Source organism: Cupriavidus sp. Met-2 (genome assembly GCF_049843575.1).
GTDB lineage: Bacteria > Pseudomonadota > Gammaproteobacteria > Burkholderiales > Burkholderiaceae > Cupriavidus > Cupriavidus metallidurans.
In genome coordinates, this window is sequence record NZ_JBBHZL010000009.1 from 227,668 (window position 1) to 283,973 (window position 56,306).

The following is a 56,306-nucleotide window of genomic DNA, read 5'->3' on the forward strand; positions in this document are numbered from 1 at the left end:
ACGGCGCGGCCAAGATGCGCGCCATCGCCGAGGAAGCCGCCGCGATGGTGCGCGAGTACAAGGGCGCGTACTCGGGCGAGCACGGCGACGGCATCTGCCGCGGCGAATGGGTGGCCTGGCAGTTCGGCCCATCGCTGGCGCGCGCGTTCGAGGAGGTCAAGGCACTGTTCGACCCCGAGAACCGCTGCAATCCTGGCAAGATCGTGCGCACGCCAAAGATGGATGACACATCGCTGTTCCGTTTCCCACCGAGCTACTCGGTCAAGCCGATGCGGCCAGCGCTCGACTGGTCGGCATGGAACGTCACGCGGGACCCGGTCACCGAGGCCGAGAGCGCGCCGGGCACCGGCACCGATCCGGCAAACGGGCTGGCTGCAGCGGTGGAGATGTGCAACAACAACGGCCATTGCCGCAAGTTCGACGCCGGCACCATGTGCCCGAGTTACCGCGTCACACGTGACGAGCAGCACCTGACGCGTGGCCGCGCCAACACGTTGCGGCTCGCCCTGTCCGGTCAGCTTGGCACCGAGGGACTGCTCGACGTCGCGGTCAGGGACACGATGGACCTGTGTGTCTCCTGCAAGGGATGCAAGCGCGACTGCCCGACCGGCATCGACATGGCGAAGATGAAGATCGAGGTGCGCGCCGCCAACGCCAGCGCGGGCCGGCTGCGCGCGCGTGACAGGCTCGTGGCCTTCCTGCCGCGCTACGCGGGCACCGCCAGCCGGCTGCGCTGGTTGTTCAACCTGCGCGACCGCGTGCCCGGCCTGCCGCAACTGACTGAACGCCTGCTCGGCCTGTCGGCCAGACGCTCGCTGCCCCGCTGGCAATCGGCGTTCCTGCGCGATGACTACGTGTCCCGGCCCGTCGGCGGCAAGGAAGTCGTGCTGTTCGTCGATACGTTCAACAATCACATGGAACCGGAGAACGCGCGCGCGGCGCAACGCGTGCTCGAAGCGGCCGGATACACCGTGCATCTGTCCGGGGTTCCGGGCGAGCGGCCTTTGTGCTGCGGCCGCACGTTCCTGGCGGCCGGGCTGGTCGATGAAGCCAGGGCCGAAGCCCGGCGCGCGCTCGATACGCTATTGCCGTTCGTCTCGCGCGGCGTGGCCGTGGTGGGCCTGGAACCGTCCTGCCTGCTCTCCATGCGCGATGAATTCCTGCAGTACGGCTATGGCGACGCGGCGCGGCTGCTGGCGAACAATGCGTTCCTGTTCGAGGAGTTCCTGGTGCGCGAACATGCGGCCGGTCGATTTGCTCCCACGCTGAAGCCTATCGGCAGCACCGAGGCCCTGCTACATGGACACTGCCACCAGAAGGCGTTCGATGCCGTGCGGCCGGTGGAGCAGGTACTCGGCTGGATTCCGGAACTCAAGACCTCGCTGATCGAATCGTCATGCTGCGGCATGGCGGGCAACTTCGGATACGAGGCCGAGCACCACGAGGTGTCGATGAAGATGGGGGAGCTTGCATTGCTGCCGGCGGTGCGCGGCGCCGATGCGCGGACGCTGGTGGTCGCCGATGGCACAAGCTGCCGCCATCAGATCCATGACGGCGCCGACAGGCAGGCGCTGCACGTGGCACGGGTGCTGGAGATGGCACTTGGGGCGTGAACCCCGGTTGCGTGGCCCGATCGATAAGGCGGACATGACGCAGTAGAATCGCGTCTCTCCCGTCCACATCGATCGTTCCACGCAACATGGCAGTCACGCGAAGCAGCAAACAGGCAACCCTGATCGGGCTTGTCGCGGTCCTTTTCTGGAGCGCGATCGTCGGCCTGATCCGCGGCGTCAGTCAGAGCTTCGGCGCGACCGGTGGGGCGGCCCTGATCTACACGGTCGCATCGGCGCTGCTCTGGTTGACGGTCGGCCCGCCCCGGACGCGGGCGCTGCCTCGAATCTATCTGCTCTGGGGAAGCGTGCTGTTCGTTTCCTACGAGCTGTGCCTGTCGCTGTCCATTGGCTATGCCAATACCGGCAGGCAGGCCATCGAAGTCGGCATGGTCAACTATCTCTGGCCGTCCTTCACGATGCTGGCCGCCATCCTGTTCAATCGTCAGCGCGCCAACTGGCTGATCCTGCCAGGCTTTCTGGTGGCCCTGCTGGGTATTGCATCGGTGCTCGGTGGCGATCAGGGCCTGGACCTGCCGAGCATGGCCGCCAATATTCAGGACAACCCCCTCAGCTACGGCCTGGCCTTTGCCGGCGCAATGATCTGGGCGGGCTACTGCACGGTGACGAGCCGGTACGCACAGGGCAAGAACGCGGTCACGCTGTTCTTCATGCTGACGGCGCTCGCACTGTGGGGGAAGTATCTGTTCACGGACGGTGAAACGATGGTCCTCAGCATGACGGGCGCGATCTACCTGCTGCTGGCCGCCTGCGCCATGGGCTTCGGCTATGCCGCGTGGAACGTCGGCATCCTCCACGGCAATATGACAGTGCTGGCTGGCGCGTCGTACTTCATCCCGGTGTTGTCGGCCGCATTGGCCGCCACGCTGCTGCACGCACCGCTGTCGTTCGCATTCTGGAAAGGCGCCGCGATGGTATGCGCGGGATCCATCCTTTGCTGGATCGCAACACGTGGCAAGGGCGAGCGCGCAGCAATTTCGTCGGGTTCGGACAACCCGACTTAGAGGCGCGTATCCGGCAAGGCAGACGCATCACATGCGGGACTCCCGACAATCGGCAGGAGGTAGCGCCGCGTGCACGCGCACATGCGCCATGCACGACCGATGGATCACCCTGCGGGATATTTCACCCGGGTCGCGAGTGCGGCTTTTCCGGATGCCTGGCAATCCTGACTAGACTGGAACTGGAGCGGATAACACTCCACTACCTGCAACCTGAACACATCCGCAAGGATGTTCAAGAAGGGGGCACCATGCTACAAGCCAGTGAAATCCAGACACGTTTTTCGCATCTGCAGCGCACGGTCAGCGAGACATCGAAGACCATCCACGCCGATTCGGCGATTCCCAAGGACTTGATGAGCTGCATGGACGAGCTCGACAAGGAATGCAAGTCCGCGAAGAAGATCATGTCGTCCCGCAACGAGGGCCGCATCCGTCAGTGCGTCGATGATCTCGAACGGATGGGCGATCGCGCTGAACGCGTTTGCCACGATACCGACGGCCTCCACCATCGGGTCATGGATGCAGTCAGCGCCATGCACCTCGAGCTTGCCGACCTGAAGCGCGACATGCACGAAATGCACTGAGCCGCGAACGGCCGGGGCCTGGCCTGATCAGGTAAGGCTCCGCAAAGAGAAAAGGGCCGAGCCCTGCAATGCAGGACTCGGCCCCAGTCAGGCCACCCGGCAGGCCGTGCCACGATCCATCACTGCGGCACCAGTTCCAGCCTCTCCTTGCTTTCCTTCTCCACCGCCTTGCGCGAGTACAGCAGCGGGAAATACTCGCCCTTCGCCCACAGCGGCGCCAGATCGCGATAGTGCGGATTGGCCGGGTTGCCCGACTGGCCCGGTGTGTTCACCACGCGCGACGCATCCCAGTTGCCGACATCGACCACCATGCGGAACGACGCGCCTGCAGTGAGCTGGAAGTCGTTATTGCGATAGCTCGTATTCATCGGCGTGAACGATGACCCGCCGATCGGCCCCGCATTCACGTCGAACTGCTGGCGCTGCTGCGCGTCGAGGATCGCATGCAGCGGATGCTCGAACACCGCCGTGTGAAGCTTGCCCCATTGCCAGGTCTTCGGGTCAGGGCCCAGCCTCTTCTCGACTTCGACCATGGCCGACTTCAGCGAGGCCAGCATGACGTCGTTGCGCTTCTCGACGCTCATCCAGCTGTCAGGCCGCTCCAGCACGGCGATCACGCGGCTCGGATCGCCCGCGCCAATCAGCCGCGCAGCCTCCGGCGCGAGCGCGGCCCGCACCACCGCAGTACGCAGATGCTTGCTGAACCAGACCTCGAACAGCGCGGCGGGCGCGCTGTCGGCACGCTCGTTGCCATCCCAGCCGCGCAGCAGATCCAGCCCGCGCTGAATCTGCGCATCGCTGCTGGCGAGCGGCTTGAGCAACGTCACCATCCGCTGCGCGGGCAATGACACCGTGTCGTTCTGCCATGCCATCGAGTCCTCCACCGAACTGCGCGGATTGGCCGACACCAGCGCCCTGAGCCGACGTGCGCGCGAGCTTTCGGCCCATTCGTAGCCGACGCCGAGCTTGGCTGCCGGGTGATTGGGCGGGATCGTGTTCTCGTTGGCAGTGACCACGAATCCCGGCGCCGGATTAAACGCCCACGGCAGTTCGTCCATGTTGCGATAGCCGGCCCATTCGTAGCGTCCGTCCCCGGGCACCGGCATCAGGCCATCCCAGTTCGGCCGATTGACGGTCAATCCGCCCGGGAGCCAGCCGATGTTGCCGAAGCGGTCCGCATAGACCTGATTCTCGCCAGGAGCGCCCCAGCGGTTCATCGCCGCGCGGAACTGATCCCAGTTCTGGGCGCGCATGTAGTCCATCGACCCGAAGTACGGTGCCATGCCGAGGTCGAGCCACGCCGCGCGCAGCGCCCAGGCGCGGTTGTTCTTCGAGTCGGCATAGAGCACCGGGCCGTGGCGCGTGAAGTCGATCGTGACCTTGCGTGGCGTCGCCTCGCCACGCACTGCGATCTGCTCGGTCACCGTCTCCATCGGCTCCCAGCGGCCCTTGTACTTGTATTCGTGCGGCTGGGCGGGATCGGTCTCATAGGCATAGAGGTCTTCCTGGTCCATGTAGAACCGCGTCAGGCCGAAAGCAATCGTGCCGTTGTGACCGATGGAAATACCGGGCAGGAACGGCTCGCCTGCGCCGATTACCGACAAGCCCGGCGCATTCAGGTGGGAGATATAGCGCAGGCTCGGCGCACCGTGCGCGCGATGCGGATCGTTGGCCAGGATCGGTCGCCCCGTGGCGGTGCGGCTGCCCGCGATCACCCAGTTGTTCGACCCCAGGCTGCGTGCGGTATCGCTCGACGCATCGACCGTCGCATAAAGCTGGTCCACCGGGATGTTCTCGGCACGCGTGCCCGATTGCCACACGTCCTTCGGGAAGCGCGGCGCGGCCGTGGCAAGTTCGTACGCCTTGCGCAACTCGGCAGCGGGGACCGTGCACGGGTCGAGCCCGTCTGGCACCTTCGGCTCGATCTGCGGATCGAGTTCTCGGCGAACCCAGTCCGCCCGTACCGCGTTCGGCTTCGCGTAGCAGAAGATCTGCGCCCGGTCGATCTCGCCAGTGAGGTTCAACGTCAGCCCGTGATGACGGATACGCACGATATCCTCGGCACGCCAGCGCGACGGCTTGTAGTTGATCAGCTTGAACTCGGGAGGCAGCAGTTCCGGATGGACCTCGGTCTGCGCGATGTACGCATTGACGCCCGCCACGAAGGCCTCGGCCACACGCTTGGCATCCGATCCGTAGGCCAGCCATTCGCGGTACATATCGCCACGGAACAACACGGCGCGCGCCATGCGATCGCCTTCCACATAGGCCGGACCGAAGTCTTTCGCCATTTCGCCCAGCCCACGCTTGCGCCACAGATCGATCTGGAACAGCCGGTCCCGAGCGGCCACGAAGCCCTGCACGAAAAACGCGTCATAGAGCGTGTTGGCGTAGATATGCGGCACGCCCCAGCGGTCGATCAATACCGTTGCAGGCTTTTCCAGTCCGGGGACGGCGAACTTGTCCGGGCCGGCCGCCAGCGCGGGGGCGGTGGATGCGGCGGCAAGCCATGCCGCGGCGACGGCGGCGCGCCGCAGGGAACGGGTCGGGCGAAACATCGGATCTCCTCGTCGGATGCAGACCTGCGAGGATAGCGGAATGTGACGCTGTCGGCGACGCTGCGCCGCCGCAAATCATGCCGTCCGCGATGGCTTCCACGGCGTCAACGACGTAACATCGACGACATCAGTACACGTCGCGGCGATAACTGCCTGCTTCGGTCAGTCGCTGTAGTGTGGACTCACCGAGGATGCGCAGGAGCGCGTCCTGCACGCCAGCGGCCATGCCCTGCAGGCTGCCGCAAACGTAGATCGACGCACCCTGCTCCACCCACGCAGCGATCGTCGCAGCCTGCGCGGACACGGCGTCTTGGACGTAGCGCGGCATCGCGCCATCACGCGACCATGCATGGTCGACCCGCTGCAGCACGCCCTGCGATAACCACGCCTGGAATTCCTCTGCGTGGAAGTTATCGTGCGCAGCGGAGCGCTCGCCGAACAGCAGCCAGTTGCGGTGATGGCCCGCCTCCGCGCGCGCCTTGATCACGGCACGCAGGCCCGCAAGGCCAGTACCGTTGCCGATCAGGATCAGCGGCCGCCCGTCTTCGGGCGGATGGAAGCTGCGATTGGTGCGGACGCGCAGCGCGATCGACGCGCCCTCGCGCGCGAATTCTGTCAGCCAGCCAGAGGCGAGACCAAGCCGCCCATCGGCATGACGGGTCTGACGTACCAGCAATTCCAGCCGGCCATCGGCGGGCAGCGATGCGATCGAGTACTCGCGGTGCGGCAGCGCGGGCAACGCGTCGACCAGTCGCTGGGGCGTGAATCCGGTCAATATATCCAGCTGGCTATCCGGCAGCAGCAGCCGCGTGGCAAACGCCTCGGACAAGGTCATCGGACGACTGTCGCAACGGACCGACGCGGTTCCGTCGAGCGACAGGCGAGCCAGCAACCGGTCTACGACGTCAGGCGGCTGGCATGGACCAATCTCGGCAATATCGCCGGCGCGCCATGCCAGTTGCGACGCGTCCTCGGGCTCGAGCGCCAGATGAAAGGCAGCCTCGCCCTGGCTGCCCGGATTGAGCAGCCTGCGCTCCACCAGCCGCCAGCGGCCATAGCGCGGGCGTTCCCAGTCCGCGATTTCCGCACCGCCGCTCAACGCGGACAAGTGGTTCTGCCAGTGGCGCAACGCGCCGGGGTCGCCGTTGTCGACCTCGACCCTATCGAACAATGGCTGTGCATGATGGCTCTCCAGCCACCCCGACAGCGCGCGACCGAACGCGCAGAAGTGCGCGTAGCTGCTATCGCCCAGCGCAAGGACGCCATAGCGCAACTGGCGCAGCGCATCGGGCGTGGTGCCGGCCAGCAAGCGGCGCGCGAACCCCGACGCCATGTCGGGCGCATCGCCCTCACCCGTGGTGCTGACCAGGAACAGGGCCTGATCGCACGCAGCCAGACGCGCACCATCGAGTTCGGCAAAGGACACGAGTTGCACCGGGCGACCCGCGCCTTGCAATGCGCGGGCCGTTTGCACGGCGAGCTGTTCGGCAAAGCCGGTCTGGCTTGCGTAGGCGACGAGCGTCGGACGCGCGTCTTCGCTCGCGTCATCACTTGCGACATTGGCAAGTGCGGCACGGGCGGCACGGTGGCGGCGATGCCCGTCGAGCACGCCCCAGCAGAAGCCAACGTACGCGATGACCACGCCGGCTGCCATGGCATCGCGACCGTGCGCGAGCACGGACAGCGCCACACCGGTGACAAGCATTGCCCACGGTAAGAAACGCATCATGTTTGCATCGCGGCGAACGCCGGGGTGACCCGCTCATCGAAGCCGTGCGGCGTGCGCACCAGGAAGCGGGCGGCCAGGCCCTGGCGCGTGGCGAAAGTGATGCCGGCTTCTGGCCCGAGCACGGTCAGTGCGGTGGACAACGCGTCTGCCATCATGCATTCGCGATGAAGCACTGTGACAGACGCCAACGCATGCGCGGCCGGGTAGCCGGTGCGTGGATCGATCGTATGCGCGTACCGCCGCCCATCGTGTTCGAAGTAGCGGCGGTAGTCGCCCGACGTGGCGATCGACAGGCCGAGCAACGCCACCAGCGTACGTCTGATCCCGCCCGCAGCAGTGGCAGATGCCGAGGGGGACTCCAGTTCGATCCACCACGGCATCCCATCGGGCTTCAGCCCCTGGCCGCGCAACTCGCCGCCGATCTCGACCAGATGATGCGGCACGCCCTGGGCCAGGAGATAGCGCGATACCGCATCGACGGCAAACCCCTTCGCGATCGCGCAGAAATCGAGTGACAGTCCGCCCGGCTGGCGCGCGCGACGCGCCGATGGGTCGATCTCGATCCGTTGCCAGCCGCAATGCTGGCGCGCCCGTGCCACGTCATCGGCCGTAGGAGCGGTGTGCCGTTTGCCAGCCGGGCCGAAGCCCCAGAGATCGACGAGCGGGCCGGCACTGGGATCGTAGGCGCCACCGCTGTCGCGCGCGGTGTCCAGCGCCGCCTGCAGGACCGTGAAGCAATCCTCGGGCAGCGTGACCCAAGCACTGGCGTCGGCCCGATTGAGACGGCTCAGGTCCGATATCTCGGACCAGTTGCTCATCTGCGCGATAACCTCGTCGAGCACCGCGCGGATGCCTGCCTCCAGGCCGCCGCCGTCCTGCCCGCGCGCCAGCACGGCGCGGACAGCCCAGGTCGTCCCCATCGTCTCGCCCGTCCATTGCGCGATCGAGCCTTGCGGCTCGCGAACGGGCGGGGGCAGGTCCAGCGTGGCGGGGATAAGAACGCGATTCATCGGCGATTTCGTAGCGGCCGTCTTACTGCGGCAGCACTTCCACCGTCACCGCGTAGGTAACGCGGCGAGCCGTGGCGGGCTTGACCGATGTCTTCTGGTCGCGCAGTTCGGCTTCCATCCAGTACATGCCGGCAGCTGGCCACTTCACCGAGAACTTGCCGTCGGCGTCGGTGGTCGTGTCGAACTCGTTGAGACGATCGCGATAACGAACGCCGCCCGGCACCACGGAAACCGTCTGGTTGGCGGCCGGCTTGCCGTCGAGCAGAAGGCGGAAGCTGGCCGTCTCGCCTGCGGCGAGGTCGTTCGGATGGGTGATCGGCGCAAGCTCCAGGCCGCGTCCGGTGGTCGTCAATGCCTGCTTCGACGGCTTGCCGCTGGTGACATACGATTCCACGCGGCTGGCCATCTCGGTCACTTGCAGTTCCTGCGCATTGGCGGGGACGTTCGCGGCCAGGGCATCGGCGGCACCGCGCCAGCGCTTGGTCTGTCCGTTCTCCTTCCAGCTCGCGAACAGGCCCTGGTTGACCACGGCAATACGGTACGTGCCCTGCTGCGCCAGCGGCACGTCGAACGTGCTGCGGTACTTGCCAGTCGACGCATTCTCGGGCTTCACCGCCGCGCCATCGGGGCCGGTGACCACGAGGTTGTCCAGACGCATCGGCATGTGTTCGAAGTAGAACAGGTCGTTGGACACCGCGGCGTCCACGGTCACCCACTGGCTGCCGCCGGACAGCACGGTGGTGGACGGCAGCAACCACTGGCGGTGGGCATGAGCGGCCAACGGCGCCAGCGCAGCAAGCGCGAGGACTGCTACGCGGGTGGAAAGTCGGGTGGAGAAGCGGGCAGGCTTGTTCATCGTCAGGCTCCGGTCAGATCAGTTCAATGCGTTTGCGGTGATTGGCGCGGCTCACGGCTTCAGGTCGACAGATACGCCGCCGAGCTCATGCTCGCCCTTGGCGCCCGCGCTTTGCGCGGCCTTGGGCGGCCATGCGAACGGCACACGCACGAGTTCGCGTCCGCCCACTTCGCGCGCGGCTTCCACCACGAGCTGGTAATCGCCGGCAGGCAGCTTGCCCAGCGGCGCCTTGCCATCGCTGAACGTCAGCGCGTGCTCGCCGGGAGCGCGCGTGGCACCCGATACGCCATCGGCCGGAAGCTGCATGTCGCGGCCGGTCTTGCGCCACCACTGGCGCATGTCCTTGAGCCACTTCGTGCCCTGGCTTTCCTTGTTCTTCGCGTCGTACCAGACCGCCAGCGTCGTCACCGGGCTCTGGTCGGCACGCTCGATCCACATGGATACGTAGGGGCGGTGGTACTCGGCCACGTTCAGGCGGGGAATCTCCACCTTGACGTTCATGTCGGCGGCCATGGCGGGTGCCAGCGGCGCTGCGGCAAGGCCGGTTACGGTGACGGTCAGGAGTCGGCGCATGTCGAAACTACCTTTCTCGGTTGCGAATCAGTGAATGAACAGGATGGCCAGCAGCAGCGGCACAACGAGGCCCGCGCCCACCAGCGGCCACGTGGCCATGCGGCCCCCGGCATGAAGCTTGAGCAGGAACAGCCCGGTGACGCTGAAAATCAGGCAGGCCAGGGCGAATATGTCGATGAACCAGCTCCAGGCATGGCCCGTGTTGCGGCCCTTGTGCAGGTCGTTGAAGTAGGAAATCCAGCCCCGCGATGTCACTTCGTACTGGACCTCGCCGTCTTCGAGCGCAACGCTGAGCCAGGCATCGCCGCCGGGGCGTGGCAGGCCAACGTAGATCTCGTCGGCGGACCATTCGGCCTCGCGTCCTGCGGCGTCGATATCCATCGTCTTTGACAGCCAGTCAGCCAGCACGCGCGGCACCGGTCCCTTCTGGTCTTTCTGGTCCTTCTGGTTTCCCGCCGATGCGTTCGCGGGCGCGGCGCGCTTCAGCGCATCCAGCAGTTCGCGCGGCGCAGTCTCGTGGCGCGTGACGAGCGAAGGCGAGGCCTCGATCTGCCCCGCGTGATTGAGCGTGAATCCCGTGACGGCGAACATCAGCATCCCGATCAGGCAGATCGCGGAACTGATCCAGTGCCACTGGTGAAGATGCTTGAGCCAGAAGGCGCGGCGCTGCTGGCTGGAAGCTGGCGTGGATTCGGTCATCGGGGATGTTCTGGGCAAGCGTGCATGGCTGGCGGAGAGGCTGCCGCATCGGCGGCATGGCGAGGACACCACACTCGCGCGGGAAAAACGAAAGAGATGGTAATAGTTCTCATTTAAAAGAACAACCATCTGAAAGGCTTCGGATCGGGCTCGTTGATTACGGTTCGTTACGCGTCACTCTCAAAACCCCTAACAACGTGCTGCACAGCAAAACATAAAGCGGCGCGTGCGCCACTATTTCCTATCAGTGGTATTTCCCGATCAAGTTTGACGATGACGCCGCCGTTATGGCCGGTCAGAGAGGACGCGCGAATACAAACCATACAAAGGCATGAAAGCGCCCCAATCAACAACCGATGCGAACGGAGGATAAGGATGTTGCATAACCTGAGCCTGAGAAAGAAGCTCATGCTGCCGCTGGTGCTGAGCTGGACCTGCCTGCTGGCCATTACGCTGTGGAATGCATGGCAAATGCGAGACCTGCGTCTGCGGGATCGAGAACTGACGCTGCAACAGGTCACTGACACCGCCAACTCGGTCGTGGCCGAGTACGAAGCCATGGCGCGCGCAGGCAAGTTGAGCGCCGAGGAAGCCCAGAAGCAGGCGCTCGACCGCGTGCGCGTGATGCGTTTTGGCGGCGATGGCTACTTCACCGTGATGAGGTCCGACGCTGTCGTTCTGATGCACGCGATCAAGCCCGAACTCGATGGCAAGAACATGTCGGAGATGAAGGACCCTAACGGCGTCTATCTGTTCCGCGATATCGCGCAGATCGGCAAGACCGCCGGCAAGGGCTTCCTTGAATACGCCTGGCCCAAGCCAGGGGCCGAGGCGCCGCAGCCCAAACTGAGCTATGTGCTGAACTTCAAGCCGTGGGACTGGAACTTCATCGCCGGTTTCTACATGGATGACATCCAGGCCGAGTTCCGCGCGTCGCTCTGGAAAGCGCTCGGCTGGCTGCTGGGCGTGGGCGCGCTGATGACCGTGGTGATGGTGCGCGTTTCCGCCAGTCTGCAGAAGCAGCTTGGCGGCGAACCATCGCTGACCTCGGAGATCGCCGCGCGCATCGCCGAAGGCGATCTTGCTTCGCACGTGAACGTGGCGCCGAACGATCGGGAAAGCGTGCTGTTCAACATGCAGCAGATGCAGGGGCGGCTGACGGGTGCCATCGGCCAGATTCGCGGTTCGGCGGATGCGATCGCAGGCGCCGCCAAGCAGATTGCGGCCGGCAATGTCGACTTGTCACGCCGCAGCGAGGAACAGGCAGCGTCGCTCGAACAGACCGCGGCCAGCATGGAAGAGCTGACCGGCACGGTTCGCCAGAGTGCTGACAACGCCCGCCAGGCGGCGCGGCTGGCCGAAGGCGCTTCGGAGATCGCTGTACGCGGCGGAGCGATCGTGCACCAGGTGGTGGACACGATGGGCGAGATCAAGGCGGCGTCCAGCAAGGTGGTGGACATCATCGGCGTCATCGAGGGCATCGCATTCCAGACCAACATCCTGGCGCTGAATGCGGCGGTGGAAGCCGCGCGCGCCGGCGAGCAGGGACGCGGCTTTGCGGTGGTGGCCGGCGAGGTGCGCAGCCTGGCCCAGCGTAGCGCCACGGCGGCCAAGGAGATCAAGGGATTGATCGACAACTCGGCACAGCGTGTCGAGGATGGCTCAGTGCTGGTCGAAGACGCAGGCAAGGCGATGGGAGAAATCGTCGAGGCCGTGAAGCGCGTGACCGACCTGATGGGCGAAATGCGCGCGGCCACCGAGGAACAGACCGGCGGGATCGAGCAGGTCAACCAGGCAGTCTCTCAGATGGACCAGATGGCGCAGCAGAATGCGGCGCTGGTGGAAGAAGCAACCGCCGCCGCCGCCTCGCTCGAGGATCAGGCCGATGCACTGCACCGCGCCGTCGGCCAGTTCAGACTGGCGGGTGCGATTTAGGAAGTGCCTTTGGGGGAGCACGCCGCACGCGATTCAGATGCGGGCGGTTCGCTCCTCTCTCCAGCCTCGCGGGAGAAGGGAACACCGATGGGACATGCTGACGACTCATCCCCCGCCCGCTTCCTCGCAACAAAAAACGCCGCCCACGAGGGCGGCGTTCTTGCATCGATTGACGACTCGCTGACAGGTTACTTGCTGTTCGTGTTGTTCATCGCCGAGAACTGCTGGGTCAGGTAGTCCTTGGTGCGGTTCATCTGCGAGACAGCCAGATCCAGCGCCTGGAACTGCTTCTGGACGCGCTTGATATTGGCATCGATGTGCTCCGACATCGAGTCATAGCGCTTGCCGAGATCCTTCACGCTCCGTTCGATACCCTTGGTCGCGGAGGTCAGCGGGCCGTTGGTACCCGTCATGGTATCCACCGCTTCAGACAAGCGGCGCGCGATCCCACCCTTCGTGCCGTCGCCGCTGAACAGCGCGGTCACGTCAGCCAGGTTTCCGGCCAACGCGGCATCCAGCTTCTTGGTGTCGACCGACATCGTGCCGTCCTTCTGCAACGTCACGCCAAGCTGGGCCAGCGTTGTCGCGGCGCCGTCGCGCATCCCGGCTTCGGGGGTGTTGAGTACCGAGCGCAGCGTCGACTGGATACCGCGCAGCACGCCGTCGCCGGTCAGAGCCGCCTTGGTACCGCTCTTCACGTCGAAGGCTGTCAGCTGCTTGGTGGCCGACTGGAGGTTGTTGTAGGCCGTGGCCAGCCCCTGCACCGCGGCCTTGATGCTGTCGAGATCCTGCGTCAGCGTCATCGACGTGGTGCCCGTCTTCTTGAGCGTCATCGTGACGCCCTGCGCGGCATCGGTCACCACATTGCTGGCGCTGGTGATGGCGATATCGTTGATGGTCAGTTGCGCATTCGTGGCACGCACCACTTCCTTCATGCCGCCGGGTTGCGGGCCGGCCACCGGATCGTATCCGGCAAGCGCCTGCAGTTCCGGTGAGGAACCGGTGATGCGCATGCTCATCGCCTCGCCGGTCTTCTCCGAATTGAGCACCAGACGATAAGGCGTGCCGCTGCCGTCGTTGATGATGCTGGCCTTGACGCCCATATTGGCCTTGTTGATCGCATCACGAATCCCTTGCAGCGTCTGGTTGCTGCTGTCGATCGTCACGGTCTTGGCGGAGTCGGCGGTCGGCGTGAACGTCGGGTTCACGTATGTGCCGTACGTCGGCGATGCCGGGTCGGCGTCGTATCCGCCCGTCACGCCGAACTCGAAAGTCAGCGTGCCAGTGCCGATGACCGCATCCTGCTTGAGCTGGCCAGCGCCCGCCAGAGATTGGGCCTGCGCCAGGCTCTTGACGTTTACGTTGTAGTTGCCGGCAATCGCATTGACGCCAGTGGCGACGGTCATCACATCGCTGTTACTGACTTGCGCCTTGACGGCGCCGAACGTGTCGAGCTTGGCAAGGGAGTTGGCGGAAGCCTGAAAGGCCGACAACATGCTCTTGATCGTGCCATATCCGGATAGCTTGGCCTGGTAGGCCGTATTCTGGGTCTCCAGCGCTTTCAGCGGCAGGCGTTCCGCCGTCGCCAGCTGATCGAGGAGCGTGCCCAGTTGCATGTTGGAGCCAATGCCGAGGAAATCGAGTGCAGCCATTTTCTTCAGGTCCTTCGCCGTGCGTAACTTCGATGTAATTCACCCAGACAGGCAAATGAATGTCTTTACATCCAAGGTTTACGGCGCTCGAAAGTGGCTCTTTAGCGTTTTTCGTACAAAGTTGATACAAAGCCGATACACAAAGAGCGGCAAGACGCCGTATGTGAGCGTTTGCTCACGCTCTATGGCTTGATAGGGAGGGGGAACGTCTTCAGACGTCGTCTGTGTGCTGAAGCGCAGCCAGACAGAAGGTGGCGACGGTGTCCGCCATCTGCTCGACGGCCCCGGGGGCCGCCGAAATGGCCCGGAAGCGGTCGTGCGTGGCCGTCAGGGTGGCCAGACCATGCGCGGCCGTCCAGACACAAAACGCCAGTTGTTCATGTGTCAGCGCGCCGGGTTCACGTCCGCCCAGACACGCAACGACGGTTTCTCGCACCCGATCGAACGAACCGGACGAGGCTTCCTGCAGTTCGGGGTATTCGTCACGGCGTTCTATCGCCGGGCCGAACATCAAGTGAAAGCGCGCCGGGTACATGTGCGCGAATTCGGCGTAACCGACCAGCAGCGCGCGCAGCTTGTTGGCCGGGGTATCGCGCGGAATCAGGCGCGCGCGGTTGCCCTGGAAGGCGCCCAGTTCCCGGAACGCCTGCGCGGCGATGGCCGCAAGCAGGCCGTTGCGGTCCTGGAAATGGTGTGCCGGCGCGCCCGGCGACACGCCGGCCAGCTTGGCGGCTTCGCGCATGCTCATCGCCGCGATGCCTTGCGTATCGAGCAAGTGGAGTCCCCACGCAATCAGCGAGGCGCGCAGGTCGCCGTGATGCCATTGTCCGGCGGGCTTGGTCGTGCCACCCGCCACCTTGCGCGTACCACCCTTGCGCCCGCCGTTCTGTTTCGTGCCGCCTTCGTTCATCCCTCTCGCTATCCCGCTATCCCGCTACCCAGTTGCCATGGAAGCCGAACGGCACGCGCTGCGGCAGCTCGACGGTTGCCAGCGGACCGCGCGCGACGTGCCGCGCATCGAACACCAGCAATTCGCTACATTGTGCCGCAGCCCGCCACACCACCGCCAACAGCCAGCCATCGCCCTCGCCGCCATGAGCGCCACCACCCGGCGCGAACACCGGCTCGGACGTGATATCGCCCCGCGGCAGCCAGTAGGCGTCGCGCGTGCCGTCCTGCATGTCCAGGTGCATGATGCCGTTGAGCGCGCCTTCGCCGTACTCGGGATGCGACGCGGCGAACCATCCGTGCCGATAGCGGAAACCCGAAACGCGGTCGTCGATGCGCGGAAACTCGCCCGCCGTATCGTCGAGCCGTTCGGCGGTGAACCGGCGTATGTCCGACGCAAGATCGAACGTCCAGCGCGTCAGGTACGCCTGCTGCCGGGCGGGATCTCCTGGCGATCCGTCGGCGTGGGGGAACAAGGGTGGTTCGTCGTAGACCATGACGTCCGCCAGAATGCGTTGTCCCCCCTCGCCTTCCTCCCACGCGTTCATCACATGGAACACATAGCAGGCAGGGCCCTCGAACCACCGCACGTCGTCAGCGCCGCCACCACGCGGCAGGACGCCGATCATGGCGGGCTTCTCTGGCTCCCATGCATAGCCAGGGCCGCCGCGCTCCACGCGCGCAAGGCTGCCGGTCAGCGGCAGCACGGGGATCAACAGATGACCCGGCGTGGCCATGAAGTCGTGGATCATGCTCGGGTACGGCGCCTGCAGACGCGCGTAATGCGTCAGGCGGCCCTGTGCATCGATCGCACCAACCTGCACGCCCGGCGTGAGCTTGCCGTCGGCGTTGTAGCCGAAGAACAGTAGTTCGCCAGTGCGCGGGTCGGTCTTCGGATGCGCGGTGAACGGCCCCTTCAGCGGGCCGTATTCCATATATCCAAGGGTGTCGATCGCGCGCGGCGTCACAGCAGTGGGCAGGTGCGCTTCCTCGAGCGCCAGCAGCGCGCCGCCGTGCCAGATGATGTTGGTATTGGCCACGCCGCCATCGCTGCCCGACCACTCCGGCGCATCGGGCAACTTGCCGGCGAAGGCGCGGAATAGTGGACGCCCGGCACGATCCTCGTCACGCCACTTGGGCGTGCGCACCCAGCGGTTGCGGTAGGACACGCGCCCATCGTCGATGGCGAACACATGCACCATGCCGTCGCCACCGAACCAGTGCGCCTCGGGCTGCGGAAAGCGCGGGTTCGGGCCGATGCGATACAACGTGCCCTGCAACCCCGCTGGCAACACGCCACGCACGCAGAGATCGCTTGCATCGACTTCCTGCGTGACCGGCGCGAAGTTATCCACCTCACTCACGTCGCTCACGTCACCCGCTGCACCTTCCACTTCGGACAAGCTGTCTTCCATGCACGCCCCCGTAACTAAACAGTGAATAGTTTGGGAAGTATCGGTGGCAAGTGCCAAGAGGTCAAGGAAGGATTCGGCGAAGGCCGCTGACCGCACATCCCATGACTTTGACGAGTGTCAACTCTCGGCCGCGCCAGCCTGGCCTAGACTGACTGGATCACCGCCCGCGAGGCTGCGGGCGGCCTTTCAGGCCAACCAGAAGGAGTCTCGACATGGCAGGCATGCAAGCTGCGGTTTTTCAGGGGCCCGGCAAGATCGTGCTGCAGGAAAAGCCGATCCCGGCCGTCGGCCCCACCGACGCACTGATCCGCATCACCACCACCACAATCTGCGGCACCGATATCCACATTCTCAAAGGCGAGTATCCGGTAGAGCGGGGCCTGACGATCGGTCACGAACCGGTGGGCATCATCGAGAAACTCGGCAGTGGCGTGACCGGTTATCACGAGGGTCAGCGCGTCATCGCGGGCGCGATCTGCCCCAGCTTCTACTCCTACGCGTGCCAGGACGGTTGCGCCTCGCAGGACGGACAAGGCCACTCGCACGGCTACAAGCCCATGGGCGGCTGGCGCTTCGGCAATACGATTGACGGCACCCAGGCCGAGTACGTGCTCGTGCCGGACGCGCAGGCGAACCTCGCGCCCATCCCCGACGGGCTGACCGACGAACAGGTATTGATGTGTCCCGACATCATGTCGACGGGCTTCTCCGGCGCGGAGCACGCCAATATCAAGATCGGCGATATCGTTGCCGTGTTCGCGCAGGGTCCGATCGGACTGTGCGCGACGGCTGGCGCCCGCCTGCGTGGCGCTTCGCTGATCATCGCCGTAGATGGGATCGATGACCGCCTGAACATCTCTCGCCAGATGGGTGCCGACGTTACGCTGAACTTCCGCAATACCGACGTGGTGCAGGAGATCCTGCGCATTACGGGCGGCCGTGGCGTCGACGCGTCGATCGAAGCACTCGGCACGCAGGCCACCTTCGAATCGGCCCTGCGCGTGCTCAAGCCCGGCGGCACGCTGTCGAGCCTTGGCGTCTATTCCAGCGACCTGAAGATTCCCCTGGACGCCTTCGCGGCCGGTCTGGGCGATCACCGCATCATTACGTCGCTGTGCCCGGGCGGCAAGGAACGGATGCGCCGACTCATGAACGTGATCGAAACGCAGCGGATCGACCTCGGGCCACTGGTCACGCACCGCTTCAAGCTCGCCGATATCGAGGCCGCCTACGACCTCTTCGGGCACCAGCGCGACGGCGTGCTCAAGGTAGCCATCACGCCTTGACGCCCGGCAGGCGCCCTGCCTGCCAAACCCGCCAGTTCCACAAGCCAGCCCCGGGCGTGTTACGTGACACGTAACACGCCCGGGGTTTCTTTTGGCGCGCCGGCGCGGCTTTTACGTGCCTGCGCGTATGGAATGCTTCTTGCGGTCTGATTGCTCGCAGTCAAATAACTACAGAAACAAAGGGGAGCAATCATGAGGGCAACGGTGGTCGAATTTCGCCCGCTGGTCGGGCTTGGCATCCAGCGGATTCTCAATCGTATTGCAGACGTGGACGACAGCAGCGTCATCACGCCACGGCCAGAGACCCCGTGTTCTCTGCACGGTACCGAGTTACTGGTACTTGGCGCCTTGCCGCGCGGCGCCAATATCGACATGCACCAGTTGCTGGAAACCGCATCGGCCGTGCGCTGCGTGCTGTTCCTGGCGCATGGCGGCGAAGTCCAATGGATGCCGCCCAACCCGTTCGCGCCGCTATTGTCGTGGCTGCCCGAACACGCGAGCGCCGTTGAGATCGAATGTGCGCTACGCGCCTTGATCGCCTGCGCGCATGCCGGAATTCACGCGCTGGCGCCAGCGCTGCCGATTGCGCCGGCTACCCCGATTGCCGTGCCAACGCCGGTAGGCGTCCACGGCAGCACGCGGGTGCCGGCATACATTTGCGAAGCGCGGCTGCTCAGGCTGACCCTGCGCCAGTACGAGGTGCTCGTACTGCTGTCGCGGGGACTCTCGGTGAAGTCCATCAGCAGGCAACTACGTATCTCCGTCCCGACCGTGAAAAGCCATACGTTGCAGCTCTATCGGCGGCTCGCGGCCAAGAACAAGTCGGAGGCTGTCTTCATGGCGCGCGAGAAGGGCGCCGCACTGGCGACCGTCTCGTCCGATCCATGACACCCGTTACCGCTCAACCGATGACATGCAGGCCATGCGTCACGGATACACGACCAGCATCGGCCTGGCGTGACGATGCGAAGCCGGCAGAACGGGCGGTAAGGGTTGGCTGGTGAGCGCGCCGCTTGCTCCAGCCGACTTCACCACCGTCACGGGCACGGAAGTCTTGCGCATGATGCGCGAGGTAAGTCCGGCGCCGAAGCATGCCTTGATTCTCGACCACAGGTTCACGCCGATCACGATGCCATCGCAGTTCAAAGCCGTCGCCGCGCTAGCCACCGCTTGCGCCGGGCTGCCGACGCCAATCATCGCGGTATAGCGCACGCCGGAATCGTCGAGGATATTGCTCGCCTGCTCCAGCGCGCACTCACCATCCTGGGATTCCTGCTCGCGCAATGCCGCAAGCGAGTGAAAGGCGCTGGCCCGCGAATGCTCCAGCGGCGGCTGCACGTTCAGCAGCACCACCTCGGCCACGCCGCTCTCTCGATACAGGAACGCCGCATAGCGCACCGCGTCGAGCGCGCATTCCGAGCCATTCACCGGCACTAGTATCTTGATCATGATCTCCTCGGTCCATCCGTATCCCTGACTCAAGGGTAAGCATGTGCTTATAGATAGCGGATCAAAGGATGGCTGCCCGCAGTAAAAATCCTGTCAAAATTTTCCCGCCGCTGGGCGACCTCATCTCTCCCGGAACGCTCACCCGCCATGGCTGAGCCAAATTGCATGCGGACAATGGGCAGAGATTGGTTCTCGCATTACACTTTGCCCAATCAATAAGGCAATCCGCCAGATCCATGGACGATACCGACCGACAACTCATTGCCCTGCTGCGGGATGACGCCCGCATGCCCGTGGTAACGCTTGCCAGGAAGCTACGCGTGGCGCGCGCCACGGTGCAGAACCGCCTGGCAAAACTGGAGAGCGAGGGGACGATCGTCGGCTACACGATCCGGTTGCGGCCCGAGGCCGAGGCGTTCCGCATCCGTGCCATCATGAGCATCGAGATCGAGGGCAACCACAGCGAGGACGTGCGGCGTGAATTGCGCGGTCACCCGAACGTCGTGGCGCTGCACACCACCAACGGCCGCTGGGACCTGATGGCCGAACTGCGCGCGGATACGCTGGAGGCATTCGACCGCATCCTCAGTGCCATCCGCCTGATCCCGGGCATCGCCAATACAGAGACCAGCATCCTGCTTTCGACGCTGAAGCTATAGGTGCCTGCCAGATCCAACCTCAATCCACTGCCTCGGCAAGCGCTGCGTCGAACATGGCGGCGGTGAGCCCAAGCAGCAGTGCAATGGCAGACGCGATAAACCAGCGTACGGTCCTGCGATACTCGGACACCTCGTCGTCCTCGATGCGCAACGCGCGGAACAGCGACAGAATCTGGAGCGCCACGGCGGAGACTAGGCAAAGCGCGGCGAACAACGCGCGGACGCTCCACTTCCCGGGGCTCTCGAAGCCCCAGAAACGCCAGAAGGCCAGCGAAAAACCCAGCAGCACCGTAATAGCCGTGATGATGCCCTGGCGATAGCCGGCCGGCACCATCTGCGGTTTGGGGCGGCCAACGGCGTCATCGGCGTCTTTCACGGACTCAGGCATTGATGGCCTCCAGGATTTGCGTTGGCCCAGTTGCTTGATGCCCTGTAGTCTAGCCCGCGCAATCGCCATGAGCGGCGCTCCCATCTTGTCGGATCAGACTCTGCCACTGCAGCATCGAACGCGCGGCCGTGCCTTCGCGTACACCGCCACGGGCAGGCTCCCGCCTGATGTGTAAATCGGTTTGACTTCGCGGCCTCCGTGGCAGATTGTGAGGAAGGCCGAGCTCCCTCCCTTGAGCGGAACCTGTACGTTCCGCTCACCCCCATCCCTGACACACAGTCGATGCTGGCGCTGACTGCCGGCCATCCTTTTTGTGGATGGCTCGAAGCGTGTTCAGTCGAAGCAGCAGTCACGTCCGCGTCGCGCAGGCCGGTATCCGTGGAAGGCGCCGTCCCATCCCAGCATTGCTGCAGCAATCGCTGCGGCAGGTCGTCGCAATACGTAGTGAAGAAGGAGCTGCTGATGCATCCCAGAGCCTACCTGCCCATCACTTTGGGGCAACCGCTGGCTGTCGGCGCCATCGCGCTGATTGCAGGCGCTGCCGCTTACGCCCAACCCACCGCCACACCGGAGCAGAAGTTCCCACCCGGCTATCTCGAAGCCGTCTCCACCGGCTACGAGAACGGCCAGACCTCCACCTCACCATCGCAGCCCGGCCAAGCCGTGACCGGACCGGCGGCACCACTGTCACAGGCATCGTTCCTCGTCCCGCCGACGCAGGCAACAACGACGTCCACCCAATCTCAGAAGAACAAGAAACACCACTGAAGGTAGTGTGAAAGATCGATGCGTTCCGGCCAGGTGCGCATCGACACAGGTAGACCTTTCCGTATCGCGCAATCCTGGGATCGCAGAACACGGGCTCCAAATCTCAATTAATCCATCGCATTAAGAATTGCCTTGCCTGAAATAACGTTTCGGGCTCCGGGCCTTGTCACTTTACGGTGAAGGAAGTGCCGGTCGACGGCTTCTGGTCAGTCAGTGTCTACAACGCCGAAGGCTATCTCCAGAAGAACCCGGCCAACGCTTACACCCTGGCCCCCACAAGTTCCCGGAAGCCCAACCGGCGGAGTGATCTACACCGAATCCGCCTGTGCCCGCAAGCCACCTGCCGAAGGGGAGACAACGGGTACTGGCACATGGCTAAATGAAGCCATCGTGAATTGACCCCACGATGCAACCATCTCGCCCGCGATCCCCCGATTTCGCGGGCGTTTTTTTTGCCATATTTCTGGCAATTCAAATTGACTGGTCGCAGATACAACTCAACCCTGCACTGCCTGATTCCCCTTTTCCCGACAATACGGAAAGCCCCCTAGGGATTTCACTGAGTTCGGCGCAGAAGAATCTTATACATCACAAGATGATGTTTCCCGAAAGGTTCGCGCAAGGCTAACGAAAGGCGATTGGAAGACGCTCCTTATAGATTCCCCCAAATCCAACGAGCCGCCGGTTCCTGCCACCAGGGTTCGCGGCCGTTGGCATTCTGAAAGGTAGGAGGAGAGCATGACCAGTCGATGCAGCGGCGTCCGCGCAGTTGAAGCGGACAGAGCCGAAGGACAGCCCGTGTGGCGCAACCAGAGCGGGGCCATCCGATGAGCCACGCCAAGGGATTCAAGAAGGACTACTACGGCGGCACGCTGATGGCACTGGTCGGACTCGCTGCCGTAATGGCCGGTCTGCAGTATCACACCGGCTCGCTCAGCCACATGGGCCCCGGTTTCTTCCCGGTAGCAGTGGGCGCGCTGCTGGCATTCGTCGGCGTCCTCATCGCCGTCTCCGCCCGCAACGACGAGCCCAAGGAAGACAAACCCTCCGGTCACGGACACAGCCACGCTGCGCCGGACCTGCGCGGCACGGTTTGCATCGTGCTGGGCACGCTGGCATTCCTGCTGTTCGGCAAGTATGGCGGCATGATTCCAGCCACGTTCGCCATCGTCTTCATTTCCGCGCTCGGTGATCGCAGCAACAGCATCAAGCAGGCGTTCCTGCTCTCCATTGCCATGTGCGTTATTGCGGCGGTGGTGTTCTCGTGGGCGCTGCAGCTGCAGCTTCCGATGTTTACGTGGGGGGCGTGAGTACCATGGTTTCGAATGCATTACATGATCTCTGGTTCGGCTTTGGGGTAGCGTTCCAGGGCAGCAACCTGATGTGGTCGTTCTTCGGCGTGCTGGTCGGTAACCTGATCGGCGTGCTGCCAGGCATGGGCGCGCTTTCAGCTATCTCGATCCTGCTGCCGCTCACCTACGTCATGCACCCGGTGCCCGCCATCCTGATGCTGGCCGGTATCTTCTACGGTTCGCAGTATGGTGGGGCGATCGGCGCCATTCTGCTGAACCTGCCTTCGCACCCGCCGCACGCGGTGACCTGTATCGACGGGTACCCGATGACCAAGGCAGGCAAAGGTGGCACGGCGCTTGGTATCACGATGATCTGCTCGTTCTTCGCTGCGTCGGTGGGCATTCTCGTGATGATCTTCGCATCGCCGCTGCTGACGACCATCGCCTTCAAGTTCGGTCCCGCCGAGATCTTCTCGATCATGCTGCTGGGTCTGCTTGCCGGTTCGACGATGTCGCGCGGATCGCCGCTGAAGGGCGTGGCCATGACGCTGTTCGGCCTGCTCTGCGGCGTGGTCGGCACCGACGTGAACACTGGCACGTTCCGCTTCGCGCTGGGCATTCCGGAACTGAGCGATGGCCTGGAACTCGTGGCCATCGCAATGGGCCTGTTCGGGGTAGCTGACTTCATCCTGAACGTGAACCGCATGACTGCGGTGACTTCCAACGCCAAGCTTCGCATTCGCGACATGCGTCCGAGCCTGGCCGAGCTGAAGGAGGCCTTCTGGCCGATGGTGCGCGGCACTGGCGTAGGTACGTTGTTTGGCGCGATGCCGGGCACGGGCCCGACGATCACGACGTTCGTGGCCTACGCGCTCGAACGCAAGATCTCCAAGACGCCCGAGAAGTTCGGTACCGGCATGATCGCCGGCGTGGCGGCGCCGGAAGCCTCCTCGCACTCGAAGACGCAGGTGGACTTCATCCCGACGATGAGCCTGGGTATTCCGGGCGACGCCGTGATGGCGCTGATTCTTGGCGCGCTGATGATCCAGGGCATCGCCCCGGGTCCGCAGCTCATCAGCGACCACCCGGACATCTTCTGGGGCCTGATCGCCAGCTTCTGGATCGGCAACGTGATTCTGATGATCCTGAACGTGCCGATGATCGGCGTGTGGGTCAAGCTGCTGCAGGTGCCTTACCGCTACCTGTTCCCGTCGGCGATGTTCTTTATCGCAGTGGGCGTATTCAGCACGCAGAGCAGTCTGTTCCAGATCTGGGAAGTGCTGGCCTTCGGCCTGATCGGCGCCCTGCTGATGTACCTGGAGTTCTCGGTCGCGCCGATCCTGCTCGGCTTCGTGCTCGGACCGATGGTGGAAGAGAACTTCCGCCGCGCCCTGCTGCTGTCGCGTGGCGACCTGGCCGTGTTCGTGGAGCGCCCGATCAGCTGCACGTTCGTGGTGATCTCGGCGATGCTGCTGGCTGGCGTGACGTGGTCGGCCTGGCGCAATCGCGGGCCGAAGAAGACGGCCATCCAGGTGCTGGAATCGGAACTGGCGGTCAACGAGTAAGCCACCCCATCAGGTTCGCTGTAACGGATGCGGCCGGATGCCTTCAGGGCATCCGGTCGCTTTCTCTTTTGGGCTGCCTAACTCAATTTTGTATGCAATTTACGGATACAATACAAACCGCCCGCGGACCGACAGCGAGGCGTTTCCGAATAAGCAATACGCACTGGAGGACACAGCATGACGAACCAAGCCATCCCGGCCGAATACCTGGCCGCCCTCGAACCGATCCAGCACTATCTGGAAGCGCACCGCACCGGCCGCGCCGAGTACGTCCGCAAGGCTTTTCATGCCGATGCCCGCATCATCTCGTTCCGTGACGGCACCCTGCATTCGCTGACCGTGGAAGAATTCTCGGCCCGCTTCCAGGGTGAGCCCGCCGCGGACGAAGCGCAACGCCGGCGCTTCATCGCCAGCTTTGACGTGGTCGGCAATGCCGCCACCGCCAAGGTTGTGCTGCAGTACCCCGAGGTAACGTTCACCGACTACATGAACCTGCTGCAGATCGACGGCGTCTGGAAGATCGCGAACAAGACGTTCAGTGCGGCGCCGAAGGCACCAGCGCAGTAACGCCCCTGGGGCGTAACAAGCCAGTCGAAATCAGCACATTTTCCCGCCGGGGCCACCTAGAATAGGTTCACACCGGCCATGGAAACTGGGAGGGAATCGCCATGACACGCCTGCTTTCGATCTGGACGCTCTGCCTTGGCCTGGCGCTGGCCGGCTGCACCTACTACGGCTACCCTCCCGGCACGGTGCCAGCCAGCTACGACCGCTCGTTCTTCGCCGCTGCCGATGCCATGCGCGATCAGGGTGTGGCGATCGCGGTGCAGAACCAGGTCAGCGGCGAGATTTCCGGCGACCGCGGCGGCGTTCCGGTCTCGGCCTGGGTGCGCCAACAGCCGGACGGGAGCGTGAGAGTGCAATTCAACGCCAACGACTCCCGCGACCCAGACCTGGTGCACCGCATCTCGCAGAGCTATGACCGGCGCATGGGACGTTGATCTGGGCGCGGTTCAACCCGCGCGATAGATCTCGCTGGGTTCGATGAACACGTAGACATCCCGCGCCTGCGGCACGCCGGGCATCAGCACCGCGAGGTTCATGGCGCTGCCGTTGATGGATTGCAGGAACGTCCAGCCGACGGTGCGTCCACCCGCGCGAATCGCCACCGACTCGCCCGACGCGACGGTCAGACGCTTCATGCCGGGCGCCACATCGATGGTGCGAGTCACCGTATCAAGGGCGGCCTGGGAGCCGAACAACGCGCTGTCATGGGAAAGGACGGCGGCGGCGACGGGAGCTGCGGCGGGGGCGCTCCATGCCAGTGCCGGGGCGAGCAGAAGTGCTGCGGTAAGCAGGGAGATGGTGTTGTTCTTCGAGGTCATGATAAGGATCTTGACCCTGCCCCGGATGGCAGTCCGCGGCAAGGCTGGCTTCGCCGGATTCTTGCCGGGCTGCCGATCGGGCTCTGTCAATCAGGGGCGATGCAGTCGTGGCACGGAGGGGCGATGTCTCCGTCGGGCTTTCGGGGTGTCTGGTGTCAACCCGGGTGACAGAGTAGCCCCATCTCGTGAATTCATAAAATGACTTGATTTCACAAAATCCAGTCGTTTTATTCCGCTACCTTCCCGTTCATCACGGCATACGCCACATGGGATAGGCCGCGCAATCGCATCGCGCCCGCATTCATACCCGCTGCAAGGAAAACCAATACAATAGCGCCCCGCGCGGCGGACGCCCCTGGCTCCGCCTCTCCTTGCACCTCTGCCCTCATCCGGAATTTCATGATCGCAAACGCATGTGGTGTCGACTTCGGCACGTCCAACTCGACCGTGGGCTGGGTTCGCCCAGGCGCATCGACGCTCCTGCCGCTCGAGGACGACAAGGCGACCCTGCCCTCCGTGATCTTCTTCCATGCGGAAGACCCGCTGGTCAGCTATGGCCGCGCGGCACTGGCCGACTATCTGGCCGGCTACGAGGGGCGCATGATGCGTTCGCTCAAGAGCCTGCTGGGCACGTCGATGATGGATGACAGCACCGAAGTGATGGGCCAGGCCATGCCTTTCCGCAAGCTGCTGGCGCACTTCATCGGCGAACTCAAGGGCCGCGCCGAACGCGCCGCCGGCCGCGAGTTTACGTCGGCCGTACTGGGCCGACCGGTGCATTTCATCGACGAGGATGCCGCCGCCGACCAGCTTGCCGAGGACACGCTGGCCGAGATCGCCCGCGACGCGGGCTTCCGCGATATCGCGTTCCAGTACGAGCCAATTGCCGCAGCCTTCGACTACGAAGCCGGCATCGGCGGTGAAGAACTCGTGCTGGTGGCCGACATCGGCGGCGGCACGTCCGACTTCTCGCTCGTTCGCCTGTCCCCGGAGCGCGCCCGCCACATCGACCGCCGCGACGACATCCTCGCCAATGGCGGCGTGCATATCGGCGGGACCGATTTCGACCGCGCTCTGAGCCTCGCCAGTGTGATGCCGATGCTGGGCCTGGGCAGTCAGCTTCGCAACGGCAAGGCCATGCCTTCGGGCCAGTACTTCGACCTGGCGAGCTGGCACACCATCAACCTGGTTTACACACGCAAGGCCTGGTCGATCGTGATGGACAACTATCGCGATACCGCCGACACCGTGAAGCTTGATCGCCTGATCCGGCTGATCCGCGAGCGCGCGGGCCACTGGCTGGCAATCCAGGTGGAAGCCGCCAAGATCGCGCTGTCCGCGGAAGCGCAGACCGTGGTCGACTTGGACCGTATCGCGCCCGACACCACACTCGCCATCACCCGCGAGACCTTCGACGAGTCCATCGCCAAACTGGTCGACAAGACCGCCACGACGGTGCACGGCATGCTCAAGACGGCTGGCGTCAAGGCCGAGGCCGTCGACACGATCCTGTTCACCGGGGGTTCCAGCAGCGTACCGCTGCTGCGCGAGCAACTCGCGCAATTGCTGCCGGGCGCGCGCCGCGTGGAAGGTGATCTGTTCGGCGGTATCGGTTCGGGACTCGCGCTGGACGCGCTGCGCAAGTTCGGCTGAGCGCGCAGCCGCCGCGCACTGGTATCAGGGCAGCCGTTCGCTGCCCACTTCCTGCATCGACGTCTGTTCGTGCGCGTGGTGCACGCGATTGCGACCGCTGCGCTTTGCGGTATAGAGCAGCCCGTCGGCACGCGACATCAGCGCATCGAGCGACTCCGGCGGTTGCCACACCGCCACACCAAAGCTGGCCGTCACACGCGGGCTATCCGGCAGCGTCTCGAATCGCGCGCGCTCGAGCGTCGCCCGGATCTCTTCGGCGATATGGATCGCCTCTTCCCCGGTCGTCCGCGGCAATAGCACCGCGAACTCCTCGCCCCCAAGCCGGCCGGCAATCCCCCGCGCGCCCACCACGCGCCTGACGATCCGCGCGAACTCGACGAGTATCGCGTCGCCACTGGCGTGACCGTGGTTGTCGTTGATGAGCTTGAAGAAATCAAGGTCCACCAGGATCAGTCCGGGCACCCCGCCATTGGCCCGCGAAATCGTCTCGCGCGCGATTTCCTCGAAGCTTCTCCGGTTGTGAAGCCGCGTCAGCGCATCCGTATCCCGCTCGTGCTGGATCCGTTCGATCAGCGCGTGAATCTCGGAGCCCAGCAGCACCAGGCTGAAGAAGACGTTAAAGAGCGTCTGGCCTACCTGGAAATACGTCCAATAGCTTGAAAACGCCCTGCCACATTCGTCGGTGTTCGGGGGTGCGCTCGTGCTCAGCAGCAGCCGCAGGCCGAGGTTCACGGTAAAGGCGACGAACACCCAGTAGATCGCCCGATCCGCCACGCTGCCCCGCCGCAAGCCACCAAGCTGAGCCAGGGCAATGCCGAAGATCAGCGCGGCGCCAATGTTGTGTACGTATATCCGCGCCGTCAGGTCAGGCACGGCGAAATGGAAGTAGGCGAGCAGCGAGAACTCGACAATGGCCACCCCCGAACAGGCGGCCAGTGCGGTGGTGGATTTGACATGGGCGCGCCACAGCAATCCGCACGCAATCAGCATCGTGCTGCCGATGTAGAACGGCGCGGCGACGAGCGTCGTCCAGACAGCATCGCTCGGCGGAGACAGGACCTGTATGGCCACCGCCACGGCATAGAGCGCAAAGGACACGCCGAACGCCAGCAGATGCTGGCTGCGGAGCTGCCGCCAGACCACGAGGAAGCAGCCAGCGAAGATCAGCGAGACCGCGGGGTTGATCAGGGATAGTTGGTTGCAGAACGACACGGGGGCGCGAGGGATTCTGTGAGAGCGGCTGACAATGGCTCTGACGAATCAGAACGTGATGTCCGCCGCTGGCACCGCACGTACGCGCGGGCCGAAACTGCTGATACCCGTCAGCGTGAGGTTGTGATGGTGAATGATCTGCCCTGCAGACAAGGCCGCATTCGAAACAGTTGTGTGACCATCTGCGATCAGCCTCACCGGATAGCCCAGCGCCAGCGCACGCCGCGTGGTGGTATCGACGCAGTACTCCGTATGCATGCCGCAGATGACCAGGTGCGTCACCCCGTGCTCCTTCAGCGTCGCCTCGAGTGTCGTCCCGAAGAAAGAATCCGGCGTGGTCTTGCGGACGCGCAGGTCGCTATCCAGCGCGGTCAGCCCATCCGCGAGATGCCAGCGCGCTGAGCCATACGGCAGGTAGTCGTCCGCCGATTCATGCTGGATGAATATAACGGGCACGCGCGCGGTGCGTGCCTTGCCGGCAACATCGTTGATGCGGTCGATGATCTCGTGGTGAGCGAGCGGGACCTCGTCGCCTTCGCACAGGCCTTGCTCGACATCGATGACGAGTAGGGCCGCTGTCATGGCAGATAAGTCGGAGACCTTGATCGCTCAATCATGCCATGAAACAACGAACGGGACCGGTGCTGCCCGACCGGCCCCCCACCTTAGTGGGTACCGTCAGTGCGTGCGTCCGTGCGTCCCCGGCAGATCGACGAGCGACGTGGCGGCGCTACAAGTCAGGCACCCGAGGCGATCAACGGATGCGCGGCATTGCCCAGGGCGGTCAGGGCCTCAGCCGGTCCGGGCCTGGCAAGCAGAAAACCCTGCGCGCGGTCGCAACCGATCTCGCGCAGAAACTGCAGTTGGGCGATGTTCTCCACGCCCTCGGCCACCACGGTCAGGCCAAGCGCCCGGGCCATGGCAACGATCGCGCGAAGAATCGCGCCGTCGCGCTCCCGCTCGATAACAGCGGTCAGGAACGAGCGATCCACCTTGACGGTATCGACCGGCAGCGTCTGCAGATAGGTAAACGAGGAATAGCCCGTTCCGAAGTCGTCGATGGCCAGACCGACACCGCGGCGCGCGAGTTCGCCAAGCACCAGCTCGGTCACGCCGTTTCCGGTCATGGCCATGCTCTCCACCAGCTCAAGCTGCAGATGCTCCGGCTGCATGCCGGCGTCGCTCAGCACATCGGAGACGTCATGCAGGAAATGCTCGTGGCGGATCTGTCGGGCGGACAGGTTGACCGACATGCGGCCAAATTCGAAGCCCGACCGGAGCCAGGCCGCGCCCTGCCGGCACGCCTCGCGCAACACCCAGGCGCCAATCGGCACGACCAGCGCCGATTCCTCGGCCACGTCGATGAACGCACCGGGCGACAGCAGCCCGCGCGTCGGGTGCTGCCAGCGCAGCAGTGCTTCGACGCTGACGATCCTTCCCGAGCCCAGGTCATAGATCGGTTGATAGTGGAGGCGGAACTCGCGGCGCGTCAGCGCGCGACGCAGTTCACATTCGAGCGCCATGCTTTCCATCGCGGACGATGTCATCTGCGTGGCGAAGAAGCGGAACGTGTTCTTGCCTTCCTGCTTGGCTTCATACATCGCGCGGTCGGCCTGCATCAACAGTTGCTGCTGATCCGTGCCGTCGTCCGGATAAATGCTGATGCCGATGCTCGGCGTCACGAACACGCTGCGCCCGGCAGCATCGATTGGCTGACCAACCACGTCCAGCAGCACCTGCGCGATATGCGCGACATGACGAATGTCCTCAATCTCCTCGACAACGATCGTGAACTCGTCCCCGCCGAGCCGGGCCACCGTGTCGCTCTCGCGCACGGCATGCTTGAGTCGCATGGCAATGACCCGGAGCGCGTCGTCTCCGGTGCCGTGCCCCATCGTATCGTTGATCATCTTGAAGCGATCGAGATCGAGGAACAACACGCCCACCCGTCTGGACGCACGCCGGGCGCGAATGATGGCCTGCTTGAGCCGCTCGCTGAACAGCGTGCGGTTCGGCAGGTCCGTCAGCGGATCGTGCATGGCCAGATGGTTCAGGCGCTCTTCCGCGATACGGCGATGCGTGATGTCCGAGAAGATCGCCGCGTAATGCGTGCATTCGCCGGCCTGATTGCAGATGCTGGAGACGGACAGATGCTCGAGGTACAGCTCGCCGTTCTTTCGGCGATTCCAGATCTCGCCCTTCCAGTGACCTTGCGCGCGCAACTGGCTCCACATTTCCTGGTAGAAGGATGGACCCTGGCGTCCCGAACTCAGCATCCGCGGCGTCCGGCCGATGGCCTCGTCGAGCGTGTAGCCGGTCAGTTGCGTGAAGGCCGGGTTCACCTGCTCGATCACGCCATTCAGATCGGTCACCATCACGCCGTCGAGCGTCGATTCGAACACGCGATCGGCCAGCCGCAGATGGTAGTTGGATCGACGCAGTGCCTCGTCGCGCTCGTGCAGCGCCGTCCGCAGTTCATGCACATACTCGTGTTCGATACCACACAGGATGTCCGACAGGCTCAGCAGACCCGTCAGCTCGCCCTGAGCGTCGAGCACGCCAACGTGGCGCAAACGGTTGTCCGAAAGAAACTTCCGGGCCGAATACAAGCTGTTGGAATGCGCCAGCGAATGCAGGTGACGACTGGCATGATCCGACACGATGCCGCCGAGCGCGTTGGCGGCGGCCAGCCGCACGACGTCGCGCTCCGTCAGGATGCCGTACTCGTCGCCGGGAAAGCGGACAACCACTGCGCTCAGTCCGCCCGAGCGCATGACACGCATGACCGCAGCCAGTTTCTCTTCCGGGTCGACGATGACCGGAGGTGGAACCTTGACCGAGTGAATCGGGCGAAGGCGCAGGAAATACTCGGCGCCCTGGTTCATGACGAGGTCGGTCTGAGACAACATGCCGAGCGGACGCCCACTGTCATCCACCACCAGGCAATGGCGAATGCCTTTGCTCTTGAAGTACAGCGCGGCATCGCCGAGCCTGGTGCGGCAGTCCAGCGCCAGTACGGGATAACTCATCAACTCGGCGATGGGGCGCGACAGCGCATCACCCATCTCGCCGAGCGCCAGCGCGTCCCGCTCGGTCCAGATGCCAACGACCTGCCCCTGGTCCACCACGACGATCGAACTGCAACTGCGCTGCGCCATCATCGCGACAACTTCGCTGACACTGGTGCGCGGGCCGCACTCCAGGATGGATCTCGATATCAGGTGATCGATCTCAAGATCCAGCGTGTGTTGTGGCATTTCTCTCCCCGGAAACTCTTCTGCCTTGCATGAAAATGCCGGCAGCGTAGCGACGGGAGGGCTGCGAAACATTGATTAGGGTCAAACTACCCCGGAGCCCAAGCCATGTCCCCTACCAAGGTACGGTAAAGGAATCGGCCATCCGGCCGATGTTCGATCTTGGGGGGACTTTCGTTATGGCTTGTGAAGGGTGGCAGCCTGGGCTGCGAATGCCTTCCACTCCCGGAAAACCGCATCCAGGCACGCCGCCGAATCACAGGCGTCCCGCTTCTTGCGGAACGCTGCAACTTCCGACTCGGTGATGGATCCAGTCTTGAGCTGCCGCTGCTGGTCAGCAAAGATGCGCTGGTAGCCCATCGAGAACAGCGCGGACTCGCAGATCATGCGATGCGCCGGCACCGGCCGGGCAGGCACGACGGACGGATCGCAGTCGATGTCAGTGGCATGCGCGTTGCCGAAAGCCAGAAGACCAGTGACGGCCAGACAGCGGAACGCGCAACGGATGCGCGCGAAGTGGATGGTGCAGAACGTGCGGGTCATAGTCGATACGGGGAAAGCCTGAAAGCTGCCAGGTGTAGAATCCCGGCCTTCAATCGCCCCTGGAAACTTAGCATGAAGATGGACGCCTTTCCCTTCGGCACGACCGACTGGTCGCAGATTGAACGCACCGAGCACAAGGGAGATACCGGAGCGGCTTACTGGCGCACGCAGTACTTCGGCGAAGGCGACCGCCGGGTGCGTGTGCGCATGGTCGAATACTCGCCGGGATACCTGGCGGACCACTGGTGCAAGAAGGGGCATGTCCTGTTCTGCCTGCAGGGCGAACTGGAAACGACGCTCGAAGACGGCCGTCAATTCATGCTGCGACCGGGCATGAGCTATCAGGTCGGCGACGACGCCGAGGCCCATCAGTCCCGTACCTCGACGGGTGCCACGTTGTTCATCGTGGATTGAAGCAGCCGGGACGCCCGGCCATGCGGCCCGGGCATCCCACTGCGAGACATTACTGAGCCTTGCCTGCGGGCGATGCCATGCTTTGCAGGCCGATGGCCTTGCCACTGGCATCCGTCACGCGCGCCAGTTCCCGATACGCGTTCGCCTGCACCTGTCCGGGCAGCGGCACGAACTTCGCTTCGCGGGCGAGCTGGTCGCCGTGGAGATAGCCCCAGGTGACGAACTTCATGGCCTCGAGCGTGCGCTCACCGGCGCGGCTGACGGCCGGCACCACGACGAACGTCCCCATGGTGATCGGCCATGCGTCGGCACCGGCCTGATTGACCAGGCTGGCGGTGAAATCGCCCTTCCGGTTCCAGTTGCTGTGCACCACCGCATCGCGGAATCCGCCCACCGTGGCGCTGACGAAGTTGCCGTCTGCGTTGCGCAGTTGCACCGGATTCAGACCTTCATCCAGCACATAGTTGTAGTCGACATAGCCGATGGCGCCACGGTTGCTCTGGACCGCCTTCACGACCTCGCCGCTGCCTTTGGCACCGGTGTAGCCGGCCGGCCATGAGAACGCGGACTTGGTGCCATATGTCGACTTCCACTCGGCACTCACCTCGCTCAGATAGGCGCTGAAGTGATAGGTGGTGCCCGAACCGTCGGCACGCACCACGGGGTGGATCTTCAGGTTCGGCAGGGCGAGACCCGGATTCACGGCACGGATCTCCGGCGCATCCCAGCTATCGACCTTGCCCAGGAAAATCTTCGCCAGCAAATCGCCGGTCAGCTTCAACTGGCCCTTCGGGACGGAAGGAAGGTTGATCACCGGAACAGCAGCAGTAACGACGGTCGGCACGCAGACCAACCCGGACTTGCTTGCTTCCTGGGGAGACAGCGGCACATCCGACGCGCCGAAATCGACCTGCCCTTCCCGGATACGACGAATACCTTCGCCCGATCCAACCGCCGCGTAATTGAGCCGGGTGCCGGTGGCCGCGGCATAGCCGGTCGACCAGACGCGATAGACCGGCGCGGCCGCCGTCGAACCCGCGCCCTGGATATCAGCGGCTACGGCAGTGGACATGATGAGCGCTGAGCCAAGAATGGCCAACGCGGTGCGCTTGAGCATGATCGTTCATGGAGAGTGGGCAGCCGGCATTGTAGCGGCGCAAGAGCAAGATCTTTCGGATCGGCTTGCTGTCTGGATCGACCAAATAATCGAGGCGTGACATCTCCAGAAGCATCCCGGATGTCCCGGATGCCCCGGATGCTTCTGGACCGTCTGGGCACGGAGCGCTGAGTCCCGTGCCAGTCCCCGCTCAGGAACAGGCCTTTCCGTGATCGGGCTTGTAGCCCTTGGCCTTGGCGTCGGCCTCTGACATGTACGCGCCACTCTTGGTCTTGCCGTAGTAGCGATCGGACGGGCAGTGATAGACCTTGGTCGACGAGTTGGCCCAGACTTGGCCAGGGCCTCCGCCCGGTGCGGCGGCGGTGGTCTTTTTCTCGGTGGCAGTGGCGGGGGCCGCAGGTGCGGCTGTTGCCGCCGGGGCGGCGGCCTTGGGCGCGGGTGCCGCGGCAGGCGCCATCGCGGCCGGCGCCATCGCGGCCGGCGCCATCGCGGCTGGTGCGGATGCTGCTGCGGCGCCGCCATACCAGTCCTTGACGCCCTTGTGCCCTGCGCAGGCGCCCTTCTTGCTGGCGCCGGAGTAGTAGCTTCCGTCCTTGCAGAGGGCCGTGCTGCCGGCTGGCGCGCCGGCGGGTGCCTGGGCCTGGGCCTGGGCGCCGAGCGACAAACCCAGCGCGGCCGCAACGGCCATCGACTTCAGCAAATTCTTCATTGGCTGCTCCCGTATCGGGGTGAAACGACGAGAAGAAAAACGCTTGAGCCGAGTGGGCGATCAGGTACGTTGCAGCGCGACACTGGCGCCGCGCGCATCGCTCTCGCTCGTCCCCAATAACTGTCGCCGGAAGCGTTGCGTTGACAGCACCTCCAAGTCGGGCATGTTTCAGCCGGCCGAAGCAGGTGCCAAGCGTGCATTGGCGCACATGGCCGCAGTCAGCGTCTGGCGAAGGCCGTCTTGATAAGACGTCTTTCGAATCGGACCAATCAGCGCCTGCAGCGCCGAGTCGTCCATGATCACGGGGTCAGTCTGCAGATAGTGCATCTCGACCAGTTCGCGCATTAGCGGATTGAACAGCCCGAGCAGGCGCAGCATCGTCTTGCCCACCACGCGCAGTTTCATCGCGCGGCCGGTCTGGCGCTCCATCTCTTCCACCAGCTCGCGCTGCGTGGTGACGCCGGCCCCGGCGAGGTGCCAGATCTTGCCGAAGGCAGCCGGAGTATCAACCAGCCGGGCCACCACCGGGCCCACGTCCGGCACGAAGATGAACTCATGCGGCGTGTCGATCGGCCCGATCAGGTCGGCCGTGCCGCCGTTCGCAGCCGCCAGCACCGCGCGATGCAGCAGGCTGTTCTCGACGCCGGGACCATAGAAGTCCGGCAAACGCAGCACGGTGGCACGGATGCGTCCATCGGCATGCGCCTGCATCAGCAGGTCCTCCTGCGACTTGCGCATACGCCCCTTGAAGGTGTGGGGTTCGCGCGGATGGTCCTCGCGCACGGGTGTCGTCCTTGCCCTGCCATATGGGTACACCGTGCCGATCAGGATGATCTGCTTCACACCGGCCGCCACGGCGGCGTCGAGCGTCCGGCGCATCAGCGCGGGGTGCAACTCGAACTGCCAGTAGTTCACGCCGACCAGATAGATCAAGGTCTCCACACCCGTGGCGGCCGCCTGAATCGCCTCCGGCGAGTCCGGATTCCAGGTCAGGATCTCCGCCAGCGGGTCATCGCCGAAGGCCTGGCGCAGGCTGGCCTCGTGCCGGCCTACCACCCGATAGGGCTCACCCCTGCTGCGCAGGGCGGCCGCGATGCTCCGGCCAATGGCGCCTGCCGCGCCAAACAAGGCAACTTTGGACATATCGGATTTCCTTTCGGTAACGGATTGGGAAGGCAGCGAGCAATTCGCGAAACCGCAGTGTGGCGCACCCGCAATCGAAAGAAAATTGCCTAGAATCGACTGGCTGCTATTTGAAAATGCATACCATGACGCGAAACGAACCGAGCTGGGAGTGGTACCGGACATTCTTGCAGGTGCTGGAGGTCGGCTCGCTCTCCGCCGCCGGCCGGGCCCTCGGCATCACGCAGCCCACTGTCGGGCGGCACATCGACAGCCTCGAGTCGGCCCTGGGGCTGAAGCTGTTCACGCGCTCGTTCGACGGCTTCGCCCCCACCGAGGCCGCCCATGAACTGAAGCCATACGCGGCGAGCATCGCCGCCACCGCCGCCGCGCTGCGCCGGGTGGCCAGCAGCCACGGCGCGGGCGTCCGGGGCACGGTACGGTTGACCGCGAGCGAAGTCATCGGCGCCGAGGTACTGCCTCCGATCCTGGCGGCCCTGCGCGACGCGCATCCGGAGCTGGTGGTCGAACTCGTCCTGTCGAATCAGCCTGACGACCTGTTGCGCCGCGAAGCGGACATCGCCATCCGCATGTTCCGACCGGTCCAGGGAGCCTTGATCGCCCGACATGTCGGCGGTATTGAAATCGGCTTGCACGCGCACAGTCGCTATCTGCAGGCGCACGGCGTCCCGGGCTCGACGAGCGAGCTCTCGCGCCATGCGCTCATCGGCTTCGATCAGGAAAACGACTTCATCCGCCGGTTGCAGAGCAAATTCAAACCCTTCTGGCGCGATAGCCTGGCCTTTCGCAGCGACAGCGACCTGGCCCAACTCGGCGCCATCCGCGCGGGATTTGGCATTGGCGTGTGCCAGGCCGCACTGGCGGCACGGGATCCCCAACTGGTGAGGGTGTTGCCCGAGCAGTTCTCGGTCACGCTGGATACCTGGGTAGCCATGCATGAAGACCTGCGTGACAACACACGCTGTGCCGTCACCTTCGCCGCGCTGGTCAATGGGCTGGACGCCTATATCAAAGGTGTTCCCGGGCGAGGGGCATGACCGCAATGCCCGAACATTCGCAGACGTCGGCCTGAAACGGATGGCACCCGTCGCACTCTGCAAAATCAGGAATCATCCCGACAAGAAACTTTCATAACGGTGAAAGTGATTACTTGTCGTCACACCTGCTATACCTAACGAGGTTGTCGCGCCACTGGCCACCTGTATTGCGGCCGGCGCGCATCGTCTTGCCGCACGAATCGGATTAGCCGATCGCCTTTTCCCTTATCGGGACCATTTTCTTTTCAATGGAGAGCATCAATGGTTATTCAGGAAGGTTTTTCATTTGGAAACTTCATCATCGACGTTTTTTCCATCTTCCTTTTCATCCTGTGGTTCTGGTTGCTCATCACCATTTCCGGCGATCTGTTCCGGCGTCATGACGTGTCGGGCTTCGCCAAGGTGCTGTGGGTGATCTTCCTGATCGTGCTGCCCTACATCGGCGTCTTCGCCTACATCCTCACCCAGGGTCGCGGCATGGCAGAGCGCAATCAGGAACGTGCGCGGGAGGCACGCAACGAACTTCGCCAGGTGGTCGGCTTCAGTGTCGCCGACGAACTGGAAAAGCTCGACCGCCTGAAAGCGTCCGGCTCCATCTCCGAGGACGAATTCAAACGGCTGCGGGCGAAGCTGGTCGAGTAAAGCGTTGCGACCAGAGGCGGCAGCGGTCCATCAGGGCTCAGGCGATTGCACGCCCAGCACGGCAACAATCGCCAGCACCGCCACGCCTAGCAGGGCTTCGATAACGAAGCTCCTGCGCAGCGCCCGCACGGCCGCGCCACTGTCCGATGCCGTCACCAGCGCCGGGCTCAAGCGATACCGGTTCAGCGCGGCCATCACCAGCATTGCGGCGAATAGCGCCAGCTTGACCAGCAGAATCCGGCCGTAGGGCGACGTCAGTCGCTCCAGCGTCGGCATGCCGGCGATGAACCAGTAGTTGACTGCCCCGGTCGTCACCAGCGTCCCGACGATCACGGTACCGATACTCGCAAACCCGCGCGCGGCGCGATCCAGCACTGCGAGAACGCCCATCCGGGCCAGCATCAGGAATCCAGCCAGCGCGCCAATCCATGCGCCGCCCGCGAGCAGATGCGCAATATCGACCAGCAGATGCGCGACGCCGGACAGCCCCTCGTTCATCGCGCCGTGGCCACCCCATGCGAGCGTTGCCAGCGCGATGGCGCCACAGGCGACGAGGACCTGATAGCGCAGCGTCGGCCGATGCGCGAGCGCGAAGCTCGCGAGCAGTCCACCGAGAAGCGCGCTCATGCGCATGAAGCAGGCGATGCCGAAGGCTGTCTCGGTCGCGATCATCGCCACCGTATCGCCCCCAAGATCCGCGTACCCTTCCACTCCGGACATGGCCTTGGCCACCACGGCCATGTCCACGACGGAAAGCACCAGGCCGATGAGCGCGGCCATCGTGGCGTAGCCGCTATAGCACCGGGCGCTGGCGGCTTCCCGCTCGTCTTTTCGCAACGCATACAGGGCAAACAGCGGCAAGCCAAACAGCAGCATCAGATCCAGATAGAGCGCGAACCGCACCCACACGTTGAGCCAGTCGACCTCCATTGGATAGCCCTGCCCGCGTTACTTCGTCGTGAAGGTGATGCTGCCGTTGACCGGATGGGTGTCCGATGACACCGCCCGCCAGTCCAGGCGATAGGTGCCCGGTACCAACGGGCTCTTCGGCGTGATGATCATCGCCTTGGGATCGTCGCCCCCGGACACACTGGCCGCGATCTTCATTGGCGGATGATCGGCCATGCCGGGCATCCCGGTCATGACCAGATTCGCGCCGGAGACCTGCTTGACGAGGTTCTCGGAGAACAGCAGTTCGATCCGCGTGGGCGCGGGCCCTTCGGACTTGTCGGCAGGCGAGGCGCTGACAAGCTTGGGGTGCGCGAGGGCGGCGGCACTGGCCAGAAGTGCGGTGGCGGCAACCAGCGCCTTGGCCGCGGTGTGGATATAAGTCATGAGATCTCCCTGGGTAAAACGATTGAAGCCGGACGCGATCAGAACCAGGCGCGCACGCCGGCAACGAAACGCGTCTCGCCGCTACGGCCGCCGGATGTGCGAACCATATCGGCGGTGTTGCCGAACGTCTGGTAGCGCTCCACGCCGATGTACGGCGCGAACTGGCGACTGAACTCGTAGCGCAGACGCAATCCCACCGCGCCGTTCGACAGCCCGCTGCCGGTGCCGGTCGCCGGGTCATTCTTGCCGTACAGGTTCGCTTCGATGCGCGGCTGGAGAATCAGCCGCTGCGTAATCAGCAACTCATACTCGGCGGACAGGCGCAGCGCGGTGCGCCCCTCGTTGCCCACGTAAGCCGTGGCATCGACCTCGAACCAATATGGCGCCAGCCCCTGCACGCCGAAGGCCAGCCAGTTCCGCGCGGGCCGGCCATAGCCGGCATCGTTGCGAAAGCCGACCTGTGTATCCCAAAACGTGGAAATCGCATGGCCCCACAACAGCTCGGTGCGGGCGTCGTGCACCCGGCCTTTCTCGGCTTCGCCTTCGGCCTTGATCACAAGCTTGTTATAGGCGCTACCAATCCATGCCTGGGCTTCGTACGAGGTCGCATTGCTACCGTTGCCGTGCGTCCACTCCAGACGGTCCACCAGCACCGAGGCAAACAGGTGTTCGTCGGCCATGTGAAGCTGGCGATGCTCGCCCAGCGCGTACTTGCCGACGCCGAGCAAGTAACCGCCCGAATACGCATTCGGATCGCGTGCATCCGGCGGCGCACTACCGCCCTGCATCTTCATGTCGCCATGATCCATGGCGGGCGGCGCGCTTCCGGCGTTGCCGCCGTCCATGGTCTGGATGTCGCTGCTATCGCCGCTGTCCATGGCCTGGATCTCGCCGCCATCCATGCCCTGCATCGATGACATCGAATCCGAAGTGGTCGCGTTGGTCGCGTTGGCAGTTGGGGCAGCGTGCGACGCATGGTCTGCGTGCGAATGCTGCGCCCATGCGGTGCCCATGCTGACGGAAAGAAGCACCGCCGCGAGCAGCGTCAGTGTGAGTGGGTTGCGTGCGTTCATCATGCCACCACCACTTCACGGAACATGCCCATGTCCATATGCATCATCAAGTGGCAGTGCCATGCCCAGCGCCCGAGCGCATCGGCGGTCACGAGGAAGCTGATGCGTTGCGCGGGCTGCACCGGAATCGTATGACGACGGGCCTGGAACGTGCCGTCGGGCGCCTCCAGTTCGCTCCACATGCCATGCATGTGCATCGGGTGGGTCATCATCGTGTCGTTGTGGAGAATCACCCGCAGGCGCTCGCCATGCTTGAAGAACACCGGGGTCGACTTGCCGTACTCAACGCCGTCGAACGACCACGTGTAGCGCTCCATATTGCCGGTCAGATGCAATTCCACCTCACGGCCCGGGCCACGGTGGTCCATCGGGCCACCGACCGTATGCATGTCCGCCAGTGTCAGCACCCGGCGCCCGTTGTTGCGCAGCCCGATGCCGGGGTCGTCGAGGTTGGTGCGCGCCATGTCCACGCGCATGTCGGTGCTCGGACCGTACTCAGTACGCGCATGACGGGCCCGCGTGCTGGGTACCTTGAGCGAGTCGCCATGCGACATGGCACTCATCCCAGCCATGCCGGACATACCGGACATATCGTGCTGGCTGTGATCCATGGGCATCGCGCCGTGGCTCATCGCGCCGTGGTTCATGCTGCCCATCATGTCACCCATGGTGAGCCACTCCGCCTTGTCGAGCGCCGGTACCGGTGGCTGCAGGCCCTCGCGCACGGCCAGCGTGCCGCGCGCGAAGCCGGTGCGGTCCATCGACTGGGCGAAGATCGTGTGCGCGTCGTCGGTCGGTTCCACCAGCACGTCGCAGGTTTCCCCCGGGCCGAAGCGGAACTCGTCGGCCGTCACGGGCTCGATGTTCTGGCCGTCGACCTGTATCACCTTGAGCTTCAGGCCCGGAATGCGCACGTCGTAGAACGTGTTGCCTGCGCCGTTGACGAAGCGCAGGCGCACGCGCTCGCCGGGACGGAACAGCCCGGTCCAGTTGCCGGCAGGGGTGACGCCATTCATCAGGTACGTCAGCGTGGCGCCCGACAGGTCCGCCAGATCGGTCGGGCTCATCCGCATCTGGTTCCACATCTTTCGCTTCTCCAGCGCGGCGCCAAGCCCATCGTTGGAAACGTCGCGGAAGAAGTCCACCACGGTGGGTTGGTTGTAGTTGTAGTAGTCGCTCTGGATCTTGAGCTTGGACATGACCCGCATCGGATCCTCGTCCGTCCAGTCGGACAGCAGCACCGCGTAGTCGCGGTCGGCACGCACTGGGTCTTCGTCGCCGTCGATGATCAGGCTGCCGTAGACACCAGTCATCTCCTGAAAGCCCGAGTGCGAGTGGTACCAGTAGCTACCGGTCTGATCCACCTTGAAGCGGTAGGTGAACGTCTCGCCGGGCGGAATGCCCGGGAAGCTGATACCGGGCACGCCGTCCATCTGATACGGCAGGATGATGCCGTGCCAGTGAATCGAGGTAGGCTCGTTCAGGCGATTGGTGACGCGGATCGTCACCGTGTCGCCCTTGCGCCAGCGCAGCGTGGGACCGGGAAGCATGCCGTTGATGGTGGTGGCCATGCCGGGCTTGCCCGTGAAGTTGACCGCCGACTCGCCAATCACGAGATCGAACTCCGTGCCACGCAAGACCGGTGCAGTGCCATTGCCCGTTGCAGCCTGTCCGCCCCCGGAACTGGCCCAGCTTCCGGACGACAATCCCCCGAGCGCGCCGAGCACACCCCCGGCGGCAAGACCCTGGACGAAGCGACGCCGGGACAACCCCGCTCGCACAGGCAAAATCAGATCGGCCGGAACGTTGGCTCGCATGCTGTCAATTCCTTCTCATTGTGAAATCGCGCCAGCAAAATGGCGCAGCGAGCACAGAGTAGTCAGGGCGCGGTAACCACCTAATGACCCAAAAATTACATTCCGGTAATGCCCGCGTCATGTTCGGACCGCGGCGTACACTTGCGGCGTTTTCCGGGCACGGGGCCCGGGTGCATTGGTTTGACGAGGACACGTATGAAGCTCCTGGTGGTCGAGGACGAAACCAAGACTGGCGAATACCTGAGGCAGGGCCTGACCGAGGCCGGCTTCATCGTGGACCTCGTGCATAGCGGGCTGGACGGCCAGCACATGGCGCTGAACGAGTCCTACGACCTGCTGATCCTCGATGTGATGCTGCCCGATATCGATGGCTGGCGCATCCTGCAGAACATCCGTGCCGCCGGCAATCCCGTGCCGGTGCTGTTCCTGACGGCGCGTGACAGCGTCGCCGACCGCGTGAAGGGGCTGGAACTCGGCGCGGACGACTACCTCGTCAAGCCGTTCGCGTTCTCCGAACTGCTGGCCCGCGTGCGCACGCTGTTGCGCCGGGGTGCCGCGCAGGCACCGGTCGATCGTATCCAGATCGCCGATCTCGTGCTGGACCTGGCCCGACGCAGGGCCACGCGCGCCGGGCGCAGGATCGTGCTGACTGGCAAGGAATTCGCGCTGCTGGAACTGCTGGCCCGCCGCCGTGGCGAGGTATTGCCGCGTTCGCTGATCGCCTCGCAGGTCTGGGACATGAACTTCGACAGCGACAGCAATGTGATCGACGTGGCGATCCGCCGCCTGCGCGCGAAGATCGACGATGACTTCGACGACAAGCTGATCCAGACCGTGCGTGGCATGGGATATGTGCTGGAAGCGCCGGAGGATCTGGCCTGATGCGCGGTTATTCGCTGACCACGCGGCTGACCGCGCTGTTCTCGCTAACCTCGGCCTGCGTGCTGCTCGGGCTTGGCGTGCTGATCTTCACGGCGATGGACCGGCACTTCGCGGTGGAGGACTACGCGCTGCTGCGCGACAACATGCGCCTCGTCGAGAAAACCATCGCCGACAACACCGGCAGCACGTTACCCACGCGCCTGGCGAACGCCTACCAGCATCACAGCGGACTCCTGGTCTATACACGCGGCGCCAACGGTCAGGTGCACTACGCCACGCCGGATTTCGACTTTGCCGCAGCGCTGAAGACGTCGATTGAGGCATCGCGCAAGCATGTCGGCGATGACGACGTCTTCCAATGGACGCAGGACGGCAAGACCTATCGCGGCATGCGTGCCACGGTAAACGCGGCGGGAGAACGCACCGACGTGCTGCTGGGGATGGACACCGAGATCCACGAGCATTTCGTCCACGCGTTCCGCCGATCGCTCGTCTCGTATGTGGCGCTGGCTGTGCTGGCCAGCGGTGTTTTCGGCTGGTGGGCCGCGCGCCGGGGTCTGGCGCCGTTGCGCGCCATGGCCACGCGTGCGAAGGTCGTCACGGGAGACAAGCTCCATGAGCGGATGCCGGTGGAAGCTGTTCCCGAGGAAGTGGCCAATCTCGCCGCCAACCTCAATGCGATGCTGGAACGCCTGCAGGATGATTTCCGCCGCCTGTCCGAATTCTCGTCCGATCTCGCGCACGAACTTCGCACGCCGCTGACGAATCTGATGACGCAGACGCAGGTGGCCTTGTCACAGCCCAGGGACGCGGAGAAGTATCGGGAAATCCTGGCCTCTAACGCGGAAGAGCTGCAACGCCTGTCGCGAATGGTTTCGGACATGCTGTATCTGGCCAAGATGGAACACGGGCTCGACCTGCCGCACAAGGAAACCATTTCCATCGCGCAGGAAGCGGGGGCGCTGTTCGAGTTCTATGAGGCGCTGGCCGAGGACAAACAGGTGGCACTGCGGCTGCAGGGCGACGGCATCGTCGAGGGCGACCGCCTGATGCTGCGGCGCGCGCTGAGCAATCTGCTCTCCAACGCGCTGCGCCACACTCCGCAGGCCGGCGCGGTGGTTGTCGAGGCGCACGCGGAAGGCGACAGCGTGGTGGTGGCGGTGGAAAACGATGGGCCCGAGATTCCGGCCGAGTTGTTGTCTTCGCTGTTCGATCGGTTCTTCCGTGGCGACAAGTCGAGGCGACGGCCCGAGTCGGACAGCGTCGGGCTCGGGCTCTCCATCACGCGCGCGATCATGACCGCGCACGGCGGCGGCATCTCGGTCCAGTCGGCGAACGGAAAGACCCGTTTCGTGCTGCGATTCCCGCCGCGGAACGCGCAAGCCTGATCAGGCGCGCGCGACGCGCGCCTTGCTGCGTTCCAGCACTTCGAAGACCAGCATCCCGGCCGCCATGGCCAGCACGAAGCCGATGGCCTTTGGATAGCCCGCGCCCAGCGCCACCAGCGCGGGGCCCGGGCAGAAGCCCGCCGTCCCCCAGCCGATACCGAACAGTGCGCTGCCGATGACGAGCCTTGGCGTGATGACAGTATTCGTCGGCAGTTGCATGGGCAACCCGAGCAGCGAACGCTGACGGCGCTTGGCCAGCAGGAACGCCGCCGAGCCAATCGCAATGGCGCCGACCATCACGAAGGCGAGCGAGGGGTCCCAACGCCCCGCCAGATCGAGAAAGCCCAGCACCTTGGCCGGATTGGCCATGCCGGAAACCATCAGGCCGATGCCGAACAGCAGGCCCGCGAGCAGTGCGGTGATGGCGCTCATATCAGGCTCCGATCAGGTGATGGGTGACGAAAACGGTCAGAAAGCCTGCCGCCATGAAGGTCAGCGTGGCCACCAGCGAACGGATGGACCCACGCGAGATACCGCAGACGCCGTGGCCGCTGGTGCATCCGCCCGCGTAGCGCGTGCCGATCCCGACCAGAAAGCCCGCGACGAGCACCTCGCCCCAGCTTGCCTGGATATCGGCCTTGGCCGGCATCCCGAACAGCGCGGCAAGTATCGGTGCGCCGATCAGCCCTATCAGGAAGGCCACCCGCCACGTCATGTCGCGGCGCGGCAGGCTCAGCAGCCCGCCCAGGATGCCGCTGATGCCAGCGATCCGCCCATTGAACAGCACCAGCACGGCTGCGGCCACGCCAATGACGATGCCCCCGGCCAGGGACAGGCCCGGGGTGAAATTGCCAAGATCGATCAGCAGCATGTTCGCTCCTCAGGAATTCGCGCAGAACTGTTCGTACAGCACGGCCATGACAGCAAGTGCCTGTTCGCTGGCCACGGCATAGATGATGTTCTTGCCCTCGCGGCGCGTGACTACCAGACCGTTTTCACGCAGCACGGCAAGCTGCTGGGACAACGTGGGCTGGTGAATGCCGAGCCGCGCCTCCAGTTCGCCCACCGACAGTTCGCCCTGTGAGAGCTGGCACATCAGCAGCAAGCGGTCGGGGTTGGCCAGCACCTTGAGCAGCGCACAGGCGTCCGCGGCTGCACTTTGCAGGCTGACGAGGTCGATGGAGGAATGGGTCTGGTTCATGGGCCGGTGCCGGTATGCGCCGATATGGGCCCCGGCACGGGCCGGGCAACATTTGCGAGAATTATAGTCTATAAAAATATAGATTGTTAACGGGTACCCGGCAGACTTGCAGCGTCTGCCGGGGCGTTACCGCTCAGTCGTCAAAGTCCCACATGCGATGGAGATCGAGCTTCAGACGGCTATCCGACTCGAGCACGTCGACATTGGCCAGGCGCTCCGCCAGCATGGCGTCGGCCAGGTTTCGACGCACGACGATCAGCTCCTGCAAGCCAGATTCTCCGGCCCGATACGCGCGCGTTGCGCGATCCGACGCCGTCCGTTGCAGCGTCGCGGCCTCGGTCTGCGCCGCTGCCGCCGCGCGCTTGCCGGACAGGTTCCGGTACAAGACATCGAACTCCGCACCCAAGCGTTGCTCGATGCCCAGCCGCTTCCGCGCGGCCGCCTCGGCATCCGCCGCTGCCGCCACTGCGTTGGAGCGGCGATACGCCGAGCCAAGCGGCATCGACACGCTGACCCCGAGAATCCGCTCGGCGCCGCCGCGTTCCACCGTGACGAACATGCCGACGGTCGGGTCCGGCTTGCGGTCCAGATCCGATCGTTTGGCCTGCTGCAACGCATGGGCTTCTTCCGCCATCGCCAGCAGGTATTCATGGCTGTCCTGCACGTAGATGCCGCGCAACTGCTCGGCCGGCTCCTGCGGAGGCGGCGGCAGCGCGATGCGAACGGACGCCTGCGCCGGTTGACCCAGCATCGGGAAACGCGCGCGCAACTCGGCGAGCGATGCCGACTCAGTGGCTTGGGCAGTGGCCACCGTCGCGCGCGTGCGCGCAAGTTCCGCCGCTGCCAGCTCCGCGTCGAGACGCGCGGCATCACCCACCTGCACGCGCCGCGTCGTCATGGCTGCGAGGTCCGCCGCCGCGCGCGCATTGTCCTCGGCGGCCATGCGGGCCTGCCCCGCGCGAATCGCTGCGATCCAGAGACTCAGGATCTGACGCGATGTTTCGTGCTTGGCGTCCTTGACCGAGAGGTTGCCGGCCTCGGTCGCGAGATCGGCCAGCACGCCGTCGGCCTCCGCCTTGCCCCAGAGACGCAGCGGACGCTCGATTGCAATCTGGCCTTCGGGATAGCGCTCGGAGGGCTCGCGCACCTGCCGGCCCTGGCCGATCACCCGGACAACCGTTTCCGCCGTGCCCGCTCGCGTGCCTGCGGCGCGTGCCGTCGTGGCATCCCGCCGCGCTTCAGCCGTAAGCACGTCAGGCGCCCGCGCAACGGCCTCGCGCACTGCCACCTCGGCAGGCAGGTACGACTGCGCGTCCTGCGCGAAGACGGCACCATTCGAGAGCAACGCGGCTCCTATCATCGCCAACACGATGTTTCGCATTGCTGGCTTCATTGCATCTCTCCCTTGGCAGACGGGCGAAGGCCAGGCACGCCGAAGCGTTCGAACAACAGCGGCAGCAGGAGCAGCGTCAGCGCGGTGGACGTCACCAGTCCGCCGGACACGACAATCGCCAGCGGCCGCTGGATTTCAGAGCCTGGGCCGGAGGCCAGCAGCAGCGGAATCATGCCGAGCGCCGCAATGCACGCGGTCATCAACACGGGCCGCAAGCGATCGCGCACACCAACGCGCACGGTGGTGGCCATATCGTGCCCTTCGTCCAGCAGCGCATTGAAGTGCGACACCAGCACCACGCCGTTGAGCACCGCGATGCCGAGCAGCGCGATGAAGCCCACCGACGCCGGTACGGACAGGTACTCGCCCGAGATCCGCAATGCGGCAATGCCACCGACCAGCGCGAACGGAATATTGGCGATGATCAGCACCGCCTGACGCACCGACCGGAACGTCAGCATCAGCAGCAGGAAGATCGCGCCCAGCGCCAGCGGCACCACCAGCGCGAGACGGGCCGCCGCGCGTTGCTGGTTCTCGAACTGGCCACCCCATACGATGCGCAGACCCTTGAGCGACGCAAGCTGATTCACCGCGGTTTGCGCTTCCTGCACGAAGCCGGCCAGATCGCGGCCGCTCACGTTGACCTGGACCACGGCAAAGCGCGCACCGTCTTCATGGTTGATGCGGACCGGTCCGTCGATGCGCTCGATACGCGCGAGCGATGTCAGCGGCCATACCTTGCCATCGGGCGCCGTCACCAGCAGACCCGTGAAGGCATCCGGCACCTGCCGCAGCCCCGGCCCGCCGCGCAGGATCAGCGGCGTGCGGACGATGCCTTCGGGCACCACGCCGATGCGGTCGCCTTCCACCAACGCGCGCAGTTGCGCCTGCAATGCGTCGCCGCTGAATCCGGCCTGCCCGGCCGCGGCCCGGTCGATCACTACGTTCATGTATTGCACGCCGCTGTTGCTCGGCGCGATCACCTCGGCCACACCGTTGATCTTGCGTACCGTTGCGGCGATGGCGGTGGCGGCGTTGTCGATGGATGCAAGGTCGTTGCCGAAGATCTTGATGGCCACATCGCCACGCGTGCCGGTCAGCATCTCGGAGACGCGCATCTCGATTGGCTGCGTGAAACCGTAGACCACGCCCGGGAAGCGCTCCATCACCTTGCGGATCGATTCCGCGATATCGTCCTTGGTGCCACGCCACTCGTCCTTCGGCTTGAGCACCAGGAAGGTGTCGGTCTCGTTCAGCCCCATCGGGTCCAGCCCCAGGTCGTCCGATCCGGAACGCGCCACCACCGAGCGGATCTCAGGCACTTCCTTGAGCAGCGCCCGCTGGACACGTTGATCCAGCTCGAGCGATGCCGCCAGCGATACGGATGGCGCCTTCTGCAACTGCACGATCAGGTCGCCCTCATCCATGCTCGGCATAAACGTCTTGCCAACGGACACATACAGCCCGACCGCCAGCAACAACGCCGCGCCAGCCACCCCGAATACGGCGCGGCGATGCGCAAAACTCCACTGCTGCAGCCGCGCAAACCCCGCAGCCACCTTGCGCATCATCCACGGCATCTCGTCCGCGTGGGCCTTCAGCACCAGCGACGCCAGCGCCGGCACCACCGTGAAGGCAATCACAATCGACGACGCCAGCGCCAGCACGATGGTCAGCGCCACCGGCGAGAACAGCTTGCCTTCCAGCCCCTGCAGCGACAGCAATGGCAGAAACACGATGGCGATGATCGACACTCCGGCCAGCATCGGCGTTGCCACCGAAGTCACGGCGTGCCGGATGGCGGCGCCGCGCAGATCACTACGCGCCCCATGCTTTTCCTCGCGGGCCAGTGCGGTCTCGATGTTCTCCACCACCACCACGGCAGCGTCCACCAGCATGCCCAGCGCGATGGCCAGGCCACCCAGGCTCATCAGGTTGGCGGTGAGCCCGACGTAGCGCATCAGCAGGAAGGTCGCCAGCATCGACAGTGGCAGCGTGGCCGCCACCACCAGCGCGGCGCGCACGCCACCGAGAAACAGGTACAGCAGCACCACCACCAGCAAGCTGGCTTCGATCAACGCGCGCACCACCGTGTTGGCCGCACGCGATACCAGTTCGCCACGGTTGTAGAACACGTGGGTCGTCATGCCCTTGGGCAAGTCGGGCGCCAGCGCATCGAGACGCGCCTGCACGGCATCCACCAGCTTGCGGGCATCGGTACCGCGCAGGCCGAGCACGAGGCCCTCGACCACTTCGCCGCGCCCGTCCTGCGTCACCGCGCCGTTACGCGTGGCTTCACCGAGCTTGACCGTGGCGACATCTCCGACGGTCACCGCCGCAGCATCCACCATGCCCTGCCCGGACTCGACCACGATCGTGCGCAGATCTTCGACACCACGCACACCGCCTTCCACCCGCACGACCCAGTGCTCGTCGCCCTGTTCCAGTCGGCCGGCGCCGTCGTTGCGATTATTGGTGTCGAGCGCGTCGCGCAGCTGTTGCAGCGTCACGCCCCGGGCGCGCAGCCGTGCGGGATCGGGAATCACTTCGTAGCTGCGGACCTCGCCGCCGAGCGAGTTGACATCGGCCACGCCCGGCACAGTACGCAGCGCGGGGCGGATCACCCAGTCGAGCACGCGCCGCCGGTCCGCCAGGCTGTAGCCATCGCCATCGACGGTGAACATGAACATCTCGCCCAGCGGCGTGGTGACGGGCGCGAGCCCCCCAACCGCCGATGACGGCAAATCGCGCGCGATACCTGCCATGCGCTCCGACACCTGCTGGCGCGCCCAGTAGACGTCCACCCCTTCCTCGAAGTCGACCGTGACATCGCTGATGCCGTACTTCGACACCGAGCGGACGATCGTCTTGTGCGGAATGCCCAACAACTCCTGCTCGATCGGCGTGGAGACGCGCTGCTCTACCTCCTCGGGCGTCATGCCCGGCACCTTCAGCACCACCTTGACCTGCGTGGGCGAGATATCGGGAAACGCGTCGATGGGCAGGTTCAGATAGGCCCACGCCCCGGCCGCCGCCAGCACGCAGGCGGCGATCAGCACCAGCGGGCGCTGCCGCAGGGAAAAATCGATCAGACGGCCTACCATCACTGGTCTCCCGTCAGGATGCCCTTGAGCGCCCCAATGCCGGTGACCGCCACGCGAGCGCCGGCAGGCAGCCTGGTCCGGACGACGGCAGTGGCGTCGTCGGTGCTGTCAATCTCGACGCGGTGGAACGTGAAGCCCTTGTCAGTGGCCAGGAATACGCCGGGCACCCCCTGCCAGTACACCAGCGCAACGGCCGGAATCCGCACCCGGCCGGGCGCGCCGGACCCGTCCGTGGCGCCGCGCAGCACCAGCGTGACGTTGATGTTCTCGCCCGCGCGAAGGTTGCCGCGCCGCTCCAGCGACGCCCGCACGCGCACGCCGGCGGTGCCATCGCCCGTCGGCGCGATACCGATCACCTTGCCGGTGGCGCCACGCGGCTTGATGTCCACGGTATCGCCCAGTGACGGCACGGGAATGTCGCGGCCAACCAGCAGGTCCAGTTCCACCGCATCGGGATCGACGATCCGGAACAGCGGCGCGGCGGCGTCCACGCGCGCGCCGGGAACAGCATTGACCTCGGACACCACGCCGGAACGATTGGCTACCAGCTGCGCCTCGCCGCCCGCGCCCGTGAAGGCGATGCCCGCCGATGCCAGCTCGGCGCGCCGTGCCTTGACCATCGCCGTCGCCTCGGTCGCGCGGGCCTCGGTAGCCTGCAGACGGCTGTTCGCGATGATGCCGTCGTCGAACAGCAGCTTGTCACGGGCCAGCGATTTCTGGGCGAGGTTGACCTGCGAGTTGGCCTCCGTCAGCGCGCGGCTGGCTTCGAAAAGCTGCGGACTGGCGAACGTCGCCAGAGCCTCCCCACGCCGCACCGTCTGGCCGACCGCCACGATCACGCGGGGCACGATCCCCGCATAGGGCGCTGCCACGACGTACTGGGCGTCGGGCCGGAAAACGACCCGCGCGTGCGTGCCAACCTCCAGGTTCGCCGACGCCTGGACAGGACTGAACCGCACGCCCAGCGCCCGCGCCTGGTCGGCGGACAGTGGCACCGGCTGCATTGCCGGCGGGTTGGTGGACTGGGCAAGCGATTGCCCGACAAGAAATACGGCCGACGCGATAGCCGCGCCGATCCTGGGGAACCGGGAAAAAACCATACATGACTCCAGAATGCGAAACCCGCGCGGGCCCGCTCTCGAATCAGAGCGCGCGCGAACATGCCGGCGGACTGCCGGCCGGTGACATCAGGAGAAGATGGGGGGAGCTTGGGCTGGTGGTGGCCATCCAACACGACTGGACCATCGACCGCGCGGTGATGCTGGCCGCCAGGCACGGCGCGGCGTGATATAGACCGCGAGCGCTGCCAGCAGGACAAACGTCAGGACAGACGCGCCAAGCACCGCAGCAGCCTGGAGCAACAGGGAAAAGGAAAGCGGCCCGATGGCGGTTTCGACATCGACCTCGAAGGGCTCGCGATGAGAGCCAAAAGCGTGGCGATGATGGTCGCCATGCCCGCTCAAACTCTCGAAACGCGAATGAGAATCGAATGATCTGGACGGCGACGTATGCACGTGCAGGCCAGTCTGGTTGGGAGTACCGATATGGCCGTGCAGAAGCGGGGTCAGCAACTGCGCCAATACGATGATCAGCAGCAGCGCGCCCCGGAGCGGGATGCTCGCGGTCGCACGTGTCATGACGGTGGATTGTAGCCGATGCGGCTTGCATCCACATCGGTGGCAGGCGGTGCGTTTTTACCTCAATCAGGTTAGCGGAGATATGGCTCGATGGACTCGCGGTGCCGATCTTAACGCTGACTTAAGACTAGCTTGGTTCTTCGGGCAACAACGGTCCTCGCTGTCGATGGCATTTCCACCACAGACATAGGAAGAGTCCTAGAAACGGGTTGACCCTTCCCATGACGAGTCATACACTCGCCGACAGAATTTCATCGGCACCGGGTCAGCCGAACATATAAAGAAAAAGGAGCACACATGGGACAACCCTGCCCCACGGTGCGACATGGTCACGCGCGTACGCGCGGACTGTTTCGGGATATCGGGTTCACTGGGGACGGCGCGCGCCCGCGCGGGTCGTCGCGTGGCTTCACGCTGATCGAAGTCATGATCACGGTCGCCATTATCGGCATCATCGCCGCCATCGCGTTTCCCAGCTACCAACGTCACGTCGTCAAGGGCAACCGCGCCGCGGCCGAGGCATTCGTCCTCGAAGCCGCGAGCCTGCAGGAACGCTACCTGGTCGACAATCGCGCCTACGCCACAACCCTTTCCGCGCTTGGTTTCGCTGCCTTGCCGGATTCGATCGCGCCCAACTACCAGGTCACGCTCACCGTGACGGCCGCGCCTCCGGCCTACGTTTTCACCGCGACCCCCATTAATACCCAGCTTGCCCGGGACACGGACTGCGGCGTGCTGACACTGAACAATACCGGCGACAAGACGGCCGCCGGCGTGGCATCCACCTCCTGCTGGAAATAGGCCATGCCGAACTTCTCGCCAACCTTGCCTGCGACGCAGCGCGCGGCCGGCTTCACGTTGATCGAGCTGATGATCACCGTGATCGTGCTGGTGATCGTCGTCTCCATGGCCGCGCCGGCCATGAGCCAGTTGATTTCGTCGCAACGCACCCGTAACGCCGCCGCCGATCTGGCCTCCGCCTTGACCCTGACGCGCAGCGAAGCGGTCAATCGCAGTGCCACCACAACGATGACGGCATCCGGCACCGGCGGCTCATGGACCGGTGGCTGGGCCGTGGCGGCGGGCACCGCCCGGATTCGCGGCTATGGCCCGTACGACGGCATCACCATTACCGCAAGCGGCGGAAGCTCGCTGGCCATCGGCAACGATGGCCGCCCCACTGCTGGCACCCAGACATTTCAGGTAGCGCCATCCACCAATGCGACCAGCGCCACGACCGTCTGCGTCCAGGTGGGCGGCACGGGGCGCGTAACCACCGTGAACGGAACCTGCACATGATGAACCGCATGAACCGCACACAGCAGTCGCGCCCCCAGCGCCCGGGAATCGGCCTGGCATCGCAGCGTGGCGCCACCATGATCGAGGTGCTGGTCTCCGTCGTGATCCTGCTGATCGCGCTGCTCGGCACAGCCGGGCTGATCGCGCGCTCGGGACAGAGCGAGATGGAGTCCTACCAGCGCGCGCAGGCACTCACGCTGCTGAAAGACATGGTGGCGCGCATCAACGCCAACCGTCAGGCTGCCCCCTGCTATGCCAGCGGCAGCACCATGACCGTGATGGGTAACGCCACAGTCGCGCCACCGGTGTGCACGGGCGTGAGCAATGCCCAGTTGGGCACGGCCACGGCCGATCTCGCCGCATGGAGCACCGCGCTGCAGGGTAGCGCCGAGAGCAGCAGCAGCGGCACGGCGGTCGGTGCCATGATCGGCGCGCTTGGCTGTATCGAATCGATCGATGCCACCAACCAGATCTACCGCGTCACGGTGGCATGGCAGGGGCTGGCGCAAACCGTGACCTCCTCGTTGCCATGCGGTGCGGGCTCGTTCGGCAACGACGCGAACCGCCGCGCCATCAGCGTAACGGTCCGCATCGGAGTCCTGTCATGACGCGGGCGCATCATGCAGCCGCGCTGCACCTGAGGAGCCGGCAACGCGGTTTCTCGCTGGTCGAGCTGATGGTGGCCATCACGCTCACCCTGATCATCCTGACCGCGCTTTCGGCGCTCTACCTCAATACCAGCACGACGCGCAACGAGTTCGCCAATAGCGCCGATCAAATGGAAAACGGCCGGTACGTGCTCGACACGATGACCCGCGAGCTCGAGCTTGCAGGCTTCTTCGGCCCGACCAACCTCTCCACCAAGGCGCTGGTCTCGAGCCCCGACGTCTGCGCCACCGATCCCAGCGCGCTCGGCTTCTCGGGGTCGCCTGTCACGATGCCGCTTGGCGTGCAGGGCTTCGCGCCTGGCACCATCGCGCCGTGCCTGTCGAATCTGCTGGCAAGTTCCGAGATCCTGGTGGTTCGGCGCGTGTCGACCACGCCGGTCAGCGCCGCGGTAACCGGCACACCGTATCTGCAGGCGTCCTTTTGCGCGAGCGACACGTCGCAGATGGTCTTCGGCGCCAGCGCCGCGCAGTTCACCTTGCGCACCAAGACCTGTGACAACACCGTGCCGTCTGCTCTGCGCCAGGCGACGGTCCGCATCTATTACCTTGCCGGATGCGACCAGTGCGGCGGCAGCGGCGACGGCGTGCCGACGCTGAAAATGGCCGAGCTAAGCAACGGCGCATTCCAGATCCAGTCGGTGGCCGTCGGCATCCAGGACATGCATCTGATCTACGGGGTCGATCTGGATAGCAACGGCTCGCCCGACTGCTATGTGGCGGACCCCGGTAGCAACAATGCCGCGCAATGCACGACAGTGACGACTTACGACTGGAGCGTGCCGCTGACCAACTGGAAGAACGTGACCGCCATCCGGATCGGCGTGCTGGCCCGTACCTCGCGCAAGACGAACGGCTGGACGGACACGCGCACCTATGACCTCGGCCGCGCGCAAGCGGCTGGTCCGTTCAACGACGGCTACAAGCGCCACATCTACGCACAGACGGCCCGCCTGATCAACGTCGCGGGGAACAGGGAATGAAGATGCACCGGACACGACGCCGACAATCCGGCGCAACGCTCCTGATCACGATGATCTTCGTCGTGATCTTCCTGCTGCTGGTCATCTCCCTGGTGAGCACCGGCATCGTCAATACCAAGGTGACGGCCAACCAGCAGCACAACGTCGAAGCGGTCAGCGCGGCGCAGCAAGGCATCGAGCAGGTCATCAGCCAGGACTTCACGTCCGCGCCGGTCGCCACCACCGTCCCCGTGGATGTGAATGGCGACGGCAAGGCCGACTACACCGCGCAAGTGGCGACGCCGGTTTGCCAATCGAGCACCACGATCACGAACACGCAGCTCGACGTCAACAACCCCGACGACGTGGCGTGCTTCGTCGGCAACGGTAACAACAACACCGGCATCATCGATGCCACCGGCGGTAGCGGAGGCAACTCGCTCTGCAACACCACGCAATGGGATGTCAGCGCCACCGTGAGCGACGCAGCCGCGACGAACGCCAATGCAACGCTTCATCAGGGCATCGCGGTGCGAGTGCCCTACGGTACCGCCTGTCCCTGATCAACAACGCAGCTGCCTTTCAATTCGCCGCTCCAGGAACCGCTCATGCGCAAATCCGCCCCTCATCTCGCGCTCGCCGGCTGCCTCGCGATGGCCGTCGCGCTGCCGGCCTCGGCCGAGGACATCGACCTGTACACGGGTCTCCAGCCGGAGGCTGGCAAGCCCAACGTCCTGATCGTGCTCGACAACGCGTCAGCCTGGAACGCCTCGGCGAATTTCACGTGTTCCACCTCAGGCGTGGTGTCGAGCAATAACGCGAACACCGACGCGGGTGCCGAGCAGTGCGCGCTGTACAACGCCGTCAACTCGATTCTGAAAAGCCCAACGCTGCTCGGCAACATCAACCTCGGCATCATGATGTTCGGCGACAGCAAGAACTTCGGCGGCATCATGAAGTTCCCGTCCGCGGCCCCGTACAAGCTGCCGCTGATGGACACCACCGGCGTCAACAACCTCCTCACGTACATCAAGACGATCGACCGGACTAACGACAGCGCCGGCAACTCGCAGGTCGCGGGGTCGATGCAGGAAGCCTGGGCCTACTATGCCGGCAAGCAGGGCCTGTCCGGCATCACCTATACGTCGCCGATCGACAACCCATGCCAGCGCAACTTCGTCATCTACATCGCCAACTCGGTCAACAACGGCAAACCCGGTGACACCGGCCAGAATGCCATCGACAGGCTGACGAACCAGGCCAAGGCGAGCACCGCGCAACTGCAGCAGATTGTGCTGCCATCGGCCACCGCCAAGTACCAGGCCAACTGGGCTGACGAGTGGGCCCGGTTCAACTACCAGACCAATCTGTCGGCCAGTTCGACCGACCATCAGAACATCGTCACCTATTCGATCGGGGTGACCGACGGCAGCAACCCCGACTACCTGCAACTGGCCAAGAGCATGGCCAGCAACGGCGGGGGCAAGTATTCGGAAGTCAAGCTCGGGGACCCGAACGGGCTGGCCGACGCCCTGATGGCCATCTTCAACGAAGTGCAGGCGGTGAACAGCGTCTTCGCCTCGGTCAGTCTTCCGGCTTCGGTCAATGCACAGGGCCAGTTCCTGAACCAGGTCTACGTCGGGATGTTCCGCCCCGACGCCACCGCCGCGCCGCGCTGGTTGGGGAACCTGAAGCAGTATCAGGTGGGCTATGACACCAACGGCAACCTGGTCCTGCAGGATGCCAAGGGTGCCAGCGCCATCAGCAACGCCCAGACCGGTTTCATCTCGCCCAACTCCGTCAGCTTCTGGACGGCGGAGCCACCCCAGACCTATTCCAGTGCCGGATACGGTGCCAACATGTCGACCTGGCCGTCTGGTGGCTACTGGCAGAACAGTCCGTCTGGAACTGGCTGGCAATTCGATTCGCCAGACGGCGAAATCGTGGAAAAGGGCGGCGTGGCGGAAATGATGCGCGCGCAATGGCTGGGCGATCAGACTTCCCGCAGGCTGCTGACATGCAATGGCGTGGGCACGTGTTCCACGTCGGGTGGCGTTAGCGCCCTGACGAGCTTCGATGCCAACAACAAGTGGTTCACTACCACGGCTGGGCTGGCAGCGCTCAATGTCAACGCCACGACGGATACCACCAACAAGAACGTGATCCAGGCCCTCCCGTCCACCGAGGTGCCTAACCTGATTGCCTGGGTGCGCGGCCAGGACATGACCCCTGCCAGCACCAGTACTAGCACCAGCGGCAGCAGCGGGAATGGAAACGGGAATGGCAAGAACAACGGCAGCAGCGGTTCGGGTACCACGACCACCACAACAACGACCATGGCAGGCGCGGAAGCGGAACTCGGCCCGGGGGCACCGGTAACCGTCCGCTCGTCGATCCACGCCGACGTGCTCCACTCGCGCCCCGCTGTGGTCAACTATGG

Annotated in this window: 55 protein-coding genes (2 of these 55 only partly in view); 26 read left to right on the forward strand and 29 right to left on the reverse strand. The window is 64.5% G+C overall.

Annotated elements, in window-relative coordinates; translation table 11 throughout:
* The 3 genes from WD006_RS19910 to WD006_RS19920 all read left to right on the forward strand — a co-directional run.
* On the forward strand, positions 1-1,613 hold the 3' portion of the coding sequence (locus tag WD006_RS19910) for an FAD-binding and (Fe-S)-binding domain-containing protein (protein WP_029308779.1). The gene continues 1,411 nt to the left of window position 1, outside the view; 1,613 of the gene's 3,024 nt are visible here — the last part of the coding sequence; its start codon lies off the left edge, out of view; its stop codon occupies positions 1,611-1,613.
* Between the two features lie 86 nt (positions 1,614-1,699).
* On the forward strand, positions 1,700-2,635 hold the full coding sequence (yddG, locus tag WD006_RS19915; protein ID WP_029308778.1) for an aromatic amino acid DMT transporter YddG: 936 nt from the start codon (positions 1,700-1,702) through the stop codon (positions 2,633-2,635).
* 248 nt (positions 2,636-2,883) lie between these two features.
* Positions 2,884-3,219, forward strand: coding sequence for a hypothetical protein (locus tag WD006_RS19920; protein ID WP_011520037.1), 336 nt, complete (start codon positions 2,884-2,886; stop codon positions 3,217-3,219).
* A 119-nt stretch (positions 3,220-3,338) separates the two neighbouring features.
* On the opposite strand, the gene WD006_RS19925 is transcribed toward WD006_RS19920, so the two are convergent.
* From WD006_RS19925 to WD006_RS19950, 6 genes are all read right to left on the reverse strand, one after another.
* The gene (locus WD006_RS19925) at positions 3,339-5,777 is read right to left on the reverse strand and encodes a penicillin acylase family protein (RefSeq protein ID WP_029308777.1); all 2,439 of its coding nucleotides are present in this window, start codon (positions 5,775-5,777) and stop codon (positions 3,339-3,341) included.
* Positions 5,778-5,904: 127 nt separating this feature from the next.
* Positions 5,905-7,506, reverse strand: coding sequence for a flavodoxin domain-containing protein (locus tag WD006_RS19930; protein ID WP_029308776.1), 1,602 nt, complete (start codon positions 7,504-7,506; stop codon positions 5,905-5,907).
* Positions 7,503-8,516, reverse strand: a complete 1,014-nt coding sequence (locus WD006_RS19935) for an FAD:protein FMN transferase (protein WP_029308775.1) — start codon at positions 8,514-8,516, stop codon at positions 7,503-7,505. The genes WD006_RS19930 and WD006_RS19935 overlap by 4 nt, the downstream gene beginning before the upstream one ends.
* A 22-nt stretch (positions 8,517-8,538) precedes the next feature.
* Positions 8,539-9,372: a DUF4198 domain-containing protein gene (locus WD006_RS19940; RefSeq protein ID WP_029308774.1), complete on the reverse strand. Its 834-nt coding sequence runs from the start codon at positions 9,370-9,372 to the stop codon at positions 8,539-8,541.
* 51 nt (positions 9,373-9,423) lie between these two features.
* Complete coding sequence (locus WD006_RS19945) at positions 9,424-9,945, reverse strand: DUF2271 domain-containing protein (RefSeq protein WP_011520042.1); 522 nt, start codon at positions 9,943-9,945, stop codon at positions 9,424-9,426.
* 27 nt (positions 9,946-9,972) lie between these two features.
* On the reverse strand, positions 9,973-10,644 hold the full coding sequence (locus WD006_RS19950) for a PepSY-associated TM helix domain-containing protein (protein WP_029308773.1): 672 nt from the start codon (positions 10,642-10,644) through the stop codon (positions 9,973-9,975).
* 375 nt (positions 10,645-11,019) lie between these two features.
* On the opposite strand from WD006_RS19950, the gene WD006_RS19955 reads away from it, so the two are divergent.
* Positions 11,020-12,579 (forward strand): methyl-accepting chemotaxis protein, encoded by a 1,560-nt coding sequence (locus WD006_RS19955; RefSeq protein ID WP_029308772.1) that lies wholly within the window; start codon positions 11,020-11,022, stop codon positions 12,577-12,579.
* A gap of 188 nt (positions 12,580-12,767) precedes the next feature.
* Here WD006_RS19955 and fliD read toward each other — a convergent pair whose 3' ends face one another.
* The 3 genes from fliD to WD006_RS19970 form a co-directional block, all read right to left on the reverse strand.
* Positions 12,768-14,231: a flagellar filament capping protein FliD gene (gene fliD / locus WD006_RS19960; protein ID WP_029308771.1), complete on the reverse strand. Its 1,464-nt coding sequence runs from the start codon at positions 14,229-14,231 to the stop codon at positions 12,768-12,770.
* Between the two features lie 211 nt (positions 14,232-14,442).
* Positions 14,443-15,141, reverse strand: coding sequence for a TetR/AcrR family transcriptional regulator (locus WD006_RS19965; RefSeq protein WP_011520047.1), 699 nt, complete (start codon positions 15,139-15,141; stop codon positions 14,443-14,445).
* Between the two features lie 16 nt (positions 15,142-15,157).
* On the reverse strand, positions 15,158-16,594 hold the full coding sequence (locus WD006_RS19970) for a carotenoid oxygenase family protein (protein WP_011520048.1): 1,437 nt from the start codon (positions 16,592-16,594) through the stop codon (positions 15,158-15,160).
* A gap of 212 nt (positions 16,595-16,806) precedes the next feature.
* Between WD006_RS19970 and WD006_RS19975 the strand changes: the two genes are divergently transcribed.
* Positions 16,807-17,880, forward strand: coding sequence for an NAD(P)-dependent alcohol dehydrogenase (locus WD006_RS19975; protein WP_011520049.1), 1,074 nt, complete (start codon positions 16,807-16,809; stop codon positions 17,878-17,880).
* Positions 17,881-18,072: 192 nt separating this feature from the next.
* A complete protein-coding gene (locus WD006_RS19980; protein WP_029308770.1) occupies positions 18,073-18,768 on the forward strand; it encodes a response regulator transcription factor in 696 nt (231 codons plus the stop codon).
* Between the two features lie 39 nt (positions 18,769-18,807).
* Here the strand turns inward: WD006_RS19980 and WD006_RS19985 are convergent, their stop codons facing one another.
* Positions 18,808-19,329 (reverse strand): universal stress protein, encoded by a 522-nt coding sequence (locus WD006_RS19985; protein WP_029308769.1) that lies wholly within the window; start codon positions 19,327-19,329, stop codon positions 18,808-18,810.
* 236 nt (positions 19,330-19,565) lie between these two features.
* Here WD006_RS19985 and WD006_RS19990 point away from each other — a divergent pair, with 236 nt between their 5' ends.
* On the forward strand, positions 19,566-19,988 hold the full coding sequence (locus tag WD006_RS19990) for an Lrp/AsnC family transcriptional regulator (RefSeq protein WP_008641514.1): 423 nt from the start codon (positions 19,566-19,568) through the stop codon (positions 19,986-19,988).
* A 19-nt stretch (positions 19,989-20,007) separates the two neighbouring features.
* Here WD006_RS19990 and WD006_RS19995 read toward each other — a convergent pair whose 3' ends face one another.
* Positions 20,008-20,376, reverse strand: coding sequence for a hypothetical protein (locus WD006_RS19995; RefSeq protein ID WP_029308768.1), 369 nt, complete (start codon positions 20,374-20,376; stop codon positions 20,008-20,010).
* A gap of 462 nt (positions 20,377-20,838) precedes the next feature.
* Between WD006_RS19995 and WD006_RS20000 the strand changes: the two genes are divergently transcribed.
* The 6 genes from WD006_RS20000 to WD006_RS20025 all read left to right on the forward strand — a co-directional run bounded on the left by WD006_RS20000 (position 20,839) and on the right by WD006_RS20025 (position 25,002).
* Positions 20,839-21,144 (forward strand): hypothetical protein, encoded by a 306-nt coding sequence (locus WD006_RS20000; protein ID WP_035833264.1) that lies wholly within the window; start codon positions 20,839-20,841, stop codon positions 21,142-21,144.
* Positions 21,145-21,320: 176 nt separating this feature from the next.
* The gene (locus WD006_RS20005; protein ID WP_080711446.1) at positions 21,321-21,527 is read left to right on the forward strand and encodes a DUF1214 domain-containing protein; all 207 of its coding nucleotides are present in this window, start codon (positions 21,321-21,323) and stop codon (positions 21,525-21,527) included.
* Between the two features lie 444 nt (positions 21,528-21,971).
* A complete protein-coding gene (locus WD006_RS20010; RefSeq protein ID WP_008641504.1) occupies positions 21,972-22,454 on the forward strand; it encodes a tripartite tricarboxylate transporter TctB family protein in 483 nt (160 codons plus the stop codon).
* 5 nt (positions 22,455-22,459) lie between these two features.
* Entirely contained in the window at positions 22,460-24,001 is a 1,542-nt protein-coding gene (locus tag WD006_RS20015) for a tripartite tricarboxylate transporter permease (RefSeq protein ID WP_011520057.1), read from the forward strand.
* A gap of 177 nt (positions 24,002-24,178) precedes the next feature.
* Positions 24,179-24,568: a nuclear transport factor 2 family protein gene (locus WD006_RS20020; protein WP_008641502.1), complete on the forward strand. Its 390-nt coding sequence runs from the start codon at positions 24,179-24,181 to the stop codon at positions 24,566-24,568.
* A gap of 101 nt (positions 24,569-24,669) precedes the next feature.
* A complete protein-coding gene (locus tag WD006_RS20025; protein ID WP_008641501.1) occupies positions 24,670-25,002 on the forward strand; it encodes a hypothetical protein in 333 nt (110 codons plus the stop codon).
* 12 nt (positions 25,003-25,014) lie between these two features.
* Here WD006_RS20025 and WD006_RS20030 read toward each other — a convergent pair whose 3' ends face one another.
* A complete protein-coding gene (locus WD006_RS20030; RefSeq protein ID WP_035833262.1) occupies positions 25,015-25,386 on the reverse strand; it encodes a CzcE family metal-binding protein in 372 nt (123 codons plus the stop codon).
* Between the two features lie 399 nt (positions 25,387-25,785).
* Here WD006_RS20030 and WD006_RS20035 point away from each other — a divergent pair, with 399 nt between their 5' ends.
* The gene (locus WD006_RS20035; protein WP_011520061.1) at positions 25,786-27,039 is read left to right on the forward strand and encodes an Hsp70 family protein; all 1,254 of its coding nucleotides are present in this window, start codon (positions 25,786-25,788) and stop codon (positions 27,037-27,039) included.
* A gap of 24 nt (positions 27,040-27,063) precedes the next feature.
* Here WD006_RS20035 and WD006_RS20040 read toward each other — a convergent pair whose 3' ends face one another.
* From WD006_RS20040 to WD006_RS20055, 4 genes are all read right to left on the reverse strand, one after another.
* Positions 27,064-28,251, reverse strand: a complete 1,188-nt coding sequence (locus tag WD006_RS20040) for a GGDEF domain-containing protein (protein WP_011520062.1) — start codon at positions 28,249-28,251, stop codon at positions 27,064-27,066.
* Between the two features lie 48 nt (positions 28,252-28,299).
* The gene (locus WD006_RS20045) at positions 28,300-28,833 is read right to left on the reverse strand and encodes a cysteine hydrolase family protein (RefSeq protein WP_375199008.1); all 534 of its coding nucleotides are present in this window, start codon (positions 28,831-28,833) and stop codon (positions 28,300-28,302) included.
* A 155-nt stretch (positions 28,834-28,988) separates the two neighbouring features.
* Entirely contained in the window at positions 28,989-31,508 is a 2,520-nt protein-coding gene (locus WD006_RS20050) for an EAL domain-containing protein (RefSeq protein ID WP_011520064.1), read from the reverse strand.
* A 174-nt stretch (positions 31,509-31,682) separates the two neighbouring features.
* Positions 31,683-32,048 (reverse strand): hypothetical protein, encoded by a 366-nt coding sequence (locus WD006_RS20055; protein ID WP_011520065.1) that lies wholly within the window; start codon positions 32,046-32,048, stop codon positions 31,683-31,685.
* Between the two features lie 72 nt (positions 32,049-32,120).
* On the opposite strand from WD006_RS20055, the gene WD006_RS20060 reads away from it, so the two are divergent.
* Entirely contained in the window at positions 32,121-32,462 is a 342-nt protein-coding gene (locus WD006_RS20060; protein WP_011520066.1) for a DHCW motif cupin fold protein, read from the forward strand.
* A gap of 49 nt (positions 32,463-32,511) precedes the next feature.
* Here WD006_RS20060 and pstS read toward each other — a convergent pair whose 3' ends face one another.
* From pstS to WD006_RS20075, 3 genes are all read right to left on the reverse strand, one after another.
* Positions 32,512-33,534: a phosphate ABC transporter substrate-binding protein PstS gene (pstS, locus tag WD006_RS20065; RefSeq protein ID WP_224444902.1), complete on the reverse strand. Its 1,023-nt coding sequence runs from the start codon at positions 33,532-33,534 to the stop codon at positions 32,512-32,514.
* Between the two features lie 235 nt (positions 33,535-33,769).
* Complete coding sequence (locus WD006_RS20070; protein WP_060784883.1) at positions 33,770-34,288, reverse strand: DUF3761 domain-containing protein; 519 nt, start codon at positions 34,286-34,288, stop codon at positions 33,770-33,772.
* 168 nt (positions 34,289-34,456) lie between these two features.
* Positions 34,457-35,431, reverse strand: coding sequence for an NAD-dependent epimerase/dehydratase family protein (locus WD006_RS20075; protein WP_029308763.1), 975 nt, complete (start codon positions 35,429-35,431; stop codon positions 34,457-34,459).
* Positions 35,432-35,556: 125 nt separating this feature from the next.
* Here WD006_RS20075 and WD006_RS20080 point away from each other — a divergent pair, with 125 nt between their 5' ends.
* A complete protein-coding gene (locus WD006_RS20080) occupies positions 35,557-36,468 on the forward strand; it encodes a LysR family transcriptional regulator (RefSeq protein WP_035820854.1) in 912 nt (303 codons plus the stop codon).
* A 261-nt stretch (positions 36,469-36,729) separates the two neighbouring features.
* Complete coding sequence (locus tag WD006_RS20085) at positions 36,730-37,110, forward strand: SHOCT domain-containing protein (protein WP_008647667.1); 381 nt, start codon at positions 36,730-36,732, stop codon at positions 37,108-37,110.
* Positions 37,111-37,140: 30 nt separating this feature from the next.
* On the opposite strand, the gene copD is transcribed toward WD006_RS20085, so the two are convergent.
* Genes copD through WD006_RS20105 form a run of 4 tightly spaced genes read right to left on the reverse strand, consistent with a single transcriptional unit; the run spans position 37,141 to position 41,335 of the window.
* Positions 37,141-38,040: a copper homeostasis membrane protein CopD gene (gene copD, locus WD006_RS20090; RefSeq protein WP_011520073.1), complete on the reverse strand. Its 900-nt coding sequence runs from the start codon at positions 38,038-38,040 to the stop codon at positions 37,141-37,143.
* A gap of 18 nt (positions 38,041-38,058) precedes the next feature.
* A complete protein-coding gene (gene copC / locus WD006_RS20095; protein WP_011520074.1) occupies positions 38,059-38,445 on the reverse strand; it encodes a copper homeostasis periplasmic binding protein CopC in 387 nt (128 codons plus the stop codon).
* Positions 38,446-38,483: 38 nt separating this feature from the next.
* Positions 38,484-39,521 (reverse strand): copper resistance protein B, encoded by a 1,038-nt coding sequence (locus WD006_RS20100; RefSeq protein WP_029308762.1) that lies wholly within the window; start codon positions 39,519-39,521, stop codon positions 38,484-38,486.
* Positions 39,518-41,335, reverse strand: coding sequence for a copper resistance system multicopper oxidase (locus WD006_RS20105; protein WP_060784884.1), 1,818 nt, complete (start codon positions 41,333-41,335; stop codon positions 39,518-39,520). Before WD006_RS20105 ends, WD006_RS20100 begins: the two co-directional genes overlap by 4 nt.
* Before the next feature lie 195 nt (positions 41,336-41,530).
* Between WD006_RS20105 and WD006_RS20110 the strand changes: the two genes are divergently transcribed.
* Positions 41,531-42,217, forward strand: a complete 687-nt coding sequence (locus WD006_RS20110; RefSeq protein ID WP_011520077.1) for a heavy metal response regulator transcription factor — start codon at positions 41,531-41,533, stop codon at positions 42,215-42,217.
* On the forward strand, positions 42,217-43,605 hold the full coding sequence (locus WD006_RS20115) for a heavy metal sensor histidine kinase (RefSeq protein WP_029308760.1): 1,389 nt from the start codon (positions 42,217-42,219) through the stop codon (positions 43,603-43,605). The genes WD006_RS20110 and WD006_RS20115 overlap by 1 nt, the downstream gene beginning before the upstream one ends.
* Here the strand turns inward: WD006_RS20115 and WD006_RS20120 are convergent, their stop codons facing one another.
* From WD006_RS20120 to WD006_RS20145, 6 genes are all read right to left on the reverse strand, one after another.
* On the reverse strand, positions 43,606-44,037 hold the full coding sequence (locus WD006_RS20120; protein ID WP_011520079.1) for a YeeE/YedE family protein: 432 nt from the start codon (positions 44,035-44,037) through the stop codon (positions 43,606-43,608).
* 1 nt (position 44,038) lies between these two features.
* Positions 44,039-44,473 carry a YeeE/YedE family protein gene (locus WD006_RS20125; RefSeq protein ID WP_029308759.1) on the reverse strand — a complete coding sequence of 145 codons (435 nt, stop codon included), beginning with the start codon at positions 44,471-44,473 and terminating at the stop codon, positions 44,039-44,041.
* A gap of 12 nt (positions 44,474-44,485) precedes the next feature.
* On the reverse strand, positions 44,486-44,806 hold the full coding sequence (locus WD006_RS20130) for an ArsR/SmtB family transcription factor (RefSeq protein WP_011520081.1): 321 nt from the start codon (positions 44,804-44,806) through the stop codon (positions 44,486-44,488).
* 133 nt (positions 44,807-44,939) lie between these two features.
* Complete coding sequence (locus tag WD006_RS20135; protein ID WP_029308758.1) at positions 44,940-46,199, reverse strand: TolC family protein; 1,260 nt, start codon at positions 46,197-46,199, stop codon at positions 44,940-44,942.
* Entirely contained in the window at positions 46,196-49,303 is a 3,108-nt protein-coding gene (locus WD006_RS20140) for an efflux RND transporter permease subunit (protein ID WP_029308757.1), read from the reverse strand. The genes WD006_RS20135 and WD006_RS20140 overlap by 4 nt, the downstream gene beginning before the upstream one ends.
* On the reverse strand, positions 49,303-50,403 hold the full coding sequence (locus WD006_RS20145; RefSeq protein WP_029308756.1) for an efflux RND transporter periplasmic adaptor subunit: 1,101 nt from the start codon (positions 50,401-50,403) through the stop codon (positions 49,303-49,305). The genes WD006_RS20140 and WD006_RS20145 overlap by 1 nt, the downstream gene beginning before the upstream one ends.
* Positions 50,404-50,405: 2 nt before the next feature.
* On the opposite strand from WD006_RS20145, the gene WD006_RS20150 reads away from it, so the two are divergent.
* The 7 genes from WD006_RS20150 to WD006_RS20180 form a co-directional block, all read left to right on the forward strand.
* Positions 50,406-50,591 carry a hypothetical protein gene (locus WD006_RS20150; protein ID WP_035833247.1) on the forward strand — a complete coding sequence of 62 codons (186 nt, stop codon included), beginning with the start codon at positions 50,406-50,408 and terminating at the stop codon, positions 50,589-50,591.
* A gap of 646 nt (positions 50,592-51,237) precedes the next feature.
* On the forward strand, positions 51,238-51,741 hold the full coding sequence (locus WD006_RS20155; RefSeq protein ID WP_011520085.1) for a type IV pilin protein: 504 nt from the start codon (positions 51,238-51,240) through the stop codon (positions 51,739-51,741).
* Between the two features lie 3 nt (positions 51,742-51,744).
* The gene (locus WD006_RS20160) at positions 51,745-52,239 is read left to right on the forward strand and encodes a GspH/FimT family pseudopilin (RefSeq protein WP_011520086.1); all 495 of its coding nucleotides are present in this window, start codon (positions 51,745-51,747) and stop codon (positions 52,237-52,239) included.
* Positions 52,239-52,847, forward strand: a complete 609-nt coding sequence (gene pilV, locus WD006_RS20165) for a type IV pilus modification protein PilV (RefSeq protein ID WP_011520087.1) — start codon at positions 52,239-52,241, stop codon at positions 52,845-52,847. The genes WD006_RS20160 and pilV overlap by 1 nt, the downstream gene beginning before the upstream one ends.
* Positions 52,844-53,887 carry a PilW family protein gene (locus tag WD006_RS20170; protein ID WP_029308753.1) on the forward strand — a complete coding sequence of 348 codons (1,044 nt, stop codon included), beginning with the start codon at positions 52,844-52,846 and terminating at the stop codon, positions 53,885-53,887. The genes pilV and WD006_RS20170 overlap by 4 nt, the downstream gene beginning before the upstream one ends.
* 2 nt (positions 53,888-53,889) lie before the next feature.
* Complete coding sequence (locus WD006_RS20175) at positions 53,890-54,429, forward strand: pilus assembly PilX family protein (RefSeq protein WP_029308752.1); 540 nt, start codon at positions 53,890-53,892, stop codon at positions 54,427-54,429.
* Between the two features lie 45 nt (positions 54,430-54,474).
* A protein-coding gene (locus WD006_RS20180) for a pilus assembly protein (protein ID WP_029308751.1) crosses the window boundary here: on the forward strand, positions 54,475-56,306 show its 5' portion. The gene runs 1,486 nt beyond the window's last position; the window shows 1,832 of its 3,318 coding nt (coding positions 1-1,832); the start codon lies at positions 54,475-54,477; the stop codon falls past the right edge of the window.

What these genes read in the sequence shown, in the direction of transcription:
- yddG (WP_029308778.1), top strand. Translation starts at nt 1,700, where the DNA reads ATGGCAGTCACGCGAAGCAGCAAACAGGCAACCCTGATCGGGCTTGTC.
- WD006_RS19920 (WP_011520037.1), top strand. Translation starts at nt 2,884, where the DNA reads ATGCTACAAGCCAGTGAAATCCAGACACGTTTTTCGCATCTGCAGCGC.
- WD006_RS19925 (WP_029308777.1), bottom strand. Translation starts at nt 5,777, where the DNA reads ATGTTTCGCCCGACCCGTTCCCTGCGGCGCGCCGCCGTCGCCGCGGCA.
- WD006_RS19930 (WP_029308776.1), bottom strand. Translation starts at nt 7,506, where the DNA reads ATGATGCGTTTCTTACCGTGGGCAATGCTTGTCACCGGTGTGGCGCTG.
- WD006_RS19935 (WP_029308775.1), bottom strand. Translation starts at nt 8,516, where the DNA reads ATGAATCGCGTTCTTATCCCCGCCACGCTGGACCTGCCCCCGCCCGTT.
- WD006_RS19940 (WP_029308774.1), bottom strand. Translation starts at nt 9,372, where the DNA reads ATGAACAAGCCTGCCCGCTTCTCCACCCGACTTTCCACCCGCGTAGCA.
- WD006_RS19945 (WP_011520042.1), bottom strand. Translation starts at nt 9,945, where the DNA reads ATGCGCCGACTCCTGACCGTCACCGTAACCGGCCTTGCCGCAGCGCCG.
- WD006_RS19950 (WP_029308773.1), bottom strand. Translation starts at nt 10,644, where the DNA reads ATGACCGAATCCACGCCAGCTTCCAGCCAGCAGCGCCGCGCCTTCTGG.
- WD006_RS19955 (WP_029308772.1), top strand. Translation starts at nt 11,020, where the DNA reads ATGTTGCATAACCTGAGCCTGAGAAAGAAGCTCATGCTGCCGCTGGTG.
- fliD (WP_029308771.1), bottom strand. Translation starts at nt 14,231, where the DNA reads ATGGCTGCACTCGATTTCCTCGGCATTGGCTCCAACATGCAACTGGGC.
- WD006_RS19965 (WP_011520047.1), bottom strand. Translation starts at nt 15,141, where the DNA reads ATGAACGAAGGCGGCACGAAACAGAACGGCGGGCGCAAGGGTGGTACG.
- WD006_RS19970 (WP_011520048.1), bottom strand. Translation starts at nt 16,594, where the DNA reads ATGGAAGACAGCTTGTCCGAAGTGGAAGGTGCAGCGGGTGACGTGAGC.
- WD006_RS19975 (WP_011520049.1), top strand. Translation starts at nt 16,807, where the DNA reads ATGGCAGGCATGCAAGCTGCGGTTTTTCAGGGGCCCGGCAAGATCGTG.
- WD006_RS19980 (WP_029308770.1), top strand. Translation starts at nt 18,073, where the DNA reads ATGAGGGCAACGGTGGTCGAATTTCGCCCGCTGGTCGGGCTTGGCATC.
- WD006_RS19985 (WP_029308769.1), bottom strand. Translation starts at nt 19,329, where the DNA reads ATGATCAAGATACTAGTGCCGGTGAATGGCTCGGAATGCGCGCTCGAC.
- WD006_RS19990 (WP_008641514.1), top strand. Translation starts at nt 19,566, where the DNA reads ATGGACGATACCGACCGACAACTCATTGCCCTGCTGCGGGATGACGCC.
- WD006_RS19995 (WP_029308768.1), bottom strand. Translation starts at nt 20,376, where the DNA reads ATGCCTGAGTCCGTGAAAGACGCCGATGACGCCGTTGGCCGCCCCAAA.
- WD006_RS20000 (WP_035833264.1), top strand. Translation starts at nt 20,839, where the DNA reads ATGCATCCCAGAGCCTACCTGCCCATCACTTTGGGGCAACCGCTGGCT.
- WD006_RS20010 (WP_008641504.1), top strand. Translation starts at nt 21,972, where the DNA reads ATGAGCCACGCCAAGGGATTCAAGAAGGACTACTACGGCGGCACGCTG.
- WD006_RS20015 (WP_011520057.1), top strand. Translation starts at nt 22,460, where the DNA reads ATGGTTTCGAATGCATTACATGATCTCTGGTTCGGCTTTGGGGTAGCG.
- WD006_RS20020 (WP_008641502.1), top strand. Translation starts at nt 24,179, where the DNA reads ATGACGAACCAAGCCATCCCGGCCGAATACCTGGCCGCCCTCGAACCG.
- WD006_RS20025 (WP_008641501.1), top strand. Translation starts at nt 24,670, where the DNA reads ATGACACGCCTGCTTTCGATCTGGACGCTCTGCCTTGGCCTGGCGCTG.
- WD006_RS20030 (WP_035833262.1), bottom strand. Translation starts at nt 25,386, where the DNA reads ATGACCTCGAAGAACAACACCATCTCCCTGCTTACCGCAGCACTTCTG.
- WD006_RS20035 (WP_011520061.1), top strand. Translation starts at nt 25,786, where the DNA reads ATGATCGCAAACGCATGTGGTGTCGACTTCGGCACGTCCAACTCGACC.
- WD006_RS20045 (WP_375199008.1), bottom strand. Translation starts at nt 28,833, where the DNA reads ATGACAGCGGCCCTACTCGTCATCGATGTCGAGCAAGGCCTGTGCGAA.
- WD006_RS20050 (WP_011520064.1), bottom strand. Translation starts at nt 31,508, where the DNA reads ATGCCACAACACACGCTGGATCTTGAGATCGATCACCTGATATCGAGA.
- WD006_RS20055 (WP_011520065.1), bottom strand. Translation starts at nt 32,048, where the DNA reads ATGACCCGCACGTTCTGCACCATCCACTTCGCGCGCATCCGTTGCGCG.
- WD006_RS20060 (WP_011520066.1), top strand. Translation starts at nt 32,121, where the DNA reads ATGAAGATGGACGCCTTTCCCTTCGGCACGACCGACTGGTCGCAGATT.
- pstS (WP_224444902.1), bottom strand. Translation starts at nt 33,534, where the DNA reads ATGTCCACTGCCGTAGCCGCTGATATCCAGGGCGCGGGTTCGACGGCG.
- WD006_RS20070 (WP_060784883.1), bottom strand. Translation starts at nt 34,288, where the DNA reads ATGAAGAATTTGCTGAAGTCGATGGCCGTTGCGGCCGCGCTGGGTTTG.
- WD006_RS20075 (WP_029308763.1), bottom strand. Translation starts at nt 35,431, where the DNA reads ATGTCCAAAGTTGCCTTGTTTGGCGCGGCAGGCGCCATTGGCCGGAGC.
- WD006_RS20080 (WP_035820854.1), top strand. Translation starts at nt 35,557, where the DNA reads ATGACGCGAAACGAACCGAGCTGGGAGTGGTACCGGACATTCTTGCAG.
- WD006_RS20085 (WP_008647667.1), top strand. Translation starts at nt 36,730, where the DNA reads ATGGTTATTCAGGAAGGTTTTTCATTTGGAAACTTCATCATCGACGTT.
- copD (WP_011520073.1), bottom strand. Translation starts at nt 38,040, where the DNA reads ATGGAGGTCGACTGGCTCAACGTGTGGGTGCGGTTCGCGCTCTATCTG.
- copC (WP_011520074.1), bottom strand. Translation starts at nt 38,445, where the DNA reads ATGACTTATATCCACACCGCGGCCAAGGCGCTGGTTGCCGCCACCGCA.
- WD006_RS20100 (WP_029308762.1), bottom strand. Translation starts at nt 39,521, where the DNA reads ATGATGAACGCACGCAACCCACTCACACTGACGCTGCTCGCGGCGGTG.
- WD006_RS20105 (WP_060784884.1), bottom strand. Translation starts at nt 41,335, where the DNA reads ATGCGAGCCAACGTTCCGGCCGATCTGATTTTGCCTGTGCGAGCGGGG.
- WD006_RS20110 (WP_011520077.1), top strand. Translation starts at nt 41,531, where the DNA reads ATGAAGCTCCTGGTGGTCGAGGACGAAACCAAGACTGGCGAATACCTG.
- WD006_RS20115 (WP_029308760.1), top strand. Translation starts at nt 42,217, where the DNA reads ATGCGCGGTTATTCGCTGACCACGCGGCTGACCGCGCTGTTCTCGCTA.
- WD006_RS20120 (WP_011520079.1), bottom strand. Translation starts at nt 44,037, where the DNA reads ATGAGCGCCATCACCGCACTGCTCGCGGGCCTGCTGTTCGGCATCGGC.
- WD006_RS20130 (WP_011520081.1), bottom strand. Translation starts at nt 44,806, where the DNA reads ATGAACCAGACCCATTCCTCCATCGACCTCGTCAGCCTGCAAAGTGCA.
- WD006_RS20135 (WP_029308758.1), bottom strand. Translation starts at nt 46,199, where the DNA reads ATGAAGCCAGCAATGCGAAACATCGTGTTGGCGATGATAGGAGCCGCG.
- WD006_RS20140 (WP_029308757.1), bottom strand. Translation starts at nt 49,303, where the DNA reads ATGGTAGGCCGTCTGATCGATTTTTCCCTGCGGCAGCGCCCGCTGGTG.
- WD006_RS20145 (WP_029308756.1), bottom strand. Translation starts at nt 50,403, where the DNA reads ATGGTTTTTTCCCGGTTCCCCAGGATCGGCGCGGCTATCGCGTCGGCC.
- WD006_RS20150 (WP_035833247.1), top strand. Translation starts at nt 50,406, where the DNA reads ATGACTCCAGAATGCGAAACCCGCGCGGGCCCGCTCTCGAATCAGAGC.
- WD006_RS20155 (WP_011520085.1), top strand. Translation starts at nt 51,238, where the DNA reads ATGGGACAACCCTGCCCCACGGTGCGACATGGTCACGCGCGTACGCGC.
- WD006_RS20160 (WP_011520086.1), top strand. Translation starts at nt 51,745, where the DNA reads ATGCCGAACTTCTCGCCAACCTTGCCTGCGACGCAGCGCGCGGCCGGC.
- pilV (WP_011520087.1), top strand. Translation starts at nt 52,239, where the DNA reads ATGAACCGCATGAACCGCACACAGCAGTCGCGCCCCCAGCGCCCGGGA.
- WD006_RS20170 (WP_029308753.1), top strand. Translation starts at nt 52,844, where the DNA reads ATGACGCGGGCGCATCATGCAGCCGCGCTGCACCTGAGGAGCCGGCAA.
- WD006_RS20175 (WP_029308752.1), top strand. Translation starts at nt 53,890, where the DNA reads ATGCACCGGACACGACGCCGACAATCCGGCGCAACGCTCCTGATCACG.